The organism is Kitasatospora sp. NPDC048286, from assembly GCF_043201735.1.
Lineage (GTDB): Bacteria > Actinomycetota > Actinomycetes > Streptomycetales > Streptomycetaceae > Kitasatospora.
Window position 1 is genome coordinate 1 of sequence record NZ_JBICZE010000016.1, and the last position, 57671, is coordinate 57671.

Here is a 57671-nt window from a genome sequence, read left to right on the forward strand (position 1 = left end):
GCACCGGCCGCCGGGGCCGTCACCCCCACCAGGCCCGCGCCCGCCAGCGCGAGCGCCACCAAGCGCACGGCCGGGCGGCCGCGCCGGCGCCCCGTGCGCCCGCGACCGCCCGGCCCCGTTCCGCCCCTGTGTTCCGCCATGCCCGTCCACCTTCCCGTGTCCATGCCGATGGGCGAATGCAACACCCCTGTGAATTACGGCAACTGACACATTGACAGCTGACGGGGCACCGGGTCGTCAGCCCGCAGTCCAGACCGCCTCCGACCTGGACCTACCTTCGAACGATAGGCCGCTCCCCCTCAGGGATGGGCCACCCCCTAGGGTCGGTCAGGGGCGCCCCGGCCCGCAGGGGCCGTCAGCCGACCGGGGCCTTGCCCCGCAGCCAATCCGCCCTCAAGGGGTTCGGCGACTCGCCGACACAACGGGCGACCACGTGCCGTGACCACTGAACCGCCCTCTCAAAACGCGGTCCGAGGCAATCGCCACTGAAGGGACGGCAGTTCGCGAGCAGCTCCCTGTTGTTCAAGCCCCAACAGGGAGCTTGTCCGCCTACATTGTTGAGAGACGGGGATGTTCGGAGCAGTGGGATGTGAAGGGGAGGCCAGTGTGGCCGTGGGACGTGCAGGGACAGTCCTGCTGGCGTTGGGGGGAGTTCTGATCGCAGCCGGCGGTGCCACCGCAGCGATCATCGCCCGGGACTCAGCAGGGGTGGTGACGCAGGAGAACCTCCCTATCACCCCAGAGGTGCAGAAGTATGCCGAGACTCCCGCGGCATTTGAGGACTACCTACGTTCGCATCCGCCGAAGCCCCTGATGGGTGGGACGTGGTGATCTGACGAACGCCAGTGGGTAAGACGCCGAGCCGCCCGCGGAGCTGGGCCTGCCGGCAGTTGGTCGACGCCGGACAGGGTCCGGGTGAACAGGCGCACGGCTCCCGCGCGAACCGCTCCTACCTGCGCCGACGCGGCGTGGAGTGCGCCATCCCGGAGAAGGCGGACCAGATTCGCAACGGCCGGAAGCGCGGCTGCAAGGGTGGCCGGCCGCCACCGGTCGACCGTGGGCCGCGGGGCGGCAGCGGATCGTCACCGCTTGGGGCCCCGCGGCCCGGCCGTCACTTCAGGGGGTTGTCGGGGTTGTCCAGCCAGGCGGTCTGTCCGGCGGGGGTCACGGTGAGCCCGTACCGCTCGTACCCGGGGCGTCCGGCGGACTCCCACCGGTGGTAGGTGGCCTCCAGCTCGTCCCAGAGTCGGCGCGGCCCGGACTGGCGGACCTCGAACCGGGACTCCCCGGGCACGGAGTCCACCGTCGCCCAGGAGGTGACGGCCCTGTCGAACAGCCACCACGTCCAGCCGGCGCCGAACGCGTTGCGCCGGTAGTAGGCATCCGGCAGGGCGAGGGCGCAGGCGAACTGCGCCAACCAGTCGCCCCCGATGGCCTCGGGGTCGAGCTTCGTCCAGGACTGCCCGGAATCACCCGGCCACTCCCCCGGCAGGTAGTCGTCCACCGGGGCGCCCTTGTAACGCTGTTGACGCAGCATCATGAAGGCGGACGAGCGGGTGAATCGGCCGCTTGCGCCGGTTCCGTCCTCGTGCACCGTGAGGCGAACGATCGCCCCGCCGCCGAACAGCGGCGAGACCGGGCTGACGATCACCCCGCCTGGCCGGGTCTGGTTCAACCAGGCGGGCGGGATGTGCCGCAGTGACACGGTGGAGACGATCCGGTCGTACGGGGCGCGCACGCCCCATCCGAGCGCCCCGTCTCCGCACACAACCTCGGGCGTGTAGCCGGCAGCGTGAAGTGCGGTGCGCGCCCGGGCGGTGACCTGGGCGTCCACCTCGACGGTGGACACCATCTCGGCTCCCAGGCGGTGTGCCAGCAGTGCCGCGTTGTAGCCGGTGCCCGTTCCGACTTCGAGCACCCGGTGTCCGGGGTGCGCGTCCAGATCGGACAGCATCTCGGCCACCATCGTGGGCAGGGACGCCGACGATGTGGGCGTGATGCGGGCGCGGCCTTCGGCTCCGTCGTCCCACTGCGTGACGATCGGCAGATCGGCATAGGCGAGCCGCATCCACCGCTCGGGTTCCGCAAAGCGGCTGCACTCGGCGTCACCGTCGCCCTCGTCCGCCCAGATGGTTTCCGGGAGGAACGCGTGCCGCGGAACGGCCGCCAAGGACGGGGCCCAGTCCGCGGTCAGCGACCCCTTCTCGGTCAGCGCGGCCACCAGCGCGGCCCGCTGCTCGCCGGCGTTCACTTCTTGTGCTTCGGGTCGGGGGTGGGCTGCTGGCTGTCCGACGACGGCTTCGGGCCGATGACCGGGCCGCCGGGCTTGGCGTGCCCGGGGCTCCGGCCGTCGTTCGGGCCACCCTTGTTCTCGTCTCCCATGGTCAACTTCCTCTCTCGGTTCAGCATGGAGGGGGTAGCAGGAAGTCTGCGGGGCCGACTTCCTGCGTAGGGCTTCAGGACGCCGGCCGGTGGCCCCGGATGGAGTCCGGGCGGCTGGGCATCCGCAGGACGGCGACCGCGCCGAGGCCGACGACGGCGATGGCGAAGGGCAGGAGGAGCGGAAGGGCGAGGTCGATCAGGAGTCGCACGGGGCCTCGGCCTTCTCGTACTCGTAGTGGCGGAGGACCGCGAGGAGGTTGAGCACGGTGCTGGCCGGCGCCGCACCGAAGCGGACCAGGACGCGGCCGTCGACCACCCGGTCCGTGGCGAGGGACGGCCAGATGAGGCCGAACCTGCGGCCGCGCTCCCGGAGTTCGTCGAGCAGGGAGGCGACCTCCGGCTCGGTGTAGGTGCGCATGATCGGGTCGGCCGGCCCGGTCGGGCGGCGGTGATCGGCGGTCACGCGGCGGCGTCCAGCTCGAACCAGACCGATTTGCCGGTCTTGCGGTCCTCGGTGCCGAAGCGGTCGCTGAGGGAGCGGACGAGGCGCAGGCCCCGGCCGGAGACCGCGAGGAGGTCGGAACCGTCGCGACTGACCGGGCGGATGGGGCTCCCGTCGCTGACGGAGACCCGGAGGACGTGGTCGAGCAGCGCGATGACGACGAGCGGCGCCGCACTGCCGCCGTGGCGCCAGGCGTTGACGAACAGTTCGAGGAGCGCGGTCTCGGCATCGGCGACCAGGTCGGGCGTCCACCCGGCGCGCGAGGTCAGTTCGCGCAACTCTTCGCGCGCGGCCGACCAGTCAGGGGGGAGTCCAAGGGGAGACACGAAGAAACCTCCGTGGGGGGTGAAGTGGATCATCCGCCGCCAGTCAGGAGACGGCGAGATCGCAGATCGATGCCTACTCAGAGCAGTCGATCCGCTACGCTCAGCATGGGGCCTATGCGATTCACAATGCAAGTCAGCTGGCGCATCTCGCATATATACAAATCGAACCTGAATTCGGCAGTCTCGAACGCCAGTTACTGGTAGCGCTGACGCCCTTCACACAGGCAAACTTGTCAACTGACAGTTCAGGAGGGGACAACATGGCAGTCTCGACCGTCCGCCGGCGGAGGCTCGGCGGCGAACTGCGGAAGCTCCGTGAAGAACGGAAACTCACCGCCGAGGTAGCCGCGGAAGCCACCGGGATGAGCCAGCCCAAGCTCACTCGGATCGAGACCGCCCACACCGCAGCCAAGATCGAGGACGTCATCAAGCTCCTCGACTACTACGGATGCGACGACGAGGACTACCGGGCCAGCTTGCTCGCCATCACGAAGGACGGGAGCAAACGCGGCTGGTGGCTGAGCTATCGCGACGTCATCAACACCACGGCGAACGACCTGATCCTTCTGGAAGCCGACGCCACCACCTACCGGACGTACGAACCGGCCTTCATTCCCGGCCTCTTCCAGACCCCCGAATACGCGCGCATCATCATCGAGCGCCTGCGCAACCGGTCAGGTGGGACCGTCGAGGATCTGGTCCAGGTTCGAATGGCGCGTCAGTCCATCCTGACGCGCCCGAACCCCGTGCAGGTGTGGGCCGTCATCCATGAGGCGGCCCTCCGCTCGAACGCGAACCGCCCCGAGGTCATGGTCCCGCAGTTGGACAGGCTGTTGACTCTCAGCAGCCTGTCCAACATCAACATTCAGGTCATGCCGATCGGCGCGGCAGTTCACCCGGGAATGTACGGAGCGTTCACGCTCATGGGATTCCCACAGCGCAAGGACCTCGACGTCGTCCTGGTCGAAGGGATGATGAGCTGCTTGTGGGTCGAGGATCCAGCCGACATGGAGCTCTGCAGGTCGAATTTCCAGGAAATCACAGCAGAAGCCATGTCCGTCGACTCCTCGCTCGCCTTCATCACCGCACAGAGAGACAGGATCAAGTGACCCAGCCGACCTTCAAGAAGTCCAGCTACAGCGGCGGAGACGAGAACTGCGTCGAGGTTGCCATCCCCAGCGGCCCGATCTCCTACATCCGCGACTCGAAAGACCCGAACGGCCCGGCCCTGGCCTTCGACCAGGCGGCCCACTCCTCCTTCATCGCCGCCGTCTCCGCCGGGGAGTTCGACTTCGGGCTCCTCTAACGGCGCCCAAGCGGTGCCTCGCCCGAGCTCGGGCGAGGCACCGCTTTCGCTTGCCGCATCGACACGCCCTAACGGGCGGCGGTCAGTTGAAGAACGCCGTGCCGCCGCCGAAGCAGGTGCTCTCCCACGCCTTGACCGGGGCCTGGAACGCGCCGGTGCCGAACGGATCCGCGGTGAAGGTGTGGACCGCCTGGTGGGCGTTGCCCGAGCAGGTGGCGCCCGAGGTGCCGTAGTCGTAGAAGAGCGCGAGGTCGGCCTTGCCATCGCCGTTGTAATCTCCGGCGGTCAGGAACCTGGTTCCGGTGCCCCAGGCGGAGGCGTCCCAGCGGGAGGTCAGGCCGCCGAAGGTGGCGCTGCCGCCGGGGTCGGCCATGAGGGTGAACAGGCGCAGGTGGCCGGCGCCGTAGTCGTAGAGCAGGGCCAGGTCGCTCTTGGTGTCGCCGTTGAAGTCACCGGAGACCACGGCTGTCGTGCCGCCGCCGAAGCAGGTGCTCTCCCAGGCCTTGACCGGGGCCTGGAACGCGCCGGTGCCGAACGGATCCGCAGTGAAGGTGTGGACCGCCTGATGGGCGTTGCCCGGACAGGTGGCGCCCGAGTTGCCGTAGTCGGTGAAGAGCGCGAGGTCGGCCTTGCCATCGCCGTTGTGGTCGCCGGCGGTCAGGAACTTCGTACCGGTGCCCCAGGCGGAGGCGTCCCACTGCGGCACCAGGCCGCCGAAGCCGCCCGACGGGTCGGCGATGAGGGTGAACAGGCTGACGTGGCCGGCACCGTAGTCGTACAGCAGCGCGAGGTCGCTGCGCCCGTCCCCGGTGAAGTCCCCGGCGGTGAAGGCCGTGGTGCCACCGCCGAAGCAGGTGCTCTCCCAGACCTTCCGGACCGGCTTTCCGGCCAGCCACTCCACGACGGCCACGTGGCTGATGCCGGGGCAGGTGGAGCCCACGGTGCCGAAGTCGTAGTAGGCGGCGAGGTCGGCCTTGCCGTCGCCGTCGAAGTCGCCGGAGGCGGTGAACTTCGGCCGGCCGGGCGCGCACGGGTCGTCCGAGCGGGTCGTCAGGCCGTCGAGCGCACCGGTGTAGTCGGACTTGGCGGCCAGGCCGAGGACGCTGGTGTGCTCGGAGCCGCTCTGCGGGCAGCCTGCGGCCGGCTCGCTCGGCTCGTAGTCGTAGAGGAGGGAGAGGTCGCTGATGCCGTCGCCGGTGTGGTCGTTGGGGGCGGTCGGCCTCGGCACGGTGTCGACGAAGTGGGTTCCGCTGTCGAGAAGACCGTTGGTGGCGGCGGTGACGTCGCCGGGCGGCAGGGCGGCCGAGTCGTTGTAGTAGACCCAGGCGACCTCCTCGTCCCAACTGCGCGTGTGGCCTGGCGAGTTCAGGTCGATGAACCACGCGTTGAAGTCGATGGTCATCGGCTCGCGTGGCGAGTACCGGGCCGGTGCGGTGTGGTGGACGATGCCGTCCAGGTAGAAGGTGGTGGTGCCGTTCCAGACCGTGGTCTGGAGGGTGTGCCAGCCCTGGAGGGAGCGGCCGGTGTGGAGGTTGTCGCTGTCCGCGGAACCGTGGTACGCCGTGGTGTTGTACGAGGCGCCGGGGTTGGCCTGGTCCCAGCCGCCCCGGGGCAGGTACTCGTGGTCGAGCTCGCTGTACTGCGGGGTCTCGGCGTTCGGCAGGTTCTGGTGGAACGGTGATATGGCGTAGAAGCTCTGGACCGGGTGGTCGGTGCTGCCGTCGCCCGCCGTGGCCTGGTCGGCGAAGTGGACGCGGGCGGCGTAGGTGCCGGCGTAGAACTTGCTCTGCGCGGTGTTGATCTGGGCCTGGCGAGTGCCGCCGGACGTTCCGTCGGTGACGGCCCGCAGTCGCAGCACCTGTCCGCCCGGCGCGGTGGGGTCGGACGGGAAGCTCACTCCGGCCGCGTCCCATGCCGCGGCCGGGCCGGGCCCGCCGGTACCGGTCCGCACGGTCCAGCCGTGCGCGGCGAGGCCGGGGTCGTCCGGGCCGGTGTAGTGGAAGTCGTCGAAGAGCACACCGTTCGGTGGGGCTGCGGCGGTGGCCGTGGCGGGGGCGGCGGCCGTGGCGGGGCCGGTGGCTGCGGCTGTTGCCGCCGGTACGGCGGTGAGGCCGGTGGCCAGCAAGGTGGTGACGAGGCAGGCCAGGCCCAGTCTTCGGGCGGGGACGCGTGGCATCGGATCTCCAGGGGTGTACGGCGACGTGGTCGCACGCGGCCCCGAAGCAGCGTGAAGGGGCATCAGGTTCGCGTGCGACCCGCCGGATCCTAGTGCAGCGCCGCGTTGATCCTTCGGGGGTTGCCGGTCAGCCGGCGGGGTCGCCGCGGTAGAGGCCGACGCACTAGTGCTGGAAGAGTACTTCCGGATTGTTCGGCGAGGGCCCGTCCAGCAGCGGACTGTGGATCCCCTTCAGCGTCTGGTCGAAGAACGCCGTCACGTACTCACGCGTGATCACCACCCCGCGTTCCGGGGAGAGGGGCGGCGTCGGGAACCCGGCCTCCTCCAGAAGCAGGTCCAGGTCGCTGAAGCTGAAGTGGTCGGCGCCGGCGACCGTCAGCCACTTCTTGTAGCCGCCGAGGGCGGCCCAGGCCTGCTCCCAGTTGTCGCCACCGCCGGCCGAGTGGTCGGAGGGGGGCGCACCGAGCATGAGGAACGGCCGGTTGATCTGGCCGGGCATCGGGGCCGGGTGGAAGGAGCCGTCCATGTTCACTCCGGCCCGTACTCGCGGGTCGGCGATCATCGTGGCGGCGGCCGCCGCTCCGCCGATGGAGTGTCCGGCCATGCCGATCTCGTGCTTGTCGATGAGGTGTGCCAGGCGCCACGCGGTATTGCCCTGCGTCAACCGGTCGATGACGAAGGACACGTCCAGAGCGCGGCTGGCGGCGAGGGAGTCGAAGTCGAGCCACGCCGGGCCGTCGCAGATCGCGCACGGCGACGTCTGGCCGTTCGCCAGCGTCTCGCCGCTGTCCTCGTAGGTGTGGCCGACGAGCGCGACGACGTAGCCGTGACTGGCCAGGTCGGTCGCGAGCGAGGTGAGCGTCATGCGCGGGTTCTCGTACGCGGCTGAGAGGACCACCAGCGGATACTTGCCGCTCTGCGGCCGCGCGCCGCCGAAGGCGTGCGTGGTGACGCCGGCAAGGTTCTGCGGGGTGACACCGGAGCTCGCCGGCAGCTTCCGGCGCTGGAGGACTCCGGCTGCCTCGCCGAGGGTCATGTAAGGGGCCGGAGTCCCGGTCCCGGGGACGGCCGGGTAGACCATCGTGACGGTCAGTTGGCGTGGGCCGGATGACGGCACCCACGGGTCGGGACGGTTCGTGTCGGTGAGGTGGATGACGTCCTCGCCGGCGGCGTAGGGGCCGGTCGGCGCGGGGAGCGTGCCCTGGAAGGACCGCGTGGGCGCGGCGGCAGCTGTGGCGGCGGTCGCGTGCACGGTGGCCGGCGGGGTCGTGGCGGCGAGTCCGGTGCCGGTCGCGGCCACTGATGCGGCAAGAGCCAGGATTGCGACAGCGCTGATACGGCGCTTGCGGTTCGAGGTGGTGTTCACGGGCACGATCCTGCCCGGCCCCGCCCTGACACTCGATCATGCGGGCTTCCGTCTTGAGGGTGGTACTGGCTACACCCTGACCGTCTCCACCGGGGAGTTCGACTTCGGGCTCCGCTGAGCGTTCTCCACCCGGTGCCTCGCCCGAGCTCGGGCGAGGCACCGCCTCCTTTCTCCTAGATCAGGCCTCGGCGCATCGCATAGCCCACGGCGTGGGCCCGGTTGCGCAAGCCGAGCCGCGTGATGATCTCGTGCAGCACGTTCTTCACCGTGCGCTCGGAGTACGACGTCTTCGTCGCGATCTCACTGGTGTCGAAGCCCTCGGCCACCAGCTTCAGCATCTCGGCCTCCCGCGCCGTCAGCGTGGACAGGGTCAGCCCCCGCCCATCGAGCATGGTGCGCTGGAGCATGCCGATCCGGTCGAGCAGCTCGCCCAGCAGATCCCCTGGCATCACGCCCTCTCCGTTCGCCAGCGCGGTGATCAGGTGCACCAGCCGGTCCTGGTCGGCCTCGGACCGGCGCAGCACGGCCGCGACCCCGTTCTCCACTATGGTCTGCAGCCCGCCGGCCTCGAAGTGCCCCACCACCAGGCCTATCCGGCCCGACGTCGCGAGCCGCAGTCGGCGCAGGTGTTCGGTGACGGTCTCGCTCAGCGCGTCGACGACCAGCAGGGAGACCTCGGCCCGCCCGGCCTCGCCCTCGCTCAGCAGCTCCACCTCGGGCCGCTGGCGCAGCTGTTGGACCACGCCGGTCTGCAGGATGAGGTCCTCCGCGAACACCGCCACCCGCACTCCCCTCCTGCCGCGCGACTGCTCGGGGACGCGCGGGGCGGCGGCGATGCCGGAGCGCGACGCGACTCCGGTCCGGCGCGCGGTGACGGCTTCCTCACGGGTTGTATCGGTCGACGTCATCGACTACTCCATTTCTCTGTTCCTGCGAGGGTGACGGCCGGCCGCCGCGAGGCAGGTCCGGCCGGGGGTATCTGGGGGCGGCGGGCCGCATGGCGCCGGGCCGTTCCCGCGACGGCACCGGGCGGGGTCTCCGGTCGGTCCTGACGGGCAAGGGGTGTGGCCCACAGCTTGCCCGTACGGCCCTCTTCTTCGGCGGCGAACCGCCCTACCGTCACGCTATGACCACATCCGCCGAACTCGGCCTGCCAGCAATCACGGCGGCCCCCGGTGGCGTGGCCACCACGACCCTGACGGTACGCAACGATCTCGACATCGTTGAGGCCTACACCTTCGAGGCGGTCGGGGACTGCGCCGCGTGGACGACGGTCGAGCCGGCCCGGATCTCGCTCTTCCCCGGGACCTCCGAGACGGTGACGGTCCGACTGGCTCCGCCGCGCTCCCCCTCGACCCGGGCCGGCGAGTTCCCGCTCGGCATCCGCGTGTTGCCGGTGGAGCGCCCCGACCTGGTGGCGGTGCCGGAGGCCACCGTCACCGTGACGCCGTTCCACGAGCTGCGGGCCGCGCTCGCCCCGCGCCGTCGCCGCGGCTGGCTGCGCGGACGCTACCGGGCCTCGGTGCGCAACCTCGGGAACGCGCCGACCGCCGTGACGTTCACTCCCGGACAGGCCGGCGAGGACCTGCGGTTCGCCGTCGCGCCGGAGAAGCTGCGGCTGGAGCCCGGCGAGTCCGGGGAGGTGCGGGTTCAGGCGCGCACCCGCAAGCTGATCTGGTTCGGCAAGCAGGCGACCTGGCCGTTCGAGGTCACGGTGGGCCCGGAGGAGCGGGCGGAGGGCAAGGACGACAAGGACGCCAAGGCCGGCAAGGACGCCAGGCCGGAGGCCGAGGCGGCGGTCGTTCAGAAGCCGGTCCTCGAGGGCGAGTTCGTCCAGCTGCCGATCTTCCCCCGGTGGCTGCTGGCGCTCCTGGCGTTGCTGATCGCGCTGCTGCTGGCCTGGTTCGCGCTGGTCCGCCCGGCGGTGCGCAGCTCCGCCAAGCAGGCCGCCGAGCAGGCCGTCGCCCAGCAGAGCGCCACTCCGGCCCAGCCCGCCGGTGCCCCGGCCGGCGACAACCCCTCGGCGCCGTCCGCCGGGAACACGCCCGGCGGCCAGGCCAAGCCGGGCGCCGGGAAGCCGAGCACCGGCCCCGGCGGCCAGGGCGGCCCCGGCCCGGGCGGCCTGGCGGTGCCGGGCACCGGGCAGCAGAGTTCCGCCACCATCGACGTGCAGACCGAGAACGGCGCGTCCACGACGGGCAGTTACCAGGTGCCGCACGGCAAGGTGTTCGACATCACGGACCTCGTGGTCGCCAACTTCCAGGGCGACCAGGGTGTGGTGACCATCACCGCCGGCAACAAGACGATCACCACCATCGCCTTGGAGACCTTCCGCAACCAGGACTACCACTGGGTGACTCCCATCCAGGTCCCCGAGGACCAGGCCGTGACGGCGAACGTGACCTGCGAGGTGCCGGGTACCCCGGCCTCGGGCAAGCAGGCGCCCACGTGCCACGAACTCCTCAACATCAGCGGGACGTTGAGCGACATCCGGCAGGGGAACTGAACCGACGCGCGCAGGATGATGCCCTTCCCTCCCCGGGCGGGAAGGGCGCACCGGTTGCCCCGTTGATACCGACGGGCCCGTTCCGACCCGTTCGCCCCCGACGTCCCCGACGTCCTTCTTCTCCGGCTTCGCCTCTCACGTCTCGTGACCATGTCAATACATGATGGACACTGTTGCAGAGTGCACCCGTACGAACAAAACCGACCCGCCCGCGCCATGCCACGGTCTGTCCTCCGAGGGCAAACCGACTGGTCCGCGAGGGCAAACCGACTGGCCCCCGTGAACCATCGGGTCTGCTCGCACCGTTGATGATCCGTCCGAAAACGCGCGAAACAGCCGAACGCCGTCCCCGCCCTTCACGGGCGGGGACGGCGTTCGGCTGTTTCCTCGGACCGCGTTCGGTCGGCGGGCGACCGATCAGAACCAGTGCAGGCAGTGCGGCTCGCGCTCGGCACGGAACAGGGCGTCGGCACGGGCGGCCGCGTCGGGGTGGTGGGCGCGGACGTGCCCGGCCCGGACGAGCCGGCTCGGGGCGGTGCCGCCGAGGTAGACCGCGCCCAGGTCGCGGACGTCCAGGGACAGATCGGGCTCCCGGTCCGTCGGCACGCACTCGGCCTTGCCGTCCCGGACGGTCAGCAGGTACCGGTGCTGCTCGCCGAGGAACGGGTCGTCCACGTCCAGGACCAGCTCGCCGTCCGTGAACCAGCCGCGCGAGGTCAGCGCCCGCGGCACGTCCAGGATCCGCACCCAGAGCCAGTCGGTGTGGCCGTTGAACTGGCCGGCGTTGAAGTCGGCGAACTGCCAGCGCAGCGGGTGGTCGGGCGTGCAGTGCCGGAACACGACCTCGCCGACCAGGTCGTGGCCGAGCACGTACCGGGCCAGGTCCGTGTAGCCGGCGTCGTCCAGGGCGACGGTCTCGTCCACCGTCAGGGTGTCGCCGTCCTTCCAGTAGACGGCGTACCCGTCCGGGGTGCCGTCGGCGTCCCGGTGGACGGCGACGTAGCGCGGCGTCGGGGCGATCGGGACCTGTCCGGCGCCCAGCTCCCACCAGCGGCGCGGGCGGGACAGCGCGCCGGGCCTGGTGCGGCGGTAGCGGTCGTAGACCTCCTCGATGACCGCCCCGCACTCGGCCCGCCGCAGCAGTTCGACCGAGCCGCCCGCCGGGGCCTCAGCCACCTGCCGCGTCCGGGACGTGTCGAAGGCGGCCTGGCGGCGCTGCACCGTCAGCCGCTGGGTGTACGTCGCCGGGCCGTAGCCGAACCGGCCGTAGATGCCGGCCTCGGCGGCCAGCAGCACCGAGAGGAACTCGCCCCGGGCCCGCAGGTCGGCGAGCTGACGCCGCATCATCGCGGTGAGCAGGCCCTGGCGCCGGTGGCTGGGCAGGACGCCGACCGACGTCACCCCGGCGACCGGGACGACGGCCTGCCCGGGCAGGGTGAGCTCGAAGCTGAGAGCACCGGCGGTGCCGACGGGCCGGCCGTCCGCCGTCACGGCGAGCAGGTTGCGGTCCATCTCGGTCGCCGCCCACCAGACCCCGCCGCCGTCCGCGTTCGGAGCGTCCGGGAAGCGGCCCAGCGCGGCGTGGAAGGTGTCGACGAACGCGCCGAGGTCCTGGTCGGTCGTGGAACGGATCTCCATGTGGTGCTGCTGCCTCCCCGATTCGCCGGCGCCACCTCGTGCGGCGCCCCCCGAAGTCCAGCGTCACCGTGCGCACCGGTCAACCGAATTACCCGCGGGGAAGGGCCCCGCCCCGCCGCTGCCGGCCACCGAGCACGAGCCGCCGGACGCGAGCGCAAGCGCTACGTTGGGAGGAGCGCCGGTCCGGAACGGGGTGGCTGATGCACTCGATCACCGACTGGCTGAGCAGCCTGTCCGGTCCGGTCGGGTACGCGGTCGTCGCGGGCCTCGTCCTGGTCGAGGACGCCCTGTTCTTCAGCTTCCTCGTCCCTGGCGAGACCGCGGCCGTCCTGGGCGGGTTCCTCGCCCACCAGGGCAGAGTCTCGCTCGGCTGGCTCGTCCTGTTCGTGGTCTGCGCGGCGATCCTCGGCGACACCGCCGGCTACGAGATCGGGCGTCACATCGGCCCGCGGCTCCTCGACACCCGCTCGATGCGACGCCACGCGGACCGGGTCGAGCGGGCCCGGGACCTGATCCGCCGGCGCGGGCCGGCCGCCGTGTTCTTCGGGCGCTTCGTCGCCTTCTTCCGCGCGATGGTGCCCACCCTGGCCGGCATGTCGCGCATGCCCTACCGCCGGTTCCTGCTGTTCAACGCCCTCGGCGGCCTCCTGTGGGGCGTCGGGTTCACCCTCCTCGGCTACTTCTCGGGGGCCGCCTACACCCGGGTCGAGAGCACCGTCGGGCAGGTCCTCGCGCTCGCGATCGCCGGCGGCGTCGTCATCGCCCTCCTCGTCTGGTACCTGCGGCGGCGGAGGGCCGCGAACCGGGGCGACCGGGGCGGTCAGCCCTGACACCGGGCGCCCCGCGGCCCGCCCGTCGGAGGGTCGGGCGCACCGTTTCCGGGCGGCGCGGCTCCCGGGACGGGGTTACGGTCGGAGGGTTGACGGCCGCACCGACGCCGTCCGCCCGGTTCACCACCGGGCATCCCGGGCAGCTGCCCGGTATCCCATCCGCTCAGGCCCAGGACCCGGAGAGGGGAAACCAGCCATGACCACACGCGACGAGCACGGAACGCGGCCGGACGAGCCGACGCAGGAGCGGTCCGCCGAGGAACACGCGATCACGTCCCCGACCCCGGCCGACGTCCGGGCGAAGGCCGAGGGCAGGGTCGGAGCCCGGGAGCGCTCCGCCAAGGAGCGTTCCGTCAGCGTGCCCACCCCGGCCGACGTCCGGCGGAAGGCGAAGCCGGACAAGGACGAGGGCCCGGAGCCGCCCGCGGCGGACGCGGTGGCGCCGTAGCGGGGCCGTGGGGCGCCGTAGCGGGGCCGTGGGGCGCCGTAGCGGGACCGTGGCCCGGTAGGGGCTCCGTACGGTCACGCGCGGACGGCGGGAATGCACCGGGGACGGGCGGGTAACCGAGCGCTGCCACCACCGACCGTCCACCGGCCGCCAGGGCCGGAGGGCGAGCCGGTGCCACCGCCAGAACGGGAGCCCGTCACATGACCGTCGCCACCTCCTGGTCCATCGCCGTCACCCTGCCCGAAGGCCCGTGCCCAGAGCTGGCCGTCGAGGCGCAGCTGCGGTTCGACACCGCGTCGCCGTACGCGGTGTGCCTGGCGTTCCCGCCGCTCGGCGACGACGACCGGGCCGAGTGGACCTTCGCCCGGGAGCTGCTGGACGGGGGCCTGCACGGCCCCGTCGGCTCCGGGGACGTGACCGTCGCACCCGGGCCGGCGGGCCGGCTGCTGATCACCCTGCGGTCCCTGGGCGCGCGGGCGGTGGTCAGCGTCTCCGCGGGCGTCGTGACGGCGTTCCTCCTCGACTCCTTCCGCCTGGTGCCGGCCGGTGCCGAGGCCGAGCACCTGGACGTCGACGCCGCTCTCGCCCGGCTGCTCTCCTGAGCCCCGGCCCGCCCCTCAACGGCCCGCCGTCACCAGCGGGCGTGCACCTGGGGCCGGATCCGCCGGTCGTACAGCTCGCGCACCGAGGCCAGGGTGGCCGGCGGCAGCGCCGGCAGCTCGGCGGCGGCCGCGTTGGCCCGGGCCTGGGTGACGTTGCGGGCGCCGGGGATCACCGTCGTCACGCCCGGCTGCTGGGTGACCCACCGCAGCGCCGTCTGCGCCGCGTTCGCCCCCTCGGGTGCGAGCGCGGCGAACTCCGCCGCCGCCTCGACGCCCGTCGCGAAGTCCACCCCGGAGAAGGTCTCCCCCTGGTCGAAGGACTCGCCGTGGCGGTTGTAGGTGCGGTGGTCGTCCGGGCCGAAGACGGTGTGCGCGTCGTAGCGGCCCGACAGCAGGCCCGAGGCCAGTGGCACCCGGGCGAGGATCCCCACCCCGGCGGCCTCGGCGGCGGGCAGCACCTGCTCCAGCGGCTTGAGCCGGAACGCGTTCAGGATGATCTGGACGCTCGCGACGTTCGGGCGGGCGATCGCGGTCAGCGCCTCGGCGCAGGTCTCCACGCTCACCCCGTAGGCGGCGATCCGGCCCTCCGCCACCAGGGTGTCCAGGGCGTCGAACACCTCGTCCGAGGAGAACACGGGCGTCGGCGGGCAGTGCAGCTGCACCAGGTCGAGCCGCTCCACGCCCAGGTTTTCCCGTGAACGGTCGGCCCAGGCACGGAAGTTGGCGAGGTTGTAGTGCTCGGGCCGCTGCTCGACCCGGCGGCCGAACTTGGTGGCGACGAGCACCCCGGCGTCCGGGCGGTCCTTCAGGAAGCGGCCGATCAGCCGCTCGCTGCGGCCGTCGCCGTAGACGTCGGCGGTGTCGAAGAGGGTGACGCCGGCTTCCACCGAGGCCTCCAGGACGGCCAGGGCGTCCTCCTCCCGGACGTCCCCCCAGTCCGCGCCGAGCTGCCAGGTGCCGAGGCCGACGATCGAGACGGGGCGGCCGGTGCGGCCGAGTACGCGCTGTTCCATGGGGCGAGCCTCTCATGCGGCGCCGCGCCGCAGCACGCCGCCTCCGGCACTCGTCCGGGGGCCCGCCGGGCGGGACCCGCTGGGCCGTTCGGTCCAATCCTCGCGGCAGGCGGCCGCGCGCATCCGGTAGGACTGTCCGCACCCCGACGGCACCCCCTGCGAGGCCCCACCCGTGACCGTATCGATCGCCCTGTTCACCCAGGACCTCCGGCTGCACGACAACCCCGTGCTGCACGCCGCCCGGTCCACGGCCGACCGGGTCGTCCCGCTGTTCGTCCTGGACCCGGCCGTCGAGGCCGCCGGGTTCGCCGTGCCCAACCGGCAGGCGTTCCTGGCCGACTGCCTCGCCGACCTGGACGCCTCGCTGCGCCGGATCGGCTCCCGGCTGGTCGTACGGCGCGGCGAGCCCGCCGAACAGGCCGCCCGGGTCGCCGCCGAAGCGGACGCCGCCAGCGTGCACGTCGCCGCGGGCGTCAGCGCCTTCGCGCAGCGGCGGGAGGCCCGGCTGCGCACGGTGTTCGGCGACCGCCTGCACGTCCACGACGCCTCGGTGACGGTCGTCCCGGCGGGCCGGATCACCCCGGCCGGCCGGGACCACTACGCCGTCTTCACCCCGTACCACCGGGCCTGGCAGCAGGCGCCGCGCCGTACGGTGCTGGGCGCGCCCCGGACGATCGACACCCCGGACGGCATCGGCAGCGAGAACCTGCTGCTCACCGGGCCGCTCTCGCCCGCCCTGCCGCCCGGGGGCGAGAGCGCGGCCAGGGAGCGGTGGCGGCGCTGGGACGTCGACGCGTACGCGCGGGTGCACGACGACCTCGCCGCCGACGCCACCTCCCGGCTCTCCCCGTACCTGCACTTCGGCTGCCTGTCCCCCACCGAACTCGTCGAGCGCGCCCTGCGGCGGGACGGCGAGGGGGCGCGGGCCTTCGTCCGGCAGCTCGCCTGGCGCGACTTCCACCACCAGGTGCTCGCCGCCCGCCCGGACGCCGCGCACCGCGACTACCGGACCAGGAACGACCGCTGGCACCGGGACGAGCAGGAGGCCGAGGCCTGGCGGCAGGGCCGCACCGGCTACCCGATCGTCGACGCCGGGATGCGCCAGCTCGCCGCGGAGGGCTGGATGCACAACCGGGCCCGCCTGCTGACGGCCGGCTTCCTCGCCAAGTGCCTCTACCTGGACTGGCGGATCGGCGCCGCCCACTTCCTGTCCCTGCTGGTCGACGGGGACGTGGCCGACAACCAGCTGAACTGGCAGTGGGTCGCGGGCACCGGCACCGACACCCGCCCCAACCGGGTGCTCAACCCGCTGCGCCAGGCCGACCGGTACGACCCGGACGGGGCGTACGTGCGCCGCTGGGTGCCCGAACTCGCCCACCTGCCCGGGCCCGCCGTCCACCGCCCCTGGCTGCTCGACCCCGCCCCCGACTACCCGCCGCCGCTCATCGCGCCGGACGCCCTCACGGAGCGGTTCCGCCGGGCCCGGGGCCTGGACTGAGCCGGCCGGACGCCACCCGAGGGCCCGGTGCGTGGCCAAGGCGGGTACGGGGCGCCCGTTTCCGGGACCGGGCCGTGAGCGCCCCACGCCGAGGAGCGCGCTGGTGGCGTGCCCCGGCGCGGGGTGGCTCAGCCTCCGTCGGTGGCGCGGTGGCCGCAGCGGAAGAGCGGGTCACGGGTGTCGAAGGGGACGTCCTCGCGGGCGGCCTCGACGGCGGCGTCGGAGGTGGGCAGGTCGAACGGGAGAGTCGCGGTCATCGGGGCGCGGCCGAGCGCGGCGTCCAGGACGACCTCGTCCGCGGCGCCGAAATCCCCGATCAGCAGGGCCGCGTGCGGGGCGAGCGGGGTGAGCACGGCGGGCCGCTCCAGCTGGGCGGCGAAGACCGTGGGGACGGTGGCGGCCAGCGCGGTGAGCCGCTCGACCTCGGCCGGCTCGAACTCCAGCGAGCCGCTGTGGAAGTGCTGCTCCAGCATGCCCTCGCGCCGCTCGTACGGGGTGGCGAGACGGACGACGGCCAGATCGGCCTGCTCCGGGTGCTCGACGAGGGTGCCGTAGCGGCCGGCGACGGCCGGGTCGACGCCCTCGACGTACAGCCGCTCGGCGGGGCGCGGCGCGCCGGCCAGGTGGACCACGGAGCGGCGCTGGACCTCACGGCCGAGCGCCCGGCCCTCCGGGGCGCCGACCAGTTCGGCGGCGGCGTCCGGGTCCACGTACGGGTCGTCGAAGAGGCCGAGGCGGAACTTGTCGCGCAGGATGCGGCGGACCGACTCGTCGAGCCGGGCCTCGGTGACGGCGCCGGAGCGGACGGCGGCCAGGATCAGCTCCGGGTCCGTCTCGCCGCCGAGCTGGTCGGCGCCGGCGTCCAGGGTGAGCACGACCTGCTCGGCGACGGACAGCTCCTCGACGCCCCAGTGCCGCGGGGGCAGGGTGACCACGCCGGGGACGTCCATGCCGGTGATGGCGTTGAAGTCGGTGCAGACCACGCCGTCGAAGCCGTAACGCCCGCGCAGCAGGCCGGTGATGACGTCCCGGTTGAAGTTGGCGCCGACCTCGGTGAGGCCGCTGCCGGAGGGGATCGCGTAGGCGGGCATGATCTGCGCGGTGCCGGCCGCGAAGGCCGCCTCGAAGGGCCGCAGGTGGGTCTCGAACTCGCCGCCGGGGTAGACGAGTCGGCGCCCGGCCGCGAAGTGCGAGTCCTCGCCGCCGGCCTGCGGGCCGCCGCCGGGGAAGTGCTTGGTCATGCAGGCGACGCTGTCCGGGCCGATCCGCTCGCCCTGGAGGCCCTCGACGTACGCGGTGATCATGCGCGAGGCGCGCTCCGGGTCCTCCCCGAAGGTGCCGCTGATCCGGGCCCAGCGGGGCTCGGTGGCGAGGTCGGCCATCGGGTGGATGGCGACCCGGATGCCGACGGCGCACAGCTCGCGGCGGATCAGGTCGGCGTAGCGGCGCACCAGTTCGGTGTCGTCGGTGGCGGCGAGACCGATCGGCTCGGGGCCGGTGCTGAAGCCGCCGCCGGTGTGGGCGGTGGCCGGGTTGGCGGTGAAGCCGTGCCGGGGGTCGGAGGAGAGGGTGACCGGGATGCCCAGCCGGGCGGCCGCGGCGAGGTCCTGGACGTGGTTGTTCCACTCGGCCATCGCCCGCGGGTCGGGGACGGCCATCATGGCGAAGTGGGTGAGGCCGTGCTCGGCGATCAGGTGGGCGTTGGAGGGGAACGGCGGGTGCTCCCCGGGGAGCATCCGGCCGTGCAGCATCAGGGCGGCCTTCTCCGCCACGGTCATGCGGCCGAGGAGGTCCTCGACCCGGTCCTCGACGGGCAGCCGCGGGTCCTCGTAGGGCTCCATGGTGCCGTTGTGGTTGAGGTCGCGGAACGGGGTGCCGTCGGTGTGGCGCAGCAGGGTCAGCATGCCGTCACCCCGGCGGTGTCCGAGGCGGCGGCGGTACCGGCGGTGGTACGGGCGGCGGCGGCCTTGGCGCGGAACGCGTCCAGGGTCTCGGTGGTGACCCCGCAGGCCGTCAGGAGGCGGGCGGCGCCGCCGTGCCGGGTGCGAACCAGGTCGAGGAAGCTGCTCATCGCCCCGGCGGGGGCCTCCAGCAGCGGGGCGGGGACGGTCAGCCGGCCGGCCTCGACCTCGTTGAGGGCGGCGCGGTTGCGGTCGGCGAGGCCGGCCCAGATCTGCCGGAGCGCCTCGTTGGTGCGGGCGTAGTCGGCGACGATCTCCTCGGCGGGCACCCCGAGCAGCTCCAGCAGCAGCGCGGTGAGCAGCCCGGTGCGGTCCTTGCCGGCGGCGCAGTGCACCAGCGCGCCGCCCGGGCGGGCGGCGGCCTCGACGGCGGCGGCGAGGGAGCGCGGCGCGGACTCGGCCATCAGCAGGTAGAAGGCGCCGAGGTCCTCGGCGGTGGTCATGGCCCGCATGGCCCGTTCCAGCTCGTCGTTGGTGGGGTCGATCCGGGCGGCGACGACGGCGATGCCGGCGGCCTCGGCGGCGGCCCAGTCCTCGGGGCTGCTCTCGGCCTCGCCCCGGAGGTCGACGATGGTGGTGATGCCGTGCTCGCGCAGCTGGGCGACGGTGTCCGCGTCGGCGGCGGGGAAGGGCTGGGCGGAGCGGAACAGGGCTCCGGGGCGGATCCACCGGCTCGCGGGGTCGGTGAGCGCGGCGGGGTCGCGGAAGTTGACCAGGGACATGCGGGGCCTTTCGGGAGGTGCGAAGGGTGGCGCGGGGGTCTGTGAGGGGGGCTGCGACGCTGCGCGGGGGGGGGTGGCGCAGGGCGTGCGGTGCCGTCCGGGCGGCCGGCGGCATCGCCCGGTGAACGGTGAACGGAGGTCGGGGGTCTGGGGCCTGGGATCTGGGATCTGGGGTGTGGGGCCGGGTCAGCCCGCGACGGCGAGCACGTCCCGGTAGGCCCTGACCCAGTCGGCCAGCGTGCCGCTCTCCTGGCCGACCAGGATGTGCCGCCGCACCATGCCGCCGAACATCGCGCCGAGCGCGGTGGGGCGCAGGTCGGTGTCCCGGTCGACGCCGAGCCGCTCGGCGGCGATGGTGACGGTGCGTTCGATGAACGCGTCGATGACGACCAGGGCGTAGTTGTGGACGGAGTGGACGTCGAGCAGGCCCCGGCGCAGGCTGCGGCGCCGGGCGGTGTGCTCGACGGGCTCCTCCAGCCGTCCGCCGGTGGTGGTCACCGCGTGGTCGAGCGCGGCCCAGAGCGGGAGTTCGGCGGGGGCGACGGCGAAGGCGTCGAGCAGGGTCTGGCCGAAGTCCCAGCCGAACAGCAGGGCCTCCTTGGCCGGGTAGTAGCGGAAGAACGTGCGGTGGGCGACGTCGGCGCGGCGGCAGATCTGGTCCACGGTGGTGCGCTCGTAGCCCTGTTCCTCGAAGAGGTCGAGTGCCGCGGTGCGGATGCTGTCGCGGGTGCGCGCCTTCTTGCGGTCGCGCATGCCCGGCTCCGCCACGGTGTCCGTCCCCTGCATCGTTCTTCCGTCCCCGTTCGGTGAGTTGGGTGTGGGTGGGCCGCCGAGGAGGGCGGCTGTCAGTACCGAATCACGTCCGACCGGGTGCGCTCAAGGCGGGCTCCGACTCTTCCGGGTTTCGTCATCGGAAGTTTGCACAACTGCCTTTTGGCAGTACTGCCACTTCCGGAATGGTGACGGTCGTCGGCGGCCGCACTCCCCCGGGCCGCCCCCACACCCCGCCCCGCCCACTCCCCCGAACCGAGGAACCATGAAGCGGCACACCCACCTCCTGGCAGCCGCGGCCTGCGCGGCCGCGCTCACCCTCACCGCCTGCTCCGCCTCCGACGACGCGCTGTCCGGCACCGGCGGCGGGAGCACCGGCTCGGCGAGCGACGGGCCGGCCGTGGACGGCGGCACGCTCAAGATCGGCCTGGACCGGCCGTTCGCCAAGCTGGACCCCGCCGACGGCACCCTGACCTCGATGCCGATGATGGTCCTCGCCAACGCCCTCTTCGACCCGCTGATGGTCAACGGCGACAACGGCACCGTCCAGCCCTACCTCGCCAAGTCCTTCACCCCCGACGCGAACGCCACGGTCTGGACCCTCGAACTGCGCGAGGGCGTGAGGTTCGCCGACGGCAAGCCGCTGGACGCCCAGGCCGTCGCCGACCACGTCGCCCGGCTCGCCAAGCCGGAGAGCAAGTGCTCCTGCGCCCTCGACGCGGCCACCATCGCCGCCACCGCCGTCACCGGCCCGACCACCGTCGCCTTCACCCTCAAGGCGCCCGACGCGAGCTTCCCCAACCTGTTCACCCGCGCCCTCGGCTACGTCGCCGAGGCGCCGGCCGGCGACTCCCCCGCCGTCGGCTCCGGCCCGTACACCGTGGAGAGCGTGCAGCCCGGAGTCTCCGTCACCCTCACCCGCAACCCCGCGTACTGGGGGGCGAAGGGCCACGCCGACAAGCTCGTCTACCGGGTGCTGCCCGACACCGACAGCCGCTACCAGTCGCTGCGCTCCGGCGACACCGACCTGATCTGGACCGAGACGCCCAGCCAGCTCAAGCAGGCCGCCGCCGACGGGCTGCGCACCGCCACCGGTCCCGGCTCCACCAGCACCGTCGTCTTCAACACCAGGTCCGCGCCGTTCGACGACGCCCGGGTCCGCCGGGCCGTGCAGTTCGCGATCGACCGCGAGGCCCTGGAGAAGGTCGTCTTCCTCGGCCAGGGCGCCGTCTCCGACGGCCCGATCGGCTCCCGCTCCCCGTACCGCACGGCCGCCGCGTACCCGGCCCACGACCCGGCGAAGGCCCGCGCCCTGCTCGCCGAGGCCGGCCACCCCGACCTCGCCTTCGACTACCTCGTCGACAGCCGCCCCGAGGCCCAGCAGCGCGCCACCGTGCTCCAGCAGATGCTCGGCGAGGCCGGGATCAGGATGACCGTCAAACCGCTCGACCAGGCGAGCCTGGGCACCGCGATGCTCCAGCGCAAGTTCCAGGTGATGGACTTCGTCACCAGCATGTTCGGCGACACCGACACCGCGCTCGGCAGCCTCTACCTGGCGAACTCGCCGTACAACTTCGCGGGTTGGTCCGACCCCGAGACCGAGCAGGCGATCGCCGGGGGCCGCGCCTCCACCGACCCCGGCCAGCGCACCGCCGCCTACCGCCAGGCCGCCCAGCGGGTCGTCGACGAGGCCCCGATGGCCTTCCTCACCGAGAACATCGTCGGTTACCTCGGCGCCGCCAGGGTCGGCGGACTGCCCGACCTGTCCAAGCGCACCGTCCTCGGCGTCTCCCCCGCCACCCTGTGGGTGAAGCGATGACCCCCGGCACCCGGACCGCCCTGCGGTACGGCGGACGGCTCGGCCGCGCCGCGGCCGTGCTGCTGCTCGTCACCGTCGCCGCGCTCGCCCTGCCCCACCTGATGCCCGGCTCGCCCGCCGTCGCCGCCCTCGGCCCCACCGCCACCCCCGAGCAGATCTCCGTCTACGAGGCCGGACTCGGCCTGGACCGCAACGTGCTCGCCGCCACCTGGCAGTGGATCGGCGACGCCCTGCACGGCGACCTCGGCCACTCGCTGTCCACCGGAGCGGCCGTCACCACCGAACTCGCCGACCGCATCCCCGTCACCCTCGAACTCTTCCTCGCCGCCCAACTGGTGGCGCTCTGCCTGGCCGTGCCCGTCGCCCTGCTCTCCGCCTGGCGGCCCGGCGGCACCTTCGACCGGATCGCCACCGCCGGCACCTTCGGCTGGCTCGCCGTCCCCGGCTTCGCCCTCGGCCTGCTGCTCATCTGGATCGCCGCCGTCCAACTGCGCGTGCTGCCCGCCACCGGCTGGACCCCGTTCACCGAGGACCCGGCGGAGAACCTCCGCCACCTCGTCCTGCCCGCCCTCACCCTCGGCCTCACCGAGGCCGCCGTGTTCACCCGCACCCTGCGCGGACAGCTGATCGACACCCTCGACCAGCCGTACATCGCCGCCGCCCGCAGCCGCGGCATGGGCACCACCCGGCTGCTGCTGCGCCGCGCCCTGCGGCCGTCCAGCCTGCCGCTGGTGACGCTGGTCGGAATCGGCATCGGGACCTCGCTGGGCGGCTCGGTGCTGGTCGAGTCGCTGTTCGCCGTCCCCGGCGTCGGCAGCCTGGCCGCCGGGGCCATCGCCGGCCGGGACTTCCCGGTCGTCCAGGCCGTGGTGGTGGTCAGCGCCCTCGGCGTGGTCGCGGCCACCCTCGCGGTCGACCTGCTGTACCGCACGATCGACCCGAGGATCGCCCATGAGCACCGCTGAGACCGTGACCGCCGCACCCGCCGAGTCCGCCGAGCCCGCGGCCGCCGCCACCCGCGCCGCCCGGCGCCGGCCGCCCGCCGGCGTGCTCGCCGCCGCGGCCTGGCTGGCCGTCGTCGCCCTCGCCGTCCTGCTGCTGCCGCTGCTGCCCGGCTTCGACCCGCTGCACGGCGACTTCGCCCACCCCGCCGCCGCCCCCGGCCCCGACCACTGGCTGGGCACCGACGGCTCCGGACGGGACATCCTGCAGCGCACCGTCGCCGGCGCCCGCGCCTCCTTCACCGTCGCCGCCCTGACCATCCTGGTCGGCCTGCTCGGCGGCGGCACCCTCGGCCTCGCCGCCGGCTGGTTCCGCGGCCCGGTCGACAAGACGATCGGCTTCGGGACCGACCTGCTGATGTCCGTCCCCAGCCTGATCCTGGTGATGATCGTGGTCTCGATGCGCGGCCCGAGCCTCACCGTGATCGGCACGCTCATCGGGCTGTTCACCGTCCCCCACTTCACCCGGGTGGTACGGGCCGTGGTGCTCTCGCTCAGCGAGCGCGGCTTCGTCCAGGCCGCCCGGATGATCGGCACCGCCCCGCTGCGCATCCTGCGCCGCGAGATCGTCCCGCACGTCGTGCCGGCCGCACTCACCTTCGCCTTCACCGCCACCACCGTCGCCATCGTCGCCGAGGGCTCGCTCAGCTTCCTCGGCTTCGGGCTGCGCCCGCCGGAGCCCTCCTGGGGCGGCATCATCGCCGAGGGCCGCACCACCCTCGGCAGCGCGCCGTGGATCTCGCTGGCGCCCGCGGCGGTGCTCTGCCTGACCGTCCTCGCCCTCAACTACCTCGGGGAGCACCTGCGTTCGGGTGGCCCCGCCGCTGCGAAGGGAGCGCGCGGATGACCTCCGCCCCCGTCCTCGACGTCCGCTCGCTGGACACCGTCCTGCACACCCCCGACGGCCGCTCCCTGCACGTCCTGCACGGCGTCGGCCTCACCATCGCGGCCGGCGAGTGCCTCGGCGTGGTCGGCGAGTCCGGCTCCGGCAAGTCCGTGCTCGCCCGCACCGTCCTCGGCGTCGAGTCGCGCACCACCCGGGCCGTCGCCACCGGCGAGGTCCGGCTGAACGGCGAGGACCTGCTCGCCGCCACCCCCGCCCGCCGCGCCGCACTGCTCGGCACCGGCATCGCCATGGTCCACCAGGACCCGATGACCTCGCTCAACCCGGTGGTCCGGATCGCCGAGCAGGTCACCGAGTCGATCACCAACCGGCGCCGCCTCTCCCGGCGCGAACGGCTGCGCACAGCCGCCGAGCTGCTCGCCGCCGTGGACGTCCCCGACCCCGCCCGGCGGGCCCGCGCCCACCCGCACGAGCTCTCCGGCGGTCTGCGCCAGCGGGTCGGCATCGCCGCCGCCCTGGCCGGCGAACCCGCCCTGCTGCTCGCCGACGAACCCACCACCGCCCTCGACGTCACCGTCCAGCGCACCGTCCTCGACCTGCTCGACCACCACCGGGTCAGCCGCGGCCTCGCCACCCTGCTGATCACCCACGACATCGGCCTGCTGTACGGGCGGGCCCGCCGCATCGCCGTCATGTACGGCGGCCGGATCGTCGAGACCGGCCCCACCGAGGCCGTCACCCGGCACCCCCTGCACCCCTACACCGCGGCACTGCTGCGCTCCGTCCCCCGGGTCACCGGCCCGCTGCGCCGCACCCTGCCCGCCATCCCCGGCTCGCCGCCCGACCTCACCCGGCCCGTCCCCGGCTGCCCCTTCGCCCCGCGCTGCGAGCGGGCGACGGAGCTGTGCACCGCGACCCGGCCCCCGGTGCACACCGCGGCCGACGGCCACACCGCCGACTGCCACTTCCCGCTCGGCGAGGCCGACACCACCGCTCCCGAGGAACTGGAGTCCGCGGCATGACCACCGCCCCCGACCGCACCGGGCCCGTCGGTACCGGCCCCGAGACGGCGGCCCCCGCGAAGGCCGTCCTGGAGGCCACCGGCCTCAGCGTCGTCCACCGCACCCGCTCCGGCCCGCTGCACGCCGTCAGCGGCGTCGACCTCGCGCTGTACCCGCGCCGCACCCTCGCCCTGGTCGGCGAGTCCGGCTCCGGCAAGAGCAGCATCGCCAAGGCCCTGCTGCGGCTGCCCCCGCCCACCACCGGCACCGTCACCCTCGACGGCACCGACCTCGCCACGCTCTCCCCGCGCGCCCTGCGGGCCGTCCGACCCCGGCTCCAGATGGTCTTCCAGGACCCGCTCTCCTCCCTCAACCCGCGCCGCCGGGTCCGCGACCTCGTCGCCGAACCCCTCGACGCCCACCCCGACCCGGCCCACGGGGGCACCCGCGACCGCGAGGAGGCCGTCGCCCGGCAGCTGGAGGCCGTCGGCCTGCCGCCCGCCCTGTTCGGCGACCGGCGGCCCCATCAGCTCTCCGGCGGACAGGCCCAACGGGTCGCCATCGCCCGGGCACTGGCCGCCGGACCGCGCGTCCTGATCGCCGACGAGGCGGTCTCCGCCCTCGACGTCTCGGCCCAGGCCACCGTGCTCAACCTGCTGCGCGGGCTCACCGAGGAACGCGGGCTCGCCGGCCTCTTCATCTCCCACGACCTCGGCGTGGTCCGCGCGGTCAGCGACGAGGTCGCCGTGCTCCAGCTCGGCCGCGTCTGCGAGCGCGGCCCCACCGAGGCCGTCCTCGCCGCCCCCGCCCACCCGTACACCGCGGCGCTGCTCGCCGCCGTCCCCGAACCCGGCCGCCCGCTGCGCGACACCGGCCTGCTGCCCGCCGACCCGCCCTCCCCGCTCGCCCCACCCAGCGGCTGCCGCTTCCGCACCCGCTGCCCCCTCGCCGACTCCCGCTGCGCCACCGAGGAACCCGCCCTACGGCAGCTGGCCCCCGGCCGCACGGTGGCCTGCCACCGCCCGCTGATCGACGCCGCTCCCGCGGCCTGACCGCCGCGCCAGGGGCGCGTCCTGCGGACCTCGCCGGACCAGGGCGCGGCGTCGAGGTGCGTGCACCGCAAGCCCGTGGGGCCCCGGCCGGACGGCCGGGGCCCCACGTGTCGGGCGGATCCTCGCCGGTCAGACGCCGGACGGAAGCGGGTCGCTCGTGAACAGGGCGCGGCGCTCGTCCTCGCTCAGCCCGCCCCACCGTTCGGGCCCGGATCAGGCCTGGTCGGTGGAGATGGCCACCAGCTTGGTCACCGAGCCGTCGTCCCCGACCACGTCGCGCAGGTGCCGGAAGCCGAGCCGGTGGCACATCGTCAGGCTCGGGGTGTTCTCGGCGCCGACCATGCCGTAGACCTCCTTGAGCCCCAGCTCCTCACCGGCGTAGCGGATCAGGCCGCGGACCACCTCGCCGCCCAGGCCCCGGCCCCAGAACGCCGGGGCCAGCGCGGTGACCAGCTCGTGGCCGTCGACGTTCCCGGCGCGCTTGACCTCGGCGTGGCCCGCGTACGCGCCGTCCACCCAGAGGCCCCAGACGTCGAAGAGGTTCTGCGGGTAGACGTCGCTCAGGATCGCGCGGAACAGCGTGCGGATGTCCGGCTCGGGCACGAGGTCCTGGCCCATCCAGCGGCACACGTCCGCGTCGCGCAGCAGGGAGACGAAGGCGTCCTCGTCCTCGGTCCGGTAGGGGATGAACTCCAGGTGCTCGGTGCGCAGCGGAGGGGTCACGGTGCTCTCCTCGGGTCGTGGTGGTTCGGTGGTGCGGCGGCCGGGGCGGGGCCGGCGGGCCCCGCCCCCGACCGGGGACCGGGGGCCGGTCAGGCTCCGGCGTTCTCCATGCGCTCGCGCAGGCTCCTGGGGCGCATGTCGGTCCACACCTCGTCGACGTACGCGGTGCACTCGGCCTCGGTGCCCTCGGTGCCGACGGGCTGCCAGCCGGCCGGTACGTCGAGGTCGGCGGGCCAGAGGGAGTACTGCTCCTCGTCGTTGCGCAGCACCTGGTAGCGGGTGTTCTCGTCCATGTCGGGCTCCTTCGTCATCGTCGGTCGGTCGGTCGTCACGGGGTCGGTGCGGGGTCGGTGCGGGTGGGTGGTGGCGTGGTCACCGTCCTTCCCGGGCGTGCCGGGCGATCTGCCGCAGGGCGGCGGCGAAGTCCTCGGCCGCCCGGCGGACGGCCGCGGTGTCGTGGGCGGCGGGCCGGTGGTGCCAGGTGAAGGCGAGGCGTCCGTGCTGGGCCGCGCCGACCACCTCCAGCGGGTGGGAGCCGCCGTCCCGGGGGTCGTGGTCCCGGCCGAAGGAGCCGAGTTCGGCGCGGACCAGGCCGTCGTCGGCGGTCTCGGGCCGGGCGTCCCACTGGCCGAGGTAGTTGAAGACCACCTGGCCGTGCCCGCCGGCGGCGAGGCGCTCGCGGACCTCGGGGCCGCCGAAGGTGCGCAGGGCGCCGAAGCCCAGGCCGTTGCCGGGCACCGCGCGCAGTTGCCGGCGCACGGACTTCACCAGGGCGCGCCAGTCGCGGTCCGGGCCGAGGTCGGCGGGGTCGGGGACGTGGAAGGTGACGGGGTGGACGGTGGTGAACCAGCCGACCGTACGGGACAGGTCGACGCCCTCCAGCAGGTCCTCCCGGCCGTGCCCCTCCAGGTCCAGGGCGATCCGCTCCCGGCCGCTCCAGCGGGCCAGGGCGAGGGCGAGGGCCGCGAGCAGCACGTCGTTGACCCGGGTGCGGTAGGCGGCGGGGGCGGCGCGCAGCAGCGCCTCGGTGTCCGCCTCGTCGAGTTCGACGGTGACCGCGCCCCTCTCGGAGTCGTCACCGCCGGCGCCTCCGGGCAGGTCCGTCCGGGCGGTCACCGCCTCCTCCCAGTACGGGAGTTCGTGGTCCAGGCCGCCCTCGGCGACGTGGGCGGAGAGCCGGTGCGCCCAGTCCCGGAAGGAGGTGCCGCGCTCCCCGAGGCCGATCTTCTCGCCGCGGACGGCCTGCCGGTGGGCGCTCTCCAGGTCGTCGCGCAGCACCCGCCAGGAGACGGCGTCGACGACGAGGTGGTGGGCGACCAGGAGCAGCAGCGCCGGGTGGTCGGGGTGGCCGGTGAACAGGGCGGCGCGCAGCAGCGGGCCGCCGGCGAGGTCGAAGCCGGCGTGGAGTTCGTCGGCGGCCTCGGCCATGGCCGCGTCGGCGGCGTCGGTGTCCTGCCCGGTCAGGTCGTGGTGGGCCAGGAGACCGTCGGCGGGGGCGGGCGGCGGGTTGAACTGGTGCCAGCCGGCCTCGTCGTGGGTGTAGCGCATGCGCAGCGCGTCGTGGTGTTCCAGCAGGGCGTCGAGGGCGGCGCGCAGCGCCTGCGGGTCGGGGTCGGCGGCGAGTTCGAGCAGGGTGGACTGGTTGAAGTGGTGGTGGGCGGCGCGCGGGGTGGTCAGGAACCACTCCTGGATGGGGGTGAGCGGCACGTCGCCGGTCACCGGGCCGTCGTCGGCGCGTTCGGTGACGGCGGTGACGACGGTGGCGAGCCGGGCCACGGTCTGGTGGCTGAACAGGTCCCGGGTGGCCAGGTGGAGGCCGTCGCGGCGCAGCCGGGACACCACCTGCATGCTGAGGATGGAGTCGCCGCCGAGCAGGAAGAAGTTGTCGTCGGCGCCGACCTCGTCGAGGCCGAGGACGTCGGCCCAGATCCGGGCGATCCGGCGTTCGAGGTCGGTCTCCGGCGCCCGGCCCGGGCCGCCGGCGGTGGCGTGGGCGGGCCCGGGGTCGGGCAGGGCCCGCCGGTCGAGCTTGCCGTTGGGGGTGAGCGGGAGGCGCTCCAGCGGGACGAAGGCCGCGGGGACGAGGTGCGGGGGCAGTGACTCGGCGAGGTGGAGGCGCAGTTCGAGGGCGGGGGCGCCGGCGGTGGCGTCGGCCGGGACGACGTAGCCGACCAGCCGGCCGCCGCCCGGGCCGTCGGGGCGGACGGTGACGACGGCGTCGCGCACCAGGGGACTGCGGCGCAGAGCACTCTCGATCTCGCCCGGTTCGATCCGGAAGCCGCGCAGTTTGATCTGCTCGTCGGCGCGTCCGGCGAACCGGAGTTGGCCGTCGGCGTCGCGGCGGGCGAGGTCGCCGGTGCGGTACATCCGGGTGCCGGGCGCGCCGTACGGGTCGGGCAGGAAGCGGGCGGCGGTGAGGCCGGGCCGGCCGAGGTAGCCGCGGGCGAGGCCGGGGCCGGCCAGGTAGAGCTCGCCGGTGATGCCGGGCGGCACCGGCCGCAGGGCGGTGTCCAGGACGTACGCGCGGGTGGCGCCGCTGGGGCGGCCGATCGCGGGGCTGCCGCCGCCGGGGGCGAGCGGGTCGGTCCAGCTGGCGACGACGGTGGCCTCGGTGGGGCCGTAGGAGTTGATCATCCGTCGGCCGGGGGCCCAGGTGTCGACGAGGTCGGCCGGGCAGGCCTCGGCGCCGACCACCAGGGTGCGCAGCCCGGGCAGGGCGGCGGCGGTCTCCGGTTCCAGGGTGGCCAGGGCCGCCGGGGGGATCAGGGTGTGGCTGATCCGGCGGGCGACCAGCACCTCGGCGAGCCGTTCGCCGACCAGCGGCCCCTCCTCCCCGGTGACCAGGGCGGCCCCGGTGAGCAGGGCGATGCACAGTTCCAGCACGGAGGCGTCGAAGCTGGGCGAGGCGAACTGGAGCACCCGGTCGCCGGGGCCGACGGCGTACTGCTCGGCGGCGGCGGCCGCGAAGACGGCGAGGCCGGCGTGGGTGACCAGGACGCCCTTGGGGGTGCCGGTGGAGCCGGAGGTGTAGATGGTGTAGGCCGGGTGGGCGGGGGTGAGGGCGGTGGTGCGGTCGGCGTCGGTGGGCGCGGTGTCCGGCCCGTCGGCGGCCCACACCTCGGCCGGGTCGTCGAGCAGCAGGTGGGTGCCGGCGTCGCGGACCATGAACTCCCGCCGGGGCGCCGGGTAGTCCGGGTCGACGGGGAGGAAGGCGCCGCCGGCCTTGGCGACGGCGAGCTGGGCGACGACCATGGCGGCCGAGCGGGGCAGCGCGAGGGCGACCAGCCGCTCGGGCCCGACGCCGCGCCCGATGAGCCGGTGGGCCAGCCGGTTGGCGGCCCGGTCCAGTTCGGCGTAGCTCAGCTCCCGTTCGCCGTCGAGCAGGGCCGGTGCGTCGGGGGTGGCGGCGGCCTGCCGCTGGAAGAGTTCGGGCAGGGTCGCCTCGGGCACCGGGCGGAAGGTGCCGGTCGGCTCGACGGGCGGCGCGTCCGGGCCGGCCAGCGGCAGCGCGCCGACGGCGCGGGCCGGGTCCTGGGCGACGGCGGTCATCAGGGTGGCGAGCTGGCCGGCCATCCGCTCGACGGTGGCCGGGTCGAACAGGTCGGTGTTGTAGGTGAGCAGGCCGTGCAGCGCTCCGCTGTCGGCCTCGGCGAACTCCACCACCAGGTCGAAGGCCGTGCGGGTGTTGTCGGTCTCGACGTCGCCCACGTCCAGGCCGGGCAGGTCGAGCGCGGCGGACGGGGCGTTCTGGAGCACCACGAGGACCTGGAAGAGCGGGCTGCGGCTGGTGTCGCGCACCGGCTGGACCTCGTCGACGACCTTCTCGAAGGGCACGTCCTGGTGGGCGAGGGCGTCCAGGACGGTCTGCCGGACCTCGCCGAGCAGCGCGTCGAAGGGCTGCCCGGGCTCGACCCGGGAGCGCAGCACCAGGGTGTTGACGAAGAACCCGACGAGGCTCTGGACCTCGGGGCGGTCGCGGCCGGAGGTGACGGTGCCGACGGCGATGTCGGTGTCCCCGGCGAGCCGGGCCAGGTAGGCCTGGGCGGCGGCGACCAGGGTGGTGAACAGGGTGGTGCCGCGCTCGCGGCCGACCTCGGCCAGCCGGCGGGCGGTGTCGGCGGGCAGTTCCAGCCGGGCGGTGGCGCCGTTGCTGGTGCGCACCGCGGGCCGGGGCCGGTCGGTGGGCAGCCGCAGCGGGGCGACGCCGTCCAGTTGCCGCCTCCAGTAGTCGAGTTGCTGCTCGGCGGGGGCGCCGGCGGTGCGCTGCCAGTGCGCGTAGTCGGCGTACTGCACCGGAAGCGGCGCCAACGGGCCTTGCGTGGAGTCGAGTTCGGCGCGGTAGAGGTGGGCGAGGTCGGTGAGCAGCACCGCGGTGGACCAGCCGTCGGTGACGATGTGGTGCAGGGTCAGCGCGAGCACGTGCTCGCCGTCGGCGAGCCGGGCCAGGGCGGGCCGTACCAGCGGTCCGCGGCGCAGGTCGAAGGGGCGGGCGCGTTCGGCGGCGAGCAGCTCGCGCAGGGCCTCCTCCCTTTCCCTGTACGGCAGTTCGGCGAGGTCGTGGAGCGGCAGCGGGACGTCCTGCGGCGGGTGGACGAGCTGGACGCCGTGGCCGTCGACGCTGTCGAAGGTGGTGCGCAGCGACTCGTGCCGGGCCGCCAGGGCGCCGAGGGCCGCGCCGAGGGCCTCGGTGTCCAGGGTGCCGCGCAGCCGCAGCGCGAGCGCGGTGACGTACTCGGCGCCGCCGGGCGCGAACTCCTCCAGGAACCAGAGGCGTTGCTGGGCGTAGGACATCGGGGCGGCGCCGGCGCGGGCGACCGGGAGCACCGGCGGGCGGGCCGGGGTGCCCGGCTCGGAGGTGAGCAGCCGGGCCAGGCCTTCCGAGGTGGGGTGGTCGAAGACCGCGCGGGGGCCGAGGTCGGTACCGAAGGCCTCGGCGAGGCGGGCGGCGAGCCGGATGCTGAGGATGGAGTCGCCGCCCAGGGCGAAGAAGTCCTCGTCGACGCCGGGCGGGCGGATGCCGAGGACCTCGGCGAACACCTCGGTGGTGCGGTGTTCGGCCGCGGTGCGCGGTTCGGTGCGGGAGCGGCGCTCGCCGCCGGGTTCCGGCGCCGGGAGGGCGGCCCGGTCGACCTTGCCGTTGCGGCTCAGCGGGAGGGCGGCCAGCGGGACGAAGGCAGCCGGGACGAGGTAGTCGGGCAGGGTGCGGGCGGCGAAGGCCCGCAGCTCCTCGGGGTCGGCGGCGCCGACCGGGTAGGCGACCAGCCGGCGGGCGCCGGGCCGGTCCTCGCGGACGACCACGGCGACGTCGGAGACCAGCGGGTGAGCAGCCAGGGCGGCCTCCACCTCGGCGGGCTCGACCCGGAAGCCGCGGATCTTCACCTGGTCGTCGGCGCGGCCGAGGAACTCGACGGTGCCGTCGGCGCGGCGGCGGGCGAGGTCCCCGGTGCGGTACATCCGGGCGCCGGGCGGGCCGGAGGGGTCGGCGAGGAAGCGGGCGGCGGTCGCGCCGGGGCGGCCCAGGTAGCCGCGGGCCACGCCCTCGCCGGCCAGGTACAGCTCGCCCGCGCAGCCCGGCGGGACGGGCCGCAGCCGCCGGTCCAGGACGTGCGCCCGCCGGTCGTCCAGCGGGCGGCCGATCGGGACGGTGTCGGGCACCGCGGCGGCGTCCGACAGGGCGTGGGCGGTGGCGAAGGTGGTGGTCTCGGTGGGGCCGTAGCCGTCCACCACGGTCAGCCCGGGGCAGGCGGCGAGGACGCGGCGCACGGCGGCGGCGGGCACCATGTCCCCGCCGGTCCACAGCGCTCGCAGGCCGCTGAAGCAGTCCGGCGCGTCCTGGGCGAGCAGCCGGAACAGCCCGGCGGTGAGCCAGATCGCGGACGGCCCGTCCGGCCCGGCGAGCCGGCGCAGCAGCGTGGCGTCCACCGGCCCCCGGGGGGCGACGAGGACGCAGCCGCCGTTCAGCAGCGGCGCCCACACCTCGAAGGTGGCGGCGTCGAAGGCGACCGGCGAGTGCAGCAGCACCCGGGCGCAGCTGCCGTCGGCGAAGCGGCTGTCGGTGGCGAGCGAGGCCACGTCGCGGTGGCGGACGGCGACGGCCTTGGGCTCGCCGGTGGAGCCGGAGGTGTACATCACGTACGCCAGCCGGTCGGGGTCGGCCGGTGGCAGCGCCTGGACGGCGGCGCCTTCCCGTACGGCGGCGACCTGCTCGGCGGTCAGCAGCAGGTCCGCGCCGGCCCGGTCGAGCAGGGCGCGGCGGCGCTCCTCGGGGGCGCGCAGGTCGACGGGCAGGTAGGCGCCGCCCGCCTTGAGGACGGCCAGCTCGGCGACGACGAGTTCGGCGCCGCGGTCCATCGCCAGCGCCACCCGGCCCTCGGGGGCCAGGCCGTCGGCGAGCAGCCGGGCGGCCAGCCGGTCGGACCAGTCCTCCAGTGCGCGGTACGTCAGTTCCCGCTCGCCGTCGCGCACGGCGGGGGCGTCGGGGGTGCGGCGGACCTGCTCGGCGAAGATCCGCAGCGGGCTGTCCGGCGCCGGCGGGCGGGCGGTGGTGTGCCAGGAGGCGAGCAGGGCGCGGTCGGCCGCCGTGAGCGGGTCGAGCGCGGCGAGGTCGCCGTCCAGGCCGTCGGCGAGGGCGGTCAGCAGCAGGGCGAGGCGGTCGGCGGCGTCCCGGGCGGTGCTCTCGTCGAACAGCGCGGGGTCGTACGCCAGGTCGAAGGCGAGCTGTCCGCTGAGGTGGGCGCGCAGGCACCAGGGGAAGGTGGTGGCGTCGTCGGCGCGCACCTCGACCACCCGGACGCCGGTGCGGTCCGCGGCGGACTCGTCGACGGGGTAGTTCTCGAACACCAGCATGCTGTCGAACAGCGCCTCCCCGGCGGGCAGTTCGCTCAGGCCCTGGATCCGGGGCAGGGCCAGGTGGTCGTGGCGGCGGCCGTCGCTCTGCCGGTCCTGGAGGTCCCGCAGCCAGTTCCGCACGCTGCCGGTCGGCAGCTGGACGCGGGCCGGCACGGTGTTGATGAACAGGCCGATCATCGTCTCGACACCGGGCAGTTCGGCCGGCCGGCCGGAGACGGTGGTGCCGAAGACGACGTCCCCGGTGCCGCCGTAGCGGGCCAGCAGCAGCGCCCAGGCGCCCTCGACCAGGGTGTTGACGGTCAGTCCGGCGGCCGCGGCGTTCTCCCGCAGCCGGGCGGAGAGCGCCTCGTCGAGTTCGCGGTGGACGGCGGCGGTGGCGCGGGCCCGGTGGGCCCCGGCGGGCCGGCGGTCGTAGGGCAGCGCGGTCCGTTCGGTGAACCCTTCCAGGGCCGCGCTCCAGTGCTCCTCGGCGGCCCGCCCGTCCTGCTCGCGCAGCCAGCCGAGGAAGTCCGCGAAGGGGCGGCGGACCGGGCGGGGGGCCTGCGGTCCGCCGGTCAGCGCGGCGTACTCCTCGCACACCTCGGTGAGCAGCTGCCCGGTGCTCCAGCCGTCCAGGATCACGTGGTGGGTGGACCAGAGCAGCAGCACCTCGTCGCCGGGCAGCGCGGCCAGGGCCAGCCTGGTGAGCGGCGCGATGCCGAGGTCCAGCCCGGCGGCCCGCTCCTCGGCGAGCAGCCGCTCGGTCGCGGCGGCGCGCCGCTCGGACGTCAGGCCGCGCCAGTCCAGGTGACGGACGGGCAGGGCGGCGCGGCGCGCGACCAGCTGGACGGGGTGCGGCAGGCCGCGCCAGTGCACGGCGGTGCGCAGCGCCGGGGTGCGGTCGGCGACCAGCTGCCAGGCCTCGGCGAAGGCCGCCGGGTCGGCGACGCCGGCCAGCCGGACGGCGATCCGGTCCACGTAGGCGCCGTCCTCGTCGACCAGGCCGTGGAAGAGCATGCCGGACTGCAGCGGGGTGAGCGGCAGCACGTCCTCGGCCTCGCGGCCGTCGCCGACCAGGTGGTCCAGCGCGGCCTGGTCGAGGCCGGCCAGCGGGAAGTCGGACGGGGTGCGGCCGCCGGCGCCCGGGGCGGCGCAGTGCTCGGCCAGTTCGCGCAGGGCGTGCAGGGTCTGCTCGGCGAGGGCGCGGACGGTGGACTCCTCGTACACCGCGGCGGGGTAGGTCCAGCCCAGTTCGAGCCGGCCGTCCTGGACCGCGCCGATGACGTCCAGCAGGTAGGGGCGGGGCTCGTCGGGGTCGGTGTCCCGCCCGGCCGGGGGCAGCGAGCCGCGCAGCAGCCCGTCGGCGCCGCCGCGGGTGTCCCACTGGCCGTGGTAGTTGAAGCCGAACTGCGGCGCGGCGGCGTCGGCCGGCAGGGCGGACGGGCGGAGGTGGCGCAGGGCGCCGTGGCTGAGTCCGCGCAGCGGGACGGCGCGCAGCTGCTCCTTGACCGAGCGCACGGTGTCGTGCCAGCCGGCCGCGGGGTCGACGCGCAGGGCGAGCGGGAACTCGGCGGTGAACCAGCCGACCGTCCGGGAGAGGTCCTGGTCGGCGAAGAGGTCCTCGCGGCCGTGGCCCTCGACGCCGATCAGCAGGGAGCCGCGGCCGCACCAGCGGGCCAGGGTGCGGCCCAGCGCGCTGAGCAGGACGTCGTTGACCTGGGTCCGGTAGACCTCCGGGACGCGGCGCAGCAGGGCCTCGGTGGTCTCCTCGTCCAGGGTGACGGTGAGGGTGGCGGCGGTGCCGTGGGTGTTGGGGCCGGGACGCCCGGCGGGCAGTTCGGCCGGGGCCTCGCCGGTGCGGGTCCAGTAGGCGGTGTCGGCGTCCAGGGCGCCGGAGCGGGTGTGCCGCTCCAGCCGGGCGGCCCACCGGGTGTAGGAGGTGCCGGGCTCGGGCAGCCGGACGGGTGCGCCGCTCCGGGCGGCGCGGTAGGCGGCTTCGAGGTCGGCCAGCAGGATGCGCCAGGAGACGCCGTCCACGGCCAGGTGGTGGACGGTCAGCACGAGTTGGCCCGGCTGCCGTTCGCCGCCGTCGAAGTACAGGGCGCGCAGCATCCGGCCCTCGACCGGGTCGAGGGAGCGCTGGGCCTGCTCGGCGGCCTGCTGCACCTCGGCTTCCGCCGCGCCCCGGTGGCGGGTGAAGACGCCGTCCGGGCCCGCGGGGAGGACTTCCTGGTACCAGCCGGTCCCGCCGTGGCGGAAGCGGGTGCGCAGCGCCGGGTGGTGCTCCACCAGGGCGAGCACGGCCCGGTGCAGGGCGGCCGGGTCGGTGTCCGGGGCCAGCGCGAGGCGCTGGGTCATGGTGAAGCGCAGCGCCTCGCCGGGCCGGCGGCCGTCGAGGTACCAGTGCTGGATCGGGGTGAGCGGCGCCTCGGCGGGCTCGGCCTCCTCCCCGGGCTCCGCAAGGTCGGACAACTCGCCGACGCAGAGGGCGAGTTCGGCGACGTTCTGGTAGCGGAAGACGTCCTTGGTGGTGAGGGCGAGTCCGGCGGCGCGGGCCCGGGAGACGATCTGGATGCTAAGGATGGAGTCCCCGCCGAGGGCGAAGAAGTTGTCCCGGGCGCCGACCCGCTCCACGCCCAGCACCTCGGCCCAGATCGCGGCGAGCAGCTCCTCGGTGCCGGGGCGCGGGGCGACGTACGGGGTGGTGCGGTCCGGCTGGGCGGGCGGGGCGGGCAGGGCGCGCCGGTCGGTCTTGCCACTGGTGGTGCGCGGGATGCGGGCCAGCGGGACGAAGGCGGTGGGCACCAGGTGGTCGGGCAGGGTGCGGCGCAGCCAGGCCCGCAGCTCCTCGGCGGGCGGCACCCGCTCCCCGGCGGGCACCGGGTAGCCGACCAGGACGGTCCGGCCGCCCTGGTCGCGGGCGGCGACGGCGCAGTCCGCGAGGTCGGGGTGGGTCAGCAGGGCGGCCTCCACCTCGCCGGGCTCTATTCGGAAGCCGCGGATCTTGACCTGCTCGTCGGCGCGGCCGAGGAACTCCAGCTGTCCTCCCCCAGCCTCCGGCCGGGGGGACCCCCATGCGTCCCAGCGGGCGAGGTCCCCGGTGCGGTACATCCGGGTGCCGGGCGGGCCGTACGGGTCGGGCAGGAAGCGGGTGGCGGTCAGTCCGGGCCGGCCCAGGTAGCCGCGGGCGAGCTGCTCACCGGCCAGGTACAGCTCCCCCGGCATGCCGGGCGGCACCGGGCGCAGCGCGCCGTCGAGCACGTAGGCGGTGACGCCCCGGCCCGGCCGGCCGATCACCGGGCGCCCGGGGTGGTCGGCGCAGCGGGCGTAGACGGCGTCGACGGTGCACTCGGTGGGCCCGTACAGGTTGTAGGTGCTGATGCCGAACTCGGCCTGCGCGGCGCACAGTTCCCGCCAGGTGGCGGCGGGGACGGCCTCGCCGCCGAGCTGCAGCAGCCGGGGGTGGTGCGCGGCGGGGGCGAAGAGCCCGGCGGCGGTGAGTTCGCGCAGGAAGGAGGGGGTGACGTTGACGACGTCGAGCCGCTGTTCGACGATCCGGGCGCAGAAGGCCTGCGGGTCCAGCCGGACGTCCTCGTCGATCAGGTGGAGTTCCTGGCCGGACACCAGCAGCAGCGGGCCCTCCCAGCTGGTGTCGAAGGAGAGGGAGGCGCTGAGGGCGACCTTCAGCCGGCGGCCGTCGGCGGTGTGCGGGGCGAGCATCCCCTCCCGGTGGTCGCGGCAGAGGTTGACCAGCTGGCGGTGCTCGACGACCACGCCCTTGGGGCGGCCGGTGGAGCCGGAGGTGTGGATCAGGTAGGCGGCGTGCCCCGGCAGCAGCGGGGTGCTCCGCTCGGCGTCGGTCAGGTCGTGGCCGGGCAGGGCCTCCCAGGGCACCTCGCGCAGGGCCCGCTCGGTCAGCACCGTGCGCGGCCGGGTGTCGTCGAGCAGCAGGGCGGCCCGCTCCTCGGGCAGGTCCGGGTCGACGAACTGGAGGGCGGCCCCGGCCTTGAGCACCCCGAACAGCGCCACCACCAGCTCGGAGGTGCGCGGCAGCCGGACGGCGACCACCTGCTCCGGGCCGGCGCCGAGGGCCACCAGGTGGCGGGCGAGGCGGTTGGCCCGGGCGTTGAGCGCGGCGTAGTCCAGGGTGGCGTCCCGGGCGACCAGCGCGGTGGCGCCGGGGGTACGGGCGGCCTGCTCCTCGAACAGGGCGGTGAAGGTGGTGTCAGGACCGGGCAGCGGCTCGACCCGCCCCTGCCGCAGCACCTGCCGCCGCTCCTGCCCGGTCATCAGCGGCAGCGCCCCGACGGCCGTCCCCGGCTCCTCGGCGACGGCGGCCAGCAGGGTGGTCAGCCGGGCGGCGAGCTGCTCGGCGGTCCGGGCGTCGAACAGCCCGGTGCTGTACTCCAGGTAGCCGGTCAGGCCGCCGTCGTGCTCGGCGAAGTCGAAGGAGAGGTCGAAGGTGGCGTTGCGGACCGGCGGGGTGATCGGTTCCACCGTCAGGCCGGGCAGCCGGGGCGCCTCGGCGCCGAGGTTGTGCAGGGCCACCATCACCTGGAACAGCGGGGTGCGGCTGGTGTCGCGCTCCGGCTGGAGGGCGTCCACCAGCCGTTCGAAGGGCACCTCCTGGTGGGCCAGGGCGTCCAGGACGGTGGCCTGGACGGCGGTCAGCAGCTCGCGGAAGGACCGCTCGGGGCGGATGTCGCCGCGCAGCACCAGGGTGTTGACGAACATGCCGACCACGTCGTGGAGTTCGCCCTGCTCGCGGCCGGAGGTGACGGTGCCGACGGCGATGTCGCGCTGCCCGGACCAGCGGGCCAGCAGCACCTGGCAGGCGGCCAGCAGGACGGTGTAGAGGGTGCCGTCGGCCTCCCGGCCGCGATCGCGCAGCCGGGCGGTCAGCTCGGCGGGCAGCGCGAAGGTGACCAGCGCGCCCTCCCGGGTGCGCACCGCCGGGCGCGGCCGGTCGGTGGGCAGCTCCAGCGGCTCCAGGCCGTCCAGGGCCCGGCGCCAGTGGTCGAGGTCGGCCTCGGCGGCGGCGGTGCGGGTGCGCTGCCAGGCCGCGAAGTCGGTGTACCGCAGGGGCAGTTCGGGCAGCCGCGGGACACGGCCCGCCAGGGCGGCGGCGTACAGCTCGCCGAGGTCGCGGCCGAGCACGCCCATCGACCAGCCGTCGGTGGCGATGTGGTGCACGGCCAGGGCGAGGACGTACTCGTCGGCGGCCGTGCGGGCCAGGCGGGCGCGCAGCACCGGGCCGGCCTCCAGGTCGAAGGGGGTGGCGGCGATCCGCTCCAGCAGGGCGTCCAGCTCGGCGGGCGGGACGTCCTCGCAGGGCAGCTCGACGGGGTACGGCGGGCGCACCACCTGCCGGGCCCGGCCGTCCCGTTCGGCGTAGCCGGTCCGCAGCGCCTCGTGCCGCTCCACCAGGGCGTCCAGGGCGGCGCCCAGCGCGGCCCGGTCGAGGGGCCCGCGCAGCCGCAGTACGGACAGCGAGGTGTACTCGGTGCTGCCGGGCTCGAAGCGGTCGAGGAACCAGAGCCGCTGCTGGGCGTAGGAGAGCGGCGGCTCGGCGCCCGGGTCGGCGGCGGGGATGACGGTCCGTGCGGTGCCGGGGCGGCCCGGCTCGCCGAGCGCCGCGGCGAGGTCGGCGAGCACGGGGTGGGTGAACAGCAGCCGGGGCGAGAGGTCCGCGGAGCCGAAGGCGGTGCGCAGCCGGGCGGTGACCCGCACGGCGAGGATGGAGTCCCCGCCGAGGGCGAAGAAGTCGTCCTCGGCGCCGACCTCGCCGGTGTCCAGGACCTCCGTCCAGGCCTCGGCGACCAGCCGCTCGGCGGGGGTGCGGGGGGCGGTGCGCTCGCGGCCGGCCGCGAAGCCGTCCGGTCCCGGCAGCGGCAGGGCGCGCCGGTCGAGCTTGCCATTGGGGGTGAGCGGCAGCGCGGCCAGCGGGACGTACGCGGCGGGCACCAGGTAGGCGGGCAGCAGCCGTTCCAGGTGGGCGCGCAGCTCGGCGGCGTCCGGGGGCTGCTCCTGGCCCTCGCCGACGACGTGGGCGACCAGCCGGCGGGTGCCGGACGTGTCCTGGTAGACGCCGACGGTGGCCAGGCCCACGCCGGGGTGGGTCTGGAGGGCGGCCTCGATCTCGCCGGGTTCGATCCGGTAGCCGCGGATCTTGACCTGCTGGTCGGCGCGGCCCAGGTAGCGCAGGGTGCCGTCGGCCTGTCGGCGGGCGCGGTCGCCGGTGCGGTACATCCGGCTGCCGGGGGCGCCGAACGGGTCGGCGAGGAAGCGCGTCGCGGTGAGGCCTGGCCGGTTGAGGTAGCCGCGGGCCAGGCCCTCGCCCGCCACGTACAGTTCGCCGACGGCGCCCGGGGGCAGCAGGGCCAGGTCGTCGTCGAGCACGTACAGCCGCAGGTCGGCGATGCCGGTGCCGATCGGGCCCGGGCCGCCGGCGGTGGCCGCGGCGGTGGCCCGGTCGAGTTCGGTGTGGGTGACGTGCACGGTGGTCTCGGTGATGCCGTACATGTTCACCAGGCGCGGGGCGTCCTCGGGGTGGCGCCGGTACCAGTCGGTGAGCCGGGTGACGTCCAGCGCCTCGCCGCCGAAGACCACGGTGCGCAGCGCCAGCCGGGCGGAGACGTCCGGGTGCTGGGCGTCGGCGCGGGCCAGCTGGTGGAACGCGGACGGGGTCTGGTTGAGGACGGTGACCCGCTCGTCGGCGAGCAGCCGCAGGAAGTCCTCCGGGGAGCGGGCGGTGTCCTCGGGCACCACCACGAGCCGGCCGCCGTGCAGCAGCGGGCCCCACAGCTCCCAGACCGAGAAGTCGAAGGTGTAGGAGTGGAAGAGCGTCCAGACGTCCTCGGGGCCGAAGCCGAACTGCTCCCGGGTCTGCTCGAACAGCCGGACGACGTTGGCGTGCGGTATCACGACGCCCTTGGGGCGGCCGGTGGAGCCGGAGGTGAAGATGGCGTAGGCGGGGCTGTCGGGCAGCGGACGGCGTTCGGCGCCGAGCGGGCCGGCCGGGCGGCGGGCGAGGTCGGCGCGCACCTCGGGGCGGGCCAGGGCGAGGACGGGCACCTCGACACCGGCCGGCTCCTCGAAGGTCACCAGGGCCACCGGGGCGGCGTCGCGCAGCAGTTCGGCGCGGCGTTCGGCGGGCAGGGCCGGGTCCAGCGGCAGGTAGGCGGCGCCGCTCTTGAGGACGGCGAGGACGGCCACCACCAGCTCGGTGCTGCGGGGCAGGGCGAGGGCGACGTACCGCTCGGGGCGGGCGCCGAACTCGGCCAGCCGGTGGGCGAGCCGGTCGGCCCGGGCGTCCAGTTCGGCGTAGGAGAGCTGCTCGGCGCCGCAGGTGACGGCCACGGCGCCCGGGGTGCGGGCGGACTGTGCCTCGAACAGCTCGACCAGGGTGCGCTCGGGGCGGCCCTGGGCGGTGCCGTTCCAGTCGACCAGCAGCCGGCGCCGTTCCTCCTCGGTGGTCCGGGCCAGGGCGCGCAGCGGGCGGTCGAGGCCGGCGGCCAGCTCGGTGAGCAGCAGGCAGAGCCGCTCGGCGAGGCCGCGCACGGTGGCGGCGTCGAACAGCTCGGGGTCGTAGGCGAGGTCGAAGCCGACCTGCCCGCCCTGGTAGGCGCGCAGCACCAGCGGGAAGTTGGTGGCGTCCCGGGAGGACACCTCGGCCAGGCGCACCCCGGTGCCGGCGGCGTCGGCGTCGTCGAAGGGGTAGTTCTCGAAGGCGACGATGCTGTCGAACAGCGCGCTGCCGGACGGGACGTCGCTGAAGCCGGTGAGTTCGGCGAGCGAGACGGCCGCGTGCCGGCGGGCCTCGGCCTGGTCGTCCTGGAGTTCGCGCAGCCAGTCGGCGGCGGTGCGGGAGCCGTCCACCCGGACCCTCGTGGGCAGGGTGTTGATGAACATGCCGATCATCGACTCGACGCCGGGCAGCTCCTCGGGCCGGCCGGAGACGGTGGTGCCGAACAGGACGTCAGGCTCGCCGCTGTGGCGGGACAGCAGCAGCGCCCAGGCGCCCTGCACCACGGTGCCGAGGGTCAGCCCGGACTGCCGTGCGGTGCGCGCCAGTCGCTCGGATGCCTGCTCGGTCAGGGCGGCGCTGTGGGAGCCGGCCGAGCGGGCCCGGTGGGCCTCGCGCCGCACCCGGTCGGCGGGCAGCGGGGTGGCGGTGGCGAAGCCGTCCAGGACGGACCGCCAGTGGGCCCGGGCGGCCTCGGCGTCCTGCCCGGCCAGCCAGTGCACGTAGTCGGCGAAGGGCCGGCGCACCGCCGGGGCGGGCGCGCCGCCGGTGGTGATCGCCGCGTACTCGGCGAACACGTCGGTGAGCACCTGGGCGAGGCTCCAGCCGTCCAGGATCAGGTGGTGGGAGGTCCACAGCAGCTGGAGCCGGGCCTCGGGCAGCCGGACCAGGGTGAGCCGGGTGAGCGGGGCGGTGGCGATGTCCAGGCCGAGGGCGAGGTCCTCGGCGCGCAGCCGGTCCAGCCGTTCGGCGCGTTCGGCCGGGTCGGCGGCCCGCAGGTCCAGGTGGGTGACGGGCAGTCGCACGCCCCGGCGCACCACCTGGAGCGGGGCGGGGACGCCCTCCCAGACCACCGAGGTCCGCAGTGCGGGCGTCCGGTCGGCGACCCGCTGCCAGGCCAGGGCGAGGGCCTGCGGGTCGGCGACGCCCTCCAGCAGCAGGGCGGCCTGGTCCAGGTAGACGTCGTCCTCGCCGCCGACCAGGCGGTGGAAGAGCATGCCCTCCTGGAGCGGGGTGAGCGGCAGCAGGTCCGTCACGTCCCGGCCGTCGCCGACCAGTTGGTCCAGCTGCTCCTGGTCGAGGCCGGCCAGCGGGAAGTCGGACGGGGTGCGGCCGCCGGCGCCGGGCTCGGCGCAGTGCTCGACGATCGCGGTCAGGGCGGTGAGCACGGCCTCGGCCAGGCCCCGGACGGTGTCGGCCTCGTGGACCTCCTCGCTGTAGTGCCAGGTGAGTTCCAGCTCGCCGTCGGCGACCACGGCGGAGACGTCCAGCAGGTGGTCCAGGGGCTCGTCGGGGGCGAGGTCCCGGCCGGGGGCCTGCCCGGCGGGCGCGAAGTCCCCGGCCGCGGGGGCGGTCCACTGCCCGTGGTAGTTGAAGGAGACCTGCGGCAGCGGGACGTCCCGCAGGGCGGCGGCGCCCGCCGAGGGCGAGCCGAGCCGGGCGAGGGCCTCGTAGCCGAGGCCGCGGCGGGGCACGGCGCGCAGCCGCTCCTTGACCTGCTTGAGGGTGGCGGCCCAGTCGGGGGCGTCGGCGGGGCCGGCCGGGGTGAGGGTGACGGGGTACTGGGTGGTGAACCAGCCGACGGTGCGGGAGAGGTCGAGGTCGTCGAAGAGGTCCTCGCGGCCGTGGCCCTCCAGGGCGACGGTGGCCCGCCCGGTGCCGGTCCAGTCGGCGAGGGCCCGGCCGAGCGCGCTGAGCAGCACGTCGTTGACCTGGGTGCGGTAGACCTCGGGGACCTTGCGCAGCAGCGCCCCGGTGGTGGCCCGGTCGAGCCGGCCGCGCAGGGTGCGCACCGAGCCGGCCGTGGGGATGCCGGGCCGGTCGACGGGCAGCGGCTCGGCGGGGGCGGCGGTCTCGGCCCTCCAGTACGGCAGGTCCCGGTCCAGGCCGCCGGCCCGGACCAGCTCGGCGAGCCGGTGGGCCCAGTCGGTGAACGCGGTGGGCTCGGGCTCCGGCTCGGGGGCGGTGCCCGCGGCGGCCTGCCGGTAGGCCTGCTCCAGGTCGGCGAGCAGCACCCGCCAGGAGACGCTGTCCACGGCGAGGTGGTGGGCGGTCAGGAACAGCTGGGGGCGGGCGCCGTCGGCGGCGCGGAACAGGACGGCGCGCAGCAGGGCGCCGGTGGCCGGGTCCAGTTCGGCGCGGGCGGCCTCGGCGGCCCGCAGCCGGGTGGCCTCGGGGTCGTGGCCGGGGTCGAGCCGGCTGAGCAGGTTTCCGGCGTCCGCGACCGGCTCCTGGCGCAGGCCGGCCCCGGTTTCGGCGAACCGGGTGCGCAGCGCCGGGTGGGCGGCCACCAGCGCGGTCAGGGCCCGTTCCAGGGCGGGTTCGTCCAGGTCGTACGGGAGGTCGAGCAGCATCGACATGGTGAAGTGCCGCAGCGGGCCGTGGGCGGCGAAGAACCACTCCTGGACGGGGGTGAGCGGCGCGGGCCCGTCCTGGCGGCGCGGCGCGGCGGCGGGTGCCTCGGCGGTGCGGGCCGCGGCGGCCAGGTCGGCGACGGTCTGGTGGCGGAAGACGTCCTGGGAGCCGATCCGCAGGCCCTCGGCGCGGGCCCGGGAGACGGCCTGGATGCTCAGGATCGAGTCGCCGCCGAGTTCGAAGAAGTTGTCGGTGACGCCGACCCTCGGCACGCCGAGCACCTCGGCCCAGATCGCGGCGAGGATCTCCTCCTCGGGGGTGCGCGGGGCGACGAACTCCCCCTCCCGGCCTTCCGCTTCGGGGGCGGGCAGGGCGCGGCGGTCCAGCTTGCCGCTGGTGCCGAGCGGCAGCGCGTCGAGCACGGTGAAGGAGGACGGCACCAGGTGGTCGGGCAGCACCCGGCGCAGGGCCGCGCGCAGTTCGGCGAAGGGCCGGGCGGCGCCGTCGGCGAAGACCAGGTAGGCGGCCAGCCGGTTCTGCCCGTGGGCGTCGGGGACGGCGACCACGGCGGCCGCGGCGACCTCCGGCAGGTCGAGCAGGGCGGCCTCGATCTCGCCGGGCTCGATCCGGTGGCCGCGCACCTTGACCTGGTCGTCGGCGCGCCCGAGGTACTCCAGGCGCCCGTCGGCCGTCCAGCGGGCGAGGTCGCCGGTGCGGTACATCCGGGTGCCGGGCGGGCCGTACGGATCGGCGAGGAAGCGGGCGGCGGTCAGCCCCGGGCGGCCGGCGTAGCCGCGGGCGACCTGCTCGCCGGCCAGGTGGAGTTCGCCGCTCACCCCGGGCGGCACCGGCCGGAGCCGCCCGTCCAGGACGTAGGCGCGGACGTTGGGCAGCGGGCGGCCGACCAGCGGCCGGTCCCCGCCGTCGATCCGGCAGGCGAGCGCGTCGACGGTGCACTCGGTGGGGCCGTAGTAGTTGTAGGCGGCCACCTCGGGGCGGGCTGCGAGTTCGCGCCAGAGCCGGGGGGCGACGGCCTCGCCGCCGAGCATCAGCACCCGGGGGCGGTGGCGGGGGTCGTCGAGCAGCCCGGCGGGCAGCAGCTGGCGCAGGTAGGAGGGGGTGAGGTCGAGGAAGTCGATCCGGTGCCGGACGACGTACTCGACCAGCGCGGCCGGGTCCATCCGGGTGGTCTCGTCGACGAGGTGCAGCGGGTGGCCGTCGGCCAGCAGCAGCACGCCCTCCAGCGAGGTGTCGAAGGAGAAGGAAGCGGTCAGCGCGACGTTCAGCGGCCCGCCGCCGGCGTCGGCGACGAAGCTGGCCCGGTGGGCGGCGAGCAGGTGGGCCAGGGCGCGGTGCGGGACGGTGACGCCCTTGGGGCGGCCGGTGGAGCCGGAGGTGTAGAGCACGTACGCGGTGGTGGAGAGGTCGGGCTCGGGAAGCGGGCCGGCGTCGGTGTCAATGTCAGTGTCCGCCAGGGCGCGCAGCGTCTCCTCGTCCAGCAGCAGCGCCGGGCGGGCGTCCTCCAGCAGGTAGCGGACGCGCTCCTCGGGCAGTGCAGGGTCCAGCGGGAGGTAGCCGGCGCCGGTCTTCCAGACGGCGAGGAGGGCCACCACCAGCTCGGCGGTGCGCGGCAGCCGCAGCGCGACCAGCCGTTCGGGGCCGGCGCCGTGGGCGACCAGCCGGCGGGCGAGCCGTTCGGCGCGGGCGTCGAGGGTCGCGTAGTCCAGCCGCTCCTCCCCGGCGACCAGGGCCGGGGCGTGCGGGGTCTCGGCGGCCCGGCGCCGGAACAGTTCCGGCAGGACGACGGCTTCGACGGGCAGCGCGGTGCCGCTCCACTCCCGGGTGACCTGCTCCGTCTCCCGCGCGGAGAGCAGCGGCAGGGTGGCGAGCGGGCGGTCCGGTTCGGCGGCGGCGCCCTCCAGCAGCCGCAGCAGCTGGTCGGCCATCCGGCCGGCGGTGGGGGCGTCGAAGAGGTCGGCGCGGTACTCCAGGACGCCGGTGAGCGCCTCGCCGTCGGGGACGAACTCGACGCTGAGGTCGAAGGTGGCGGCCTGCCGGGGCACGGTGACCGGGGCGGTGGCGAGTCCGTGCGGGTCGCCGGCGGCGGGCGGGGCGGGGTGCAGCAGCACCAGCACGTCGAACAGCGGGTTGCGGCCGGCCTCGCGGGGCGCGCCGACCGCCTCGACGAGCCGCTCGAAGGGCGTGTCGCCGTGGGCGAGGGCGTCGTTGCCGGTCTCGGTGGCGGCCGTGAGCAGCTCGCGGAAGGACGCGTCGGGCACCACCCGGGTGCGCAGCACCACCGTGTTGACGAAGCAGCCGACGGCCCGTTCCAGCTCGGTGCGGGTGCGGCCGGCCATCAGCGTGCCGACGGTGACGTCCTCCTGCCCGGACCAGCGGGCCAGCAGCGCCTGGGTGCCGGCCACCAGCGCGGTGTTGAGGGTGCCCTGGCGTTCGGCCGCGAGTTCGCGCAGCCGGGCGGTGAGCGGCGCGGGGACGGTGAAGGTGTGCAGGGCGCCGGGGCCGGCCTCCTCGCCGCGCCGCGGGTGGTCCAGCGGCAGCTCGGGCGGCACCGCGCCGGCCAGCTTCTCCCGCCAGTGGGCGAGTTGCTTCTCCAGCCGGTCGCCGGAGAGCTGCTCGCGCTGCCACACGGCGAAGTCCGGGTACTGGGCGGCGACTTCGGGCAGGGCGGGCTCGGCGCCGCGGGCCAGGGCGTCGTAGGCGGTGCACAGCTCGTCCAGCACGACGCCCATCGACCAGCCGTCGGTGACGATGTGGTGGGCGGTCAGCTGCAGCACGTGGGCCTGCGGCGAATCGGCCACCAGCAGGGCGCGCAGCAATGGCCCTCGGGCGAGGTCGAAGGGCCGGGAGTACTCCTGGAGCAGGACGTCGTCGAGGCTCTCCCCCGCGGCCCGCTCCCGGACCGGCAGCTCCACCGGGCCGGCTGCCCGGACGGTCTGCACGGGCCGGCCGTCGGCCTCGGTGAAGGTGGTGCGCAGCGCCTCGTGGCGCGCCACCACGGCGGTGAGCGCCGCGGCGAGCGCCGCGTGGTCCAGTGCTCCGGTGAACCGCAGGGCGACGGCGCTGTTGTAGCGCGGGTCCCCGGGGCGCAGCCGGTCCAGGAACCAGAGCCGCTGCTGGACGAAGGAGGGCGGCAGCGGACGGCTGCGGTCGGCGCGCGGGATGGCCCGTTCGGCGGCCGCCTGGGCCCCGCCGGCCCGGCCGGCCAGGCGTTGGCGCAGGGCCTCGCGCAGGTCGGCGGGCAGGGCGGCGGCGCGGTCTCGCTTCGACGTCGTCATGGTCGGCTCCTCACCGTTCGTCATCGTCGGGGCGGCCGGAGTCGGCGGCTTCGTCGGGGTTGCCGGGGGCGGACTCCTCCGGTCCGTCCAGCGCGGCGGCATCGAGTCCGTCCAGCGCGGCGGCTTCGAGTTCGCTGAGCACCAGGTCCTCCACCAGGTCGGCCAGGGCGGCCACGGTGCGGGAGACCAGCACGTCGCGGGGGGTGAGCGTGACGCCGAAGGCGTCGTTGGCCCGGGAGGCGATCAGCAGGGCGCGCATGGAGTCGCCGCCCAGCTGGAAGAAGTCGTCGGTGGCGCCGACGGCGGTGTGCAGGGTCGCGGCCCAGATCTCCGCCACCGCCTCCTCGGTGGGGGTGCGGGGCGCGACCCGCCCGGCCGGCCCGGTCTCCTCCGGTGCGGGGGCGGGCAGGGCGGCGCGGTCGGTCTTGCCGCTCGCGGTGAGCGGGAAGCGCTCCAGCACGGCGAAGGCCGAGGGCACCATGTGCCCGGGCAGCGAGCGGGCGGCCAGGGCGCGCAGTTCGGCGCCGGTCGGTGGTTCGGTGCCGGGGGCGGCCAGCAGGTGGGCGACCAGCCGGGGCAGCCCGGGCTCGTCCTCCCGGATGCTCACCACGGCGTCCAGGACGGCCGGGTGGCGGGTCAGCACGGCCTCCACCTCGCCCGCCTCGATCCGGTGTCCGCGCAGTTTGAGCTGGTGGTCGGTGCGGCCCAGGTAGTGCAGTTCGCCGTGGCGGTCGCGGCGCACCAGGTCCCCGGTGCGGTACATCCGGGTGCCGGGCGGCCCGTACGGGTCGGCGGTGAAGCGGGCGGCGGTCAGGCCGGGGCGGCCGAGGTAGCCGCGGGCCAGGGCCGGTCCGCTGAGCCACAGTTCGCCGGGAACGCCGTCGGGCACCGGCCGCAGCCGGGCGTCCAGGACGTACGCGCCGGTGGCGGGCAGCGGGCGGCCGATCGGCGGGGCGGCGCCGTCCGCGGTCAGCGGCGCGGACCAGGTGGCGACCACGGTGGCCTCGGTGGGGCCGTAGGAGTTGACCATCCGGTGGTGCGGGGCCCAGCGGGCGACCAGCTCGGCGCCGCAGGCCTCGGCGCCGACGATCAGGGTCTTCAGCGCGGGCAGGCTGCCGGGGGTGTCGGCCGGCAGGGTGGCCAGGGCGGCGGGCGGCAGCAGGGTGTGGGTGATGCCCTCCGCCCGCAGCAGCCCGGCCAGTTGGGCGCCGAGCAGGGGGCCGGGCTCGGGCACCACCAGCCGGGCGCCGTGCGGCAGGGCCAGGCACAGTTCGAGCACCGAGGCGTCGAAGCTGGGGGTGGCGAAGGCCAGCACCCGGTCCCCGGGGGCGATCCGGTAGTGCTCGGCCTCGGCGGCGGCGAAGGCGGCCAGGCCGCGGTGGGTGACGACGACGCCCTTGGGGGTGCCGGTGGAGCCGGAGGTGAAGATGACGTAGGCCGGGTCGTCCGGGTCGAGCGGGCGGGTCCGGTCGGCGTCGGTCGGGCGGTGGTCCGGGGCTCCGTCCGAGGCGGCCAGGAGTTCGGCGACATCCTTGGCGTCCAGGGTCAGGGCGGGCGCCGCGTCGCGCAGCATCGCCTCGATCCGCTCCTCGGGGTAGTGCGGGTCGACGGGCAGGAACGCGGCGCCGGTCTTCGCCACGGCCAGTTCGGCGAGCACGGTGTCCGCCGAACGGGGCAGCAGCAGGGCGACGATCTCCCCGGGGCCGGCGCCGCGCGCGATCAGCCGGTGGGCGAGGCGGTCGGCGTGGGCCTCGGCCTCGGCGTAGGTCAGCTCCCGGCCGGCGGCGCTCAGGGCGACGCCCCGCGGCCACCGGTCCGCGGCGGCCTCGACCAGGGCGGGCAGGGTCGCCGGGGGCACCGGGGCGAGCGCCGGGCGGGCCGGGCCGCGCAGCAGCCGCTCGCGTTCGCCGGGCGGCAGCAGGTCCAGCTCGTCCAGCGGGGTGGTGCCGTCCGAGTCGGCCAGCGCGGACAGGGTGTGCAGCAGCTGGTCGGCGAGGCGGCCTGCGGTCTCCCGGTCGAGGTGGCGGGGGTCGTGGCCGAGTTCCACGGCGAGCCGCTCGCCGGGCGAGACGACCACGGTGAGCGGGTAGTTGGTGGCCTCCCGGGCGTCCAGTTCGCGCACCAGCAGGCCGTACGCGCCGGCCGTGGCGTCGCCGACCGGGTAGTTCTCGAAGACCACCAGGCTGTCGAACAGCTCGGTGCCCGGCGGGACCTGGCTCAGCCCGTGCATCCGCGCCAGCGGCAGGTGGTCGTGGCGGCGGTCTTCGGCCTGCTCCTCCTGGAGGGCGCGCAGCCAGTCGGCGCACGGCTGCCGGCCGTCGACGGCGACCCGGGCCGGCAGGGTGGTGATGAACAGGCCGACGATGTCGTCGGAGCCGGGCAGGTCGGTGGGCCGGCCGGAGACGGTGGTGCCGAAGCAGACCCGCCGTTCGCCGCTCCAGCGCGACAGCAGCAGCGCCCAGGCGCCCTGGACCACGGTGTTGAGGGTCAGCCGGTGGCGGCGGGCGAACTCCTGGAGCCGCTCGGTGCCCGCCTCGTCCAGCCGGTGCGAGAGCCAGTCCCCGGAGCGGGCGGTGTCGCCCGGGGCGGGCCGGCGGTCGTAGGGCAGCGCGGTGGGGGCGGTGAGGTCGGCCAGTACGCCGCGCCAGTGCTCGACGGCGGCGGCGGTGTCGCGGGCGGCGAGCCAGCCGACGTAGTCGGCGAAGGGCCGGCGCTCGGGCAGGGCGGGCCGCTCGCCGCGGGCGAGGGCGGCGTGGGCGGCCAGCACGTCCGCGAGGACGTGGAAGACGCTCCAGCCGTCCAGCAGCACGTGGTGGAACTCCCACACCACCCGGACGGCGTCCGGGCCGAGCCGGATCAGGTCGAGCCTCAGCAGCGGGGCCCGGTCCAGGGCGAGCGGCCGGCCCCGGCGGTCGGCGAGCAACTCCTCCAGCCGGTCGCGCTGTTCGGCCGCGGTCAGGGCGCTCCAGTCGTGTTCGGTGACCGGCAGCGCGGCCTCACGGTGGACCAGCTGGAGCGGTACGGGGACGTCGCGCAGCACCACGGAGGTGCGCAGCACCGGGGTGCGGTCGACGACGTGCTGCCAGGCGGCGGCCAGCAGGCCCACGTCCCGGGCGCCGTCCAGGACGAAGGTGATCTGCTCGACGTACAGGCCGTGTTCGGCCTCGTCCAGGCCGTGCACCACCATGCCGGTCTGGGTGGGGGTGAGCGGCTGGATCTGCGTCACCTCCCGTCCGCTGCCGGCCAGTCGGTCGACGGCGGCCTGGTCGAGGCCGGCCAGCGGGAAGTCGGAGGGGGTGCGGCCGCCGGCGCCGGGTTCGGCGCAGTGGCGGACGATCTCCCGCAGCTCGTCCAGCAGTTCGGCGGCCAGCCTGGCGACCGTCCCGCCGTGGTGCACCGCGCGGGAGTAGGACCAGGTGAAGGAGAGCCGGCCCTCGGTGACCTGCCCGAGCACGTCCAGCAGGTGGGGGCGGCGGGCCGTGCGGTCCATGCCGCCGGTGAGCGGGCCGGCCGGGGCGTGCAGCAGGCCGCCGGGGGTGGCGGTCCGGTCCTGCCGGCCCAGGTAGTTGAAGCCGATCCGCGGCAGGGCCAGGCCCGGCACGGGCCGCAGGTGGCGCAGGGCGCCGTGGCCGAGGCCGCCGCCCGGGACGGCGCGCAGGCTCTCCTTGACGGCCTTCAGGGCGGTGCCGGTGTCGGCGCCCGGGGGCAGGTCCAGGGCGACGGGGTACATCGTGGTGAACCAGCCGACGGTGCGGGACAGGTCGACGCCGTCGAGGAGTTCCTCGCGGCCGTGGCCCTCCAGGGCGACCAGCACCCGGCTGCGTCCGGTCCAGCGGGCCAGGACCCGGCCGAGGGCGCAGAGCAGGACGTCGTTGACCCGGGTGCGGTAGGCGTCGGGGACGTCCTGGAGGAGTCGGCGGGTGTCCTCGGCACCCAGGGCGAAGGTCAGCGACTCCTCGGTGTCGGCGGTGTTGGCGCCGTCCAGGTCGGTGGGCAGGGTGTCGTCCGGGCCGGTGGGCGGGGTGTCGTCCACCAGGCCCTGCCAGTACGGGAGTTCCTGGTCGAAGCCGCCGGCCGCGGTGTGCGCGGAGAGCCGCTCGGCCCAGGCCCGGAAGGAGGTGGTCTTGGCGCCGAGGTCGGGCAGCTCGCCCGCGGCCAGGGCGCGGTGGGCGCGCTCCAGGTCCTCCAACAGGATCCTCCAGGACACCGCGTCGACGACCAGGTGGTGCGCGGCCAGCAGCAGCACCGGGCGGGGCTCGCCGGGGAAGCGGCAGAGCGCGGCCCGCAGCAGCGGTCCGGCGGCCAGGTCGAAGCCGTCGGCCAGGCGCTCGCCGAGCTCCCGCAGGACGGCCTCCCGCTGCTCGCCCCCGGCGGCCTCGTGGACGCGCAGGTCGGGCGCCTGGCCGGGGGCGGTGCCGTGCTGGCGCCACCGGCCGTCGGCGAGCGGTTCGTAGCGCATCCGCAGGGCGTCGTGGTGGTCCAGGACGGCGGCCAGGGCGGCGCGCAGGGTGGGCTCGTCGGTGTCGGGGGCGAGGGTGAAGGAGACGGACTGGGTGAGCCGGGCCGGGTCGCCGTCGAGGGTGTCCAGCAGCCAGTGCTGGACGGGGGTGAGTGGGGCGTCGCCGGTGACGGCGCCCTGGTCGGCGGCCTGCTCGGGGCGCGGCGACCGTTCGGCGGCGCGGGCGAGTTCGGCCAGGGTCTGGTGGGCGAACAGGTGGCGGGGGGTCAGCGCGAGGCCGACCCGGCGGGCCGCCGAGACGATCTGGATGCCGAGGATGGAGTCCCCGCCGAGGGCGAAGTAGTTGTCGTCGGCGCTCACTTCGGGCACGCCGAGTACCTCGCGCCAGATCGCGGCGAGGGCCCGCTCGGTGTCGGTGCCCGGCTGCCGGTCGCTCCCGGTGCCCTGGGCCGCGGGGACGGGGACGGGCAGGGCGCGCCGGTCCAGCTTGCCGGTGGCGCCGAGCGGCAGCCGCTCCAGCGGCACCACCAGGGCGGGCACCAGGTGGTCGGGCAGGGTGCGGCCGAGGAAGTCCCGCCACTGGGCCGGGTCGGGCAGGGCGCCGTCGCGCGGCACCGCGTAGCCGACCAGCCGCTTGTGGCCGTCCTGGTCGACCACCCGGGCGGCCGCGGCCGACACCATGGGGTGGCGGGCCAGCGCGGCCTCGACCTCGCCGAGTTCGATCCGGAAGCCGCGCACCTTGACCTGGTCGTCGGCGCGGCCGAGGTAGTCGAGTTCGCCGTCGGCGCTCCAGCGGACCCGGTCACCGGTGCGGTACATCCGGCTGCCGGGCGGGCCGTACGGGTCGGGCAGGAAGCGCCCGGCGGTCAGCCCGGGGCGGCGCAGGTAGCCGCGCGCCACGCCGGTGCCGGCCAGGTACAGCTCCCCCGGCGCGCCGACGGGCACCGGGCGCAGCCACTCGTCCAGGACGTAGGCGCGGGCGCCGCCGACGGGCCGGCCGATCGGCGGGTCGCGGTCCGGGTCGGCGGGGTCGCAGGTGTGGGCGGTGGCGTAGACGGTGGCCTCGGTGGGGCCGTAGATGTTGAGCACCCGACAGCCGGGGACGGCCTCGCGGACCTGGCGCACGGTGCGGGCGGGCAGTCCCTCGCCGGCCAGCACCACGGTGTCCGCGGCGAGGTGGACGGCGCCGTCGGCGAGCAGTCCGCCGAGCGCGGAGGGCACGGCGCTCAGCAGGCCTGCCCGCCAAGGGCCTGTCTTCAAACTCGCGTCTGCGGGGCGACGCTCCCCCAGCCTTCGGCCGGGAGGTACCCCCAGGGCACAAGCGCACCTCGCCGCGTTGTCGTCGGTCGCCAATGCTCCGCAGTGGCTCCCTCCTCCGCCTTGCGATGCACGCACCCCAACGCCGCCCCGCCCGCCCTCCGGGCGGACGACGGGAGTTTGAAGACCGGCCCTAGAACCGGGCCGCTCGGCCAGGGCCAGCAGGTCGCGCAGCAGTTCCACGCAGCCGCCGGAGAGCAGCGGCGCGAAGATCTCGAACACCGAGACGTCGAAGTTGAGCGAGGTGGCGGCGAGCACGTGCTCCAGGCCGTGGCCGGCGAACTCGGCGGCGGCCCAGTCGGTCAGGGCGAGCACCGAGGCGTGGGCGACCACCACGCCCTTGGGGCGGCCGGTCGAGCCGGAGGTGTGGATGACGTACGCGGGGTGCTCCGGGAGCAGGGCGCCGTGCCGCTCCTCCTCGCGTACGGGCTCGGCGGGGGCGGCGGCGAGCCGTTCCCGGCAGGCGGGGTCGTCCAGGACGATCCGGGCGTACGGGCCGTCCGGCAGCCGCTGCCCGGCGTCCGCGCCGGTGACCACGGCGTCGGGCCGGACGTCCTCGAAGAGGTAGGCGATCCGCTCGGCCGGGTAGCCGGGGTCGACGGGCAGGTACGCGGCGCCGCTCTTGAGCACCGCGAGCAGTGCCACGGCCAGCTCGACGGTGCGGGGCAGGGCGAGCGCGACGAAGCGCTCGGGGCCGGCCCCGGCCTCGATCAGCAGCCGGGCCAGCCGGTTGGAGCGTTCGTCCAGCTCCCGGTAGGTCAGCTGTTCGTCGCCGGAGCGGACGGCCGGGGCGTCGGGGGTGCGGGCGGCCTGCCGGGCGAAGGCCTGCGGCACGGTCCGCCGGGGCGCCTCGCGCACCGGGCCGGCGAGGCGGTCCAGCAGGGCGCGCCCCTCGGCCGGGTCCAGCAGCGGCAGGTCGCCGGCCGTCCGGTCGAGGCCGGCGGCCATCCCCGCGAGCAGGGTGCGCAGGCTCGCGCCGAGCCGTTCGACGGTGGCGGCGTCGAAGGCGGCCGGGTCGTGGTCCAGGCTGACCTCGATGTCCGCGCCGGGTGCCACCACCACGCTGAGCGGGTAGCTGGTCGGCTCCAGCACGTGCTCGGTCTCCACGCCGAGGCCGTGCCTGGTCAGCGACTCGGCGTCGAAGGGGTAGTTCTCGAAGACCACGATGCTGTCGAACAGGGCGGTGCCGCCGGGCAGTTCGCTCCAGCCCTGGAGCTGGGCCAGCGAGACGGCGTCGTGCCGGCGGGCCTCGGACTGCTGGTCCTGCACCTCCCGCAGCCAGTCCAGCAGCGGGCGGGCGGCGTCGATCCGCACCCGGGTCGGCAGGGCGTTGATGAACAGCCCCACCATCGAGGTGACGCCGGGCAGTTCGGCGGGCCGGCCGGAGACGATGGTGCCGAAGACCACGTCCTGCCCGCCGCCGTAGCGGGAGAGCAGCAGCGCCCAGGCGCCCTGGAGCACGGTGTTGACGGTCAGCCCGGCCTGCCGGGCGGTGTCGCGCAGCCGGTCGGACAGCTCGGGGCCGAGCGCGACCCGTACCGAGGCCGAGGAGGAGGCGCGGTGGGCGCCGGCCGGGCGGCGGTCCCGGGGCAGTTCGGTGGGGGCGGGGAAGCCGGCCAGGGTGTCGCGCCAGTACCCCTCGACCTGCGCCCGGTCCTGGCCGGCCAGCCAGCGCAGGTAGTCGGCGTAGGGCGCGCGCTCCACCGGGGCGGGGGCGCGGCCGGCGGTGAGGGCGGCGTAGCGCTCGCAGACCTCGTCGAAGACCTGGGCGGCGCTCCAGCCGTCGAGCAGCACGTGGTGGAAGGTCCACACCACCCGCACCCGGGTCGGGGTCAGCCGGATCAGGGTCAGCCGCAGCAGCGGCGCGACGCCGAGGTCGAGCCCGGCCGCGCGGTCCTCGGCGAGCAGCCGGGCGGTGTCCCGCTCGACCTGCTCGGCGGGGCGGCCGCTCCAGTCGTGGTGGGTCACCGGGACGGCGGCCCGGTGCCGGACGACCTGGAGCGGTTCGGCGCCGTCCTGCCAGCTGAGCCGGGTGCGCAGGATGGCGTTGGCGTCGGCGGTCTGCTGCCAGGCCTCGGCCAGCGCGTGCGGGTCGGTGACCCCGGACAGCACCAGCTGCACCTGGTTGACGTAGGTGTCGCCGTCCGGGTCGAGCAGGCTGTGGAAGAGCATCCCGGCCTGCATCGGCGTCAGCGGGTAGACGTCGGCGACGGATCGGCCGTCCCCGGCGATCCGGTCCACCGCCGCCTGGTCGAGCCGGGCGAGCGGGAAGTCGGACGGGGTGCGGCCGCCGGCGCCGGGCTCGGCGCAGTGGGCGACGATCTCCTCGAGCGCGCCCAGCATGGCCCGCGCCAGTCCGTCGACGGTGCTCGCGTGGTGCCGGCCGGCGCTGAAGTACCAGCCGATCTCCAGCCGGCCGTCCTCGACCCGGGCGACGACGTCCAGCAGGTGGGGGCGCTCGGTGCCGGGGGCCTCCGTGCCGCCGAGGCCGCCGGGGACGGCGCAGACCAGGGCGGCGCCGTCTGCGGACCAGTCGAAGCGGCCCAGGTAGTTGAAGCTGATGCCGGGGGCGGGCGCGTCGGCGAGCGCCCCGTCCCGGGCGAGGTGGCGCAGCGCGCCGTAGCCGAGGCCGCGGTCGGGCACGGCCCGCAGCTGTTCCTTGACGGCCTTGAGCGCCGTGCCCCAGTCGCCCGCCGGGACGTCCAGGGCGACGGGGAAGAGCGAGGTGAACCAGCCGACCGTACGGGACAGGTCGAGGCCGTCGAACAGGCCGTCCTCACGGCCGTGGCCCTCCAGGCCGACGGCGACGGTGCGGCGTCCGGTCCAGTCGGCGAGCACCCGGCCGAGCGCGGTGAGCAGCACGTCGTCGATCCGGGTGCGGTAGACGGCGGGGACGTGGCGCAGCAGGGCGTCGGTGCGTTCGCGGTCCAGCCGGACGGTCACCTCGCGCAGGTCGGCGGCGGTGTTGCCGCCCTCGCCGTCCACCGGCAGCGGCTCGGCACAGGCCCGGGCGGCGGCCGCCCAGTGGGCGCGCTGCCCGGCGAAGCCGCCGGCCGCGGTGTGCCCGGCCAGCCGGCGGGCCCACTCCCGGACGGAGCTGGTGCGGGCGGGCAGCCGCAGCGGGCGGCCCTCGACGGCCTGCCGGTAGGCGGTCTCCAGGTCCTCCAGCAGGACCCGCCAGGAGACGCCGTCGACGGCCAGGTGGTGGACGGCCAGCTGCAGCCGGTCGGGCCCCGAGGTGCCACGCATCAGGCGGGCGGTGAGCAGCGGGCCGCCGTCCAGCCGGAAGGAGCGGGCCCCGGCCTCGTCCGCGGCGCCCGGCGCGCACACCTCCAGCAGCTCGGGCGCGGCCTCGTCGGCGGGGGCGCAGTACTGCCGCCAGGTGCCGTCCTCGGCGCGGGTGAAGCGGGAGCGCAGCGCGTCGTGGTGCGCCCACAGGGCGGCCAGCGCCCGGCGCAGGGCCTGCGGGTCGACGGTGCCGGGGGCCTCCACCACGACGGACTGGTCGAACTGCCCGGCGTGCGGCGGGTTCGGGTCGAGGAACCAGTGCTGGATCGGCGTCAGGCCGACCTCGCCGCTGACGGGTTCGGTGCCGGCCACGGTGACGGCGCTGCCGGCGGCCGCGGCCAGGGCGGCGACGGTGGGGTGCCGGAAGAGGTCGCGCGGGGAGAGCGCGAGTCCGGCGGCGCGGGCCCGGGAGACGACCTGGATGCTCAGGATGGAGTCGCCGCCGAGCAGGAAGAAGTCGTCGTCCAGCCCGACCCGTTCGACGCCGAGCAGCTCGGACCAGATCGCGGCGAGCAGCCGTTCGCGGTCGGTGCCGGGGGCGCGGTGGGGGCGGTCGCCGACCGCCGACCAGTCGGGGGCGGGGAGCCTGCGGCGGTCCACCTTGCCGTTGGCGGTGAGCGGGAGTTCGGGCAGGGTGACGAAGGCCGCGGGCAGCATGTAGTCGGGCAGGTCGGCGGCCAGGTGGGCGCGCAGTTCGGCGGCGCCGGGCGGCTCGGCGCCCTCGGCGGGCACCAGGTGGGCGGCGAGGCGCTTGCGTCCGGCGTCCTGGTGCAGCGAGACGACGGCCTCGGCGACGGCCGGGTGGGCGGTGAGCCTGGCCTCGATCTCGGCGGGTTCGATCCGGAAGCCGCGGATCTTGATCTGGTCGTCGGCGCGGCCGACGAAGTGCAGTTCGCCGTCCTCGCTCCACCGGACGGTGTCGCCGGTGCGGTACATCCGGCCGCCGGGCGGGCCGAAGGGGTCGGCGAGGTAGCGGGCGGCGCTCTCGCCGGGGCGGCCCGCGTAGCCGCGGGCGAGGCCGGCCCCGGCGATGTACAGCTCGCCGGTGACGCCCGGGGGCTGCGGCTGGAGCGCGCCGTCCAGGACGTACACCCGGGTGTTGTCCAGCGGGCGGCCGATCGGCAGGACGGCGGGCAGGTCGTCGCCGGCCCGGAAGGCCCGGCGGGTGGCGAAGGTGGTGGTCTCGGTCGGTCCGTAGCCGTCGACCACGGTGAGGCCGGGGCAGGCCGCCAGGACCTTGCGGACGGCGGCGCCGGGCACCGCCTCACCGCCGGTCCACACCTCGCGGGCGCCGCGCAGGCAGCCCGGGTCCTCCTGGGCGAGCAGCCGGAACAGGCCCGCGGTCAGCCACAGGAAGCGCACGCCCCGCTCGGTGACGGCGTGCCGGACGGCGGCGGCGTCCAGGTCCTGCGGCGGGGCGAGGACGGCGGTGCCGCCGCGCAGCAGCGGCACCCAGAGTTCGTAGGTGGCGGCGTCGAAGGCGTGCGGGGAGTGCACCAGCACCCGGTCGTGGCCGGCGAAGGCGCGGTCCAGGGCGAGTGCGGCGACGTCCCGGCGGCGCACCGCGACGCCCTTGGGGGTGCCGGTGGAGCCCGAGGTGAACATCAGGTACTGGACGTTGTCGGGGTGGACGGCCGCCGGGGCCGGGGCCGGGGCCTGCCGGTCGCCGGGCAGGTCCACCCGCAGCACCCGCTCGGCGGGGCGCAGTTCGGCGGCCGCACCCGCCCGGTGGGCGTCGGTGAGCAGCAGGTCCGCGCCGGCCTCGGCCAGCATCCGGTGCAGCCGCTCGCGCGGCGCCCGGCCGTCCAGCGGCACGTACACCCCGCCGGTGCGGACCAGCGCCAGCTGGGCGAGGACCAGGTCGACGGAGCGTTCCATCAGCACCCCGACGGGCTGC

At 75.3% G+C, this 57671-nt stretch carries 29 protein-coding genes (1 of these 29 running past the window's edge); 12 read left to right on the plus strand and 17 right to left on the minus strand.

Going from position 1 to position 57671, the window contains the following annotated elements; all coding sequences use genetic code 11:
• Positions 1-1111: 1111 nt before the first annotated feature.
• The 5 genes from ACGF13_RS32055 to ACGF13_RS32075 all read right to left on the minus strand — a co-directional run bounded on the left by ACGF13_RS32055 (position 1112) and on the right by ACGF13_RS32075 (position 3210).
• On the minus strand, positions 1112-2251 hold the full coding sequence (locus ACGF13_RS32055; protein ID WP_392881938.1) for a methyltransferase domain-containing protein: 1140 nt from the start codon (positions 2249-2251) through the stop codon (positions 1112-1114).
• Positions 2248-2382 (minus strand): hypothetical protein, encoded by a 135-nt coding sequence (locus ACGF13_RS32060; protein ID WP_392881940.1) that lies wholly within the window; start codon positions 2380-2382, stop codon positions 2248-2250. Before ACGF13_RS32060 ends, ACGF13_RS32055 begins: the two co-directional genes overlap by 4 nt.
• Positions 2383-2456: 74 nt before the next feature.
• On the minus strand, positions 2457-2591 hold the full coding sequence (locus tag ACGF13_RS32065; RefSeq protein ID WP_392881942.1) for a hypothetical protein: 135 nt from the start codon (positions 2589-2591) through the stop codon (positions 2457-2459).
• Positions 2579-2845: a hypothetical protein gene (locus tag ACGF13_RS32070; RefSeq protein WP_392881944.1), complete on the minus strand. Its 267-nt coding sequence runs from the start codon at positions 2843-2845 to the stop codon at positions 2579-2581. Before ACGF13_RS32070 ends, ACGF13_RS32065 begins: the two co-directional genes overlap by 13 nt.
• Positions 2842-3210 carry an ATP-binding protein gene (locus ACGF13_RS32075; protein WP_392881946.1) on the minus strand — a complete coding sequence of 123 codons (369 nt, stop codon included), beginning with the start codon at positions 3208-3210 and terminating at the stop codon, positions 2842-2844. The genes ACGF13_RS32070 and ACGF13_RS32075 overlap by 4 nt, the downstream gene beginning before the upstream one ends.
• 260 nt (positions 3211-3470) lie before the next feature.
• Here ACGF13_RS32075 and ACGF13_RS32080 point away from each other — a divergent pair, with 260 nt between their 5' ends.
• Together ACGF13_RS32080 and ACGF13_RS32085 are read left to right on the plus strand one after the other, a co-directional pair.
• Positions 3471-4319, plus strand: coding sequence for a helix-turn-helix transcriptional regulator (locus ACGF13_RS32080; protein WP_392881949.1), 849 nt, complete (start codon positions 3471-3473; stop codon positions 4317-4319).
• A complete protein-coding gene (locus ACGF13_RS32085) occupies positions 4316-4516 on the plus strand; it encodes a DUF397 domain-containing protein (protein WP_392881951.1) in 201 nt (66 codons plus the stop codon). The genes ACGF13_RS32080 and ACGF13_RS32085 overlap by 4 nt, the downstream gene beginning before the upstream one ends.
• Positions 4517-4598: 82 nt before the next feature.
• Here ACGF13_RS32085 and ACGF13_RS32090 read toward each other — a convergent pair whose 3' ends face one another.
• From ACGF13_RS32090 to ACGF13_RS32100, 3 genes are all read right to left on the minus strand, one after another.
• Complete coding sequence (locus tag ACGF13_RS32090) at positions 4599-6692, minus strand: hypothetical protein (RefSeq protein ID WP_392881953.1); 2094 nt, start codon at positions 6690-6692, stop codon at positions 4599-4601.
• Positions 6693-6855: 163 nt separating this feature from the next.
• A complete protein-coding gene (locus tag ACGF13_RS32095) occupies positions 6856-8058 on the minus strand; it encodes an alpha/beta hydrolase family protein (RefSeq protein WP_392881956.1) in 1203 nt (400 codons plus the stop codon).
• Between the two features lie 173 nt (positions 8059-8231).
• On the minus strand, positions 8232-8966 hold the full coding sequence (locus ACGF13_RS32100; RefSeq protein ID WP_392881957.1) for a LuxR C-terminal-related transcriptional regulator: 735 nt from the start codon (positions 8964-8966) through the stop codon (positions 8232-8234).
• A 218-nt stretch (positions 8967-9184) separates the two neighbouring features.
• Here ACGF13_RS32100 and ACGF13_RS32105 point away from each other — a divergent pair, with 218 nt between their 5' ends.
• Positions 9185-10564 (plus strand): hydrolytic protein, encoded by a 1380-nt coding sequence (locus tag ACGF13_RS32105; protein WP_392881960.1) that lies wholly within the window; start codon positions 9185-9187, stop codon positions 10562-10564.
• 417 nt (positions 10565-10981) lie between these two features.
• Here the strand turns inward: ACGF13_RS32105 and ACGF13_RS32110 are convergent, their stop codons facing one another.
• Entirely contained in the window at positions 10982-12202 is a 1221-nt protein-coding gene (locus ACGF13_RS32110) for a GNAT family N-acetyltransferase (RefSeq protein ID WP_392881963.1), read from the minus strand.
• A gap of 200 nt (positions 12203-12402) precedes the next feature.
• Between ACGF13_RS32110 and ACGF13_RS32115 the strand changes: the two genes are divergently transcribed.
• From ACGF13_RS32115 to ACGF13_RS32125, 3 genes are all read left to right on the plus strand, one after another.
• Entirely contained in the window at positions 12403-13032 is a 630-nt protein-coding gene (locus ACGF13_RS32115; protein ID WP_392881965.1) for a DedA family protein, read from the plus strand.
• Positions 13033-13228: 196 nt separating this feature from the next.
• A complete protein-coding gene (locus ACGF13_RS32120) occupies positions 13229-13480 on the plus strand; it encodes a hypothetical protein (protein WP_392881968.1) in 252 nt (83 codons plus the stop codon).
• Between the two features lie 200 nt (positions 13481-13680).
• Complete coding sequence (locus tag ACGF13_RS32125) at positions 13681-14082, plus strand: SsgA family sporulation/cell division regulator (protein ID WP_392881970.1); 402 nt, start codon at positions 13681-13683, stop codon at positions 14080-14082.
• A 29-nt stretch (positions 14083-14111) separates the two neighbouring features.
• Here the strand turns inward: ACGF13_RS32125 and ACGF13_RS32130 are convergent, their stop codons facing one another.
• Positions 14112-15095, minus strand: a complete 984-nt coding sequence (locus ACGF13_RS32130; protein ID WP_392881972.1) for an aldo/keto reductase — start codon at positions 15093-15095, stop codon at positions 14112-14114.
• 172 nt (positions 15096-15267) lie between these two features.
• Between ACGF13_RS32130 and ACGF13_RS32135 the strand changes: the two genes are divergently transcribed.
• The gene (locus tag ACGF13_RS32135; RefSeq protein ID WP_392881974.1) at positions 15268-16593 is read left to right on the plus strand and encodes a cryptochrome/photolyase family protein; all 1326 of its coding nucleotides are present in this window, start codon (positions 15268-15270) and stop codon (positions 16591-16593) included.
• Positions 16594-16721: 128 nt separating this feature from the next.
• Here ACGF13_RS32135 and ACGF13_RS32140 read toward each other — a convergent pair whose 3' ends face one another.
• The 3 genes from ACGF13_RS32140 to ACGF13_RS32150 all read right to left on the minus strand — a co-directional run bounded on the left by ACGF13_RS32140 (position 16722) and on the right by ACGF13_RS32150 (position 20062).
• The gene (locus tag ACGF13_RS32140; protein WP_392881976.1) at positions 16722-18497 is read right to left on the minus strand and encodes a glycoside hydrolase family 3 protein; all 1776 of its coding nucleotides are present in this window, start codon (positions 18495-18497) and stop codon (positions 16722-16724) included.
• Positions 18491-19276 carry a tyrosine-protein phosphatase gene (locus ACGF13_RS32145; protein WP_392881978.1) on the minus strand — a complete coding sequence of 262 codons (786 nt, stop codon included), beginning with the start codon at positions 19274-19276 and terminating at the stop codon, positions 18491-18493. Before ACGF13_RS32145 ends, ACGF13_RS32140 begins: the two co-directional genes overlap by 7 nt.
• 186 nt (positions 19277-19462) lie before the next feature.
• A complete protein-coding gene (locus ACGF13_RS32150; RefSeq protein WP_392881981.1) occupies positions 19463-20062 on the minus strand; it encodes a TetR family transcriptional regulator in 600 nt (199 codons plus the stop codon).
• Between the two features lie 250 nt (positions 20063-20312).
• Between ACGF13_RS32150 and ACGF13_RS32155 the strand changes: the two genes are divergently transcribed.
• Genes ACGF13_RS32155 through ACGF13_RS32175 form a run of 5 tightly spaced genes read left to right on the plus strand, consistent with a single transcriptional unit; the run spans position 20313 to position 25764 of the window.
• Complete coding sequence (locus tag ACGF13_RS32155) at positions 20313-21866, plus strand: ABC transporter substrate-binding protein (RefSeq protein WP_392881983.1); 1554 nt, start codon at positions 20313-20315, stop codon at positions 21864-21866.
• Positions 21863-22831, plus strand: a complete 969-nt coding sequence (locus ACGF13_RS32160; protein ID WP_392881984.1) for an ABC transporter permease — start codon at positions 21863-21865, stop codon at positions 22829-22831. Before ACGF13_RS32155 ends, ACGF13_RS32160 begins: the two co-directional genes overlap by 4 nt.
• Positions 22818-23714: an ABC transporter permease gene (locus ACGF13_RS32165; protein ID WP_392881986.1), complete on the plus strand. Its 897-nt coding sequence runs from the start codon at positions 22818-22820 to the stop codon at positions 23712-23714. The genes ACGF13_RS32160 and ACGF13_RS32165 overlap by 14 nt, the downstream gene beginning before the upstream one ends.
• Complete coding sequence (locus tag ACGF13_RS32170; protein ID WP_392881988.1) at positions 23711-24733, plus strand: ABC transporter ATP-binding protein; 1023 nt, start codon at positions 23711-23713, stop codon at positions 24731-24733. Before ACGF13_RS32165 ends, ACGF13_RS32170 begins: the two co-directional genes overlap by 4 nt.
• Positions 24730-25764, plus strand: coding sequence for an ABC transporter ATP-binding protein (locus ACGF13_RS32175; protein WP_392881990.1), 1035 nt, complete (start codon positions 24730-24732; stop codon positions 25762-25764). Before ACGF13_RS32170 ends, ACGF13_RS32175 begins: the two co-directional genes overlap by 4 nt.
• Before the next feature lie 213 nt (positions 25765-25977).
• Here ACGF13_RS32175 and ACGF13_RS32180 read toward each other — a convergent pair whose 3' ends face one another.
• The 4 genes from ACGF13_RS32180 to ACGF13_RS32195 form a co-directional block, all read right to left on the minus strand.
• Entirely contained in the window at positions 25978-26487 is a 510-nt protein-coding gene (locus ACGF13_RS32180; protein WP_359830103.1) for a GNAT family N-acetyltransferase, read from the minus strand.
• An 89-nt stretch (positions 26488-26576) separates the two neighbouring features.
• Positions 26577-26780 (minus strand): MbtH family protein, encoded by a 204-nt coding sequence (locus tag ACGF13_RS32185; RefSeq protein ID WP_392881993.1) that lies wholly within the window; start codon positions 26778-26780, stop codon positions 26577-26579.
• A gap of 79 nt (positions 26781-26859) precedes the next feature.
• Positions 26860-46710, minus strand: coding sequence for a non-ribosomal peptide synthase/polyketide synthase (locus tag ACGF13_RS32190; protein WP_392881995.1), 19851 nt, complete (start codon positions 46708-46710; stop codon positions 26860-26862).
• Between the two features lie 10 nt (positions 46711-46720).
• Positions 46721-57671 carry the 3' portion of a non-ribosomal peptide synthase/polyketide synthase gene (locus ACGF13_RS32195; RefSeq protein ID WP_392881997.1) on the minus strand. Its footprint extends 6923 nt past the window's final position, so 10951 of the gene's 17874 nt are visible here — the last part of the coding sequence; its start codon lies beyond the right edge, outside the window; it ends in the stop codon at positions 46721-46723.

Coding starts and splice junctions, on each gene's coding strand:
- ACGF13_RS32060 (WP_392881940.1), bottom strand. CDS start 2,382: ATGGGAGACGAGAACAAGGGTGGCCCGAACGACGGCCGGAGCCCCGGG.
- ACGF13_RS32080 (WP_392881949.1), top strand. CDS start 3,471: ATGGCAGTCTCGACCGTCCGCCGGCGGAGGCTCGGCGGCGAACTGCGG.
- ACGF13_RS32090 (WP_392881953.1), bottom strand. CDS start 6,692: ATGCCACGCGTCCCCGCCCGAAGACTGGGCCTGGCCTGCCTCGTCACC.
- ACGF13_RS32100 (WP_392881957.1), bottom strand. CDS start 8,966: ATGACGTCGACCGATACAACCCGTGAGGAAGCCGTCACCGCGCGCCGG.
- ACGF13_RS32105 (WP_392881960.1), top strand. CDS start 9,185: ATGACCACATCCGCCGAACTCGGCCTGCCAGCAATCACGGCGGCCCCC.
- ACGF13_RS32110 (WP_392881963.1), bottom strand. CDS start 12,202: ATGGAGATCCGTTCCACGACCGACCAGGACCTCGGCGCGTTCGTCGAC.
- ACGF13_RS32115 (WP_392881965.1), top strand. CDS start 12,403: ATGCACTCGATCACCGACTGGCTGAGCAGCCTGTCCGGTCCGGTCGGG.
- ACGF13_RS32120 (WP_392881968.1), top strand. CDS start 13,229: ATGACCACACGCGACGAGCACGGAACGCGGCCGGACGAGCCGACGCAG.
- ACGF13_RS32125 (WP_392881970.1), top strand. CDS start 13,681: ATGACCGTCGCCACCTCCTGGTCCATCGCCGTCACCCTGCCCGAAGGC.
- ACGF13_RS32130 (WP_392881972.1), bottom strand. CDS start 15,095: ATGGAACAGCGCGTACTCGGCCGCACCGGCCGCCCCGTCTCGATCGTC.
- ACGF13_RS32140 (WP_392881976.1), bottom strand. CDS start 18,497: ATGCTGACCCTGCTGCGCCACACCGACGGCACCCCGTTCCGCGACCTC.
- ACGF13_RS32145 (WP_392881978.1), bottom strand. CDS start 19,276: ATGTCCCTGGTCAACTTCCGCGACCCCGCCGCGCTCACCGACCCCGCG.
- ACGF13_RS32150 (WP_392881981.1), bottom strand. CDS start 20,062: ATGCAGGGGACGGACACCGTGGCGGAGCCGGGCATGCGCGACCGCAAG.
- ACGF13_RS32155 (WP_392881983.1), top strand. CDS start 20,313: ATGAAGCGGCACACCCACCTCCTGGCAGCCGCGGCCTGCGCGGCCGCG.
- ACGF13_RS32160 (WP_392881984.1), top strand. CDS start 21,863: ATGACCCCCGGCACCCGGACCGCCCTGCGGTACGGCGGACGGCTCGGC.
- ACGF13_RS32165 (WP_392881986.1), top strand. CDS start 22,818: ATGAGCACCGCTGAGACCGTGACCGCCGCACCCGCCGAGTCCGCCGAG.
- ACGF13_RS32170 (WP_392881988.1), top strand. CDS start 23,711: ATGACCTCCGCCCCCGTCCTCGACGTCCGCTCGCTGGACACCGTCCTG.
- ACGF13_RS32175 (WP_392881990.1), top strand. CDS start 24,730: ATGACCACCGCCCCCGACCGCACCGGGCCCGTCGGTACCGGCCCCGAG.
- ACGF13_RS32185 (WP_392881993.1), bottom strand. CDS start 26,780: ATGGACGAGAACACCCGCTACCAGGTGCTGCGCAACGACGAGGAGCAG.
- ACGF13_RS32190 (WP_392881995.1), bottom strand. CDS start 46,710: ATGACGACGTCGAAGCGAGACCGCGCCGCCGCCCTGCCCGCCGACCTG.